This is a genomic window from Kitasatospora sp. NPDC004531 (genome assembly GCF_053602195.1).
Genome location: NZ_JBSGDD010000051.1, coordinates 1 through 53585 on the forward strand (window position 1 = coordinate 1; position 53585 = coordinate 53585).

43 protein-coding genes, 2 tRNA genes and 1 pseudogene are annotated in these 53585 nt (G+C 72.6%); 28 read left to right on the plus strand and 18 right to left on the minus strand.

The window, feature by feature from the left end; genetic code table 11:
• Positions 1-339: 339 nt before the first annotated feature.
• The 3 genes from ACWEMJ_RS20685 to trpS all read right to left on the minus strand — a co-directional run bounded on the left by ACWEMJ_RS20685 (position 340) and on the right by trpS (position 3193).
• Positions 340-1068, minus strand: a complete 729-nt coding sequence (locus ACWEMJ_RS20685) for a nucleoside/nucleotide kinase family protein (RefSeq protein ID WP_452138535.1) — start codon at positions 1066-1068, stop codon at positions 340-342.
• Between the two features lie 10 nt (positions 1069-1078).
• Complete coding sequence (locus tag ACWEMJ_RS20690; protein WP_452138536.1) at positions 1079-2008, minus strand: S66 peptidase family protein; 930 nt, start codon at positions 2006-2008, stop codon at positions 1079-1081.
• 147 nt (positions 2009-2155) lie between these two features.
• Positions 2156-3193, minus strand: coding sequence for a tryptophan--tRNA ligase (trpS, locus tag ACWEMJ_RS20695; protein WP_452138537.1), 1038 nt, complete (start codon positions 3191-3193; stop codon positions 2156-2158).
• 754 nt (positions 3194-3947) lie between these two features.
• On the opposite strand from trpS, the gene ACWEMJ_RS20700 reads away from it, so the two are divergent.
• Complete coding sequence (locus ACWEMJ_RS20700) at positions 3948-4286, plus strand: hypothetical protein (RefSeq protein WP_452138538.1); 339 nt, start codon at positions 3948-3950, stop codon at positions 4284-4286.
• Positions 4287-4452: 166 nt separating this feature from the next.
• Here ACWEMJ_RS20700 and ACWEMJ_RS20705 read toward each other — a convergent pair whose 3' ends face one another.
• On the minus strand, positions 4453-4926 hold the full coding sequence (locus tag ACWEMJ_RS20705; RefSeq protein ID WP_452138539.1) for an NUDIX hydrolase: 474 nt from the start codon (positions 4924-4926) through the stop codon (positions 4453-4455).
• Between the two features lie 215 nt (positions 4927-5141).
• On the opposite strand from ACWEMJ_RS20705, the gene ACWEMJ_RS20710 reads away from it, so the two are divergent.
• Positions 5142-6050, plus strand: coding sequence for an ATP-grasp domain-containing protein (locus ACWEMJ_RS20710; RefSeq protein WP_452138540.1), 909 nt, complete (start codon positions 5142-5144; stop codon positions 6048-6050).
• A gap of 70 nt (positions 6051-6120) precedes the next feature.
• Here ACWEMJ_RS20710 and ACWEMJ_RS20715 read toward each other — a convergent pair whose 3' ends face one another.
• A complete protein-coding gene (locus tag ACWEMJ_RS20715; protein WP_452138541.1) occupies positions 6121-9831 on the minus strand; it encodes an ABC transporter ATP-binding protein in 3711 nt (1236 codons plus the stop codon).
• 223 nt (positions 9832-10054) lie between these two features.
• A complete protein-coding gene (locus ACWEMJ_RS20720) occupies positions 10055-10717 on the minus strand; it encodes a TetR/AcrR family transcriptional regulator (RefSeq protein ID WP_452138542.1) in 663 nt (220 codons plus the stop codon).
• Positions 10718-10907: 190 nt separating this feature from the next.
• Between ACWEMJ_RS20720 and ACWEMJ_RS20725 the strand changes: the two genes are divergently transcribed.
• The 4 genes from ACWEMJ_RS20725 (at position 10908) to ACWEMJ_RS20740 (ending at position 17120) form a co-directional block, all read left to right on the plus strand.
• Positions 10908-12557: a carboxyl transferase domain-containing protein gene (locus ACWEMJ_RS20725; RefSeq protein ID WP_452138543.1), complete on the plus strand. Its 1650-nt coding sequence runs from the start codon at positions 10908-10910 to the stop codon at positions 12555-12557.
• A 94-nt stretch (positions 12558-12651) separates the two neighbouring features.
• Positions 12652-14880 (plus strand): ATP-binding protein, encoded by a 2229-nt coding sequence (locus ACWEMJ_RS20730; protein ID WP_452138544.1) that lies wholly within the window; start codon positions 12652-12654, stop codon positions 14878-14880.
• Positions 14877-15872, plus strand: a complete 996-nt coding sequence (locus tag ACWEMJ_RS20735) for a hydroxymethylglutaryl-CoA lyase (protein WP_452138545.1) — start codon at positions 14877-14879, stop codon at positions 15870-15872. The genes ACWEMJ_RS20730 and ACWEMJ_RS20735 overlap by 4 nt, the downstream gene beginning before the upstream one ends.
• Before the next feature lie 57 nt (positions 15873-15929).
• Positions 15930-17120: an acyl-CoA dehydrogenase family protein gene (locus ACWEMJ_RS20740; RefSeq protein ID WP_452138546.1), complete on the plus strand. Its 1191-nt coding sequence runs from the start codon at positions 15930-15932 to the stop codon at positions 17118-17120.
• A 95-nt stretch (positions 17121-17215) separates the two neighbouring features.
• On the opposite strand, the gene ACWEMJ_RS20745 is transcribed toward ACWEMJ_RS20740, so the two are convergent.
• The 3 genes from ACWEMJ_RS20745 to ACWEMJ_RS20755 form a co-directional block, all read right to left on the minus strand.
• Positions 17216-18010, minus strand: coding sequence for a bestrophin-like domain (locus ACWEMJ_RS20745; protein ID WP_452138547.1), 795 nt, complete (start codon positions 18008-18010; stop codon positions 17216-17218).
• A 205-nt stretch (positions 18011-18215) separates the two neighbouring features.
• Complete coding sequence (locus tag ACWEMJ_RS20750; protein WP_452138548.1) at positions 18216-19934, minus strand: DUF7507 domain-containing protein; 1719 nt, start codon at positions 19932-19934, stop codon at positions 18216-18218.
• A gap of 313 nt (positions 19935-20247) precedes the next feature.
• Positions 20248-20757 (minus strand): universal stress protein, encoded by a 510-nt coding sequence (locus ACWEMJ_RS20755; RefSeq protein ID WP_452138549.1) that lies wholly within the window; start codon positions 20755-20757, stop codon positions 20248-20250.
• Positions 20758-21743: 986 nt separating this feature from the next.
• Here ACWEMJ_RS20755 and ACWEMJ_RS20760 point away from each other — a divergent pair.
• From ACWEMJ_RS20760 to ACWEMJ_RS20780, 5 genes and pseudogenes are all read left to right on the plus strand, one after another.
• On the plus strand, positions 21744-22685 hold the full coding sequence (locus ACWEMJ_RS20760) for an HAD family hydrolase (protein ID WP_452138550.1): 942 nt from the start codon (positions 21744-21746) through the stop codon (positions 22683-22685).
• Between the two features lie 1109 nt (positions 22686-23794).
• A pseudogene (locus tag ACWEMJ_RS20765) lies at positions 23795-24787 on the plus strand (helix-turn-helix domain-containing protein); the annotation flags it as partial.
• 650 nt (positions 24788-25437) lie between these two features.
• The gene (gene orn, locus ACWEMJ_RS20770; RefSeq protein ID WP_452138551.1) at positions 25438-26040 is read left to right on the plus strand and encodes an oligoribonuclease; all 603 of its coding nucleotides are present in this window, start codon (positions 25438-25440) and stop codon (positions 26038-26040) included.
• Positions 26041-26154: 114 nt separating this feature from the next.
• A tRNA-His gene (locus ACWEMJ_RS20775) sits at positions 26155-26230 on the plus strand.
• Positions 26231-26523: 293 nt separating this feature from the next.
• Positions 26524-26970 carry a DUF4442 domain-containing protein gene (locus ACWEMJ_RS20780; RefSeq protein ID WP_452138552.1) on the plus strand — a complete coding sequence of 149 codons (447 nt, stop codon included), beginning with the start codon at positions 26524-26526 and terminating at the stop codon, positions 26968-26970.
• Between the two features lie 79 nt (positions 26971-27049).
• On the opposite strand, the gene ACWEMJ_RS20785 is transcribed toward ACWEMJ_RS20780, so the two are convergent.
• A complete protein-coding gene (locus ACWEMJ_RS20785) occupies positions 27050-28114 on the minus strand; it encodes a LacI family DNA-binding transcriptional regulator (protein WP_452138553.1) in 1065 nt (354 codons plus the stop codon).
• Positions 28115-28550: 436 nt separating this feature from the next.
• On the opposite strand from ACWEMJ_RS20785, the gene ACWEMJ_RS20790 reads away from it, so the two are divergent.
• The 5 genes from ACWEMJ_RS20790 to ACWEMJ_RS20810 all read left to right on the plus strand — a co-directional run bounded on the left by ACWEMJ_RS20790 (position 28551) and on the right by ACWEMJ_RS20810 (position 34176).
• Positions 28551-29879: an ABC transporter substrate-binding protein gene (locus tag ACWEMJ_RS20790; protein ID WP_452138554.1), complete on the plus strand. Its 1329-nt coding sequence runs from the start codon at positions 28551-28553 to the stop codon at positions 29877-29879.
• Between the two features lie 131 nt (positions 29880-30010).
• On the plus strand, positions 30011-30979 hold the full coding sequence (locus tag ACWEMJ_RS20795) for a carbohydrate ABC transporter permease (RefSeq protein WP_452138555.1): 969 nt from the start codon (positions 30011-30013) through the stop codon (positions 30977-30979).
• A gap of 1 nt (position 30980) precedes the next feature.
• Complete coding sequence (locus ACWEMJ_RS20800) at positions 30981-31895, plus strand: carbohydrate ABC transporter permease (protein ID WP_452138556.1); 915 nt, start codon at positions 30981-30983, stop codon at positions 31893-31895.
• 53 nt (positions 31896-31948) lie between these two features.
• Entirely contained in the window at positions 31949-33412 is a 1464-nt protein-coding gene (locus tag ACWEMJ_RS20805) for a glycoside hydrolase family 1 protein (RefSeq protein ID WP_452138557.1), read from the plus strand.
• A 74-nt stretch (positions 33413-33486) separates the two neighbouring features.
• Positions 33487-34176 (plus strand): hypothetical protein, encoded by a 690-nt coding sequence (locus ACWEMJ_RS20810; RefSeq protein ID WP_452138558.1) that lies wholly within the window; start codon positions 33487-33489, stop codon positions 34174-34176.
• 34 nt (positions 34177-34210) lie between these two features.
• Here ACWEMJ_RS20810 and ACWEMJ_RS20815 read toward each other — a convergent pair whose 3' ends face one another.
• Both ACWEMJ_RS20815 and ACWEMJ_RS20820 read right to left on the minus strand, forming a co-directional pair.
• Positions 34211-35095, minus strand: a complete 885-nt coding sequence (locus ACWEMJ_RS20815; protein ID WP_452138559.1) for a spermidine synthase — start codon at positions 35093-35095, stop codon at positions 34211-34213.
• Positions 35096-35161: 66 nt separating this feature from the next.
• Positions 35162-35626 (minus strand): hypothetical protein, encoded by a 465-nt coding sequence (locus tag ACWEMJ_RS20820; RefSeq protein ID WP_452138560.1) that lies wholly within the window; start codon positions 35624-35626, stop codon positions 35162-35164.
• Between the two features lie 389 nt (positions 35627-36015).
• Here ACWEMJ_RS20820 and ACWEMJ_RS20825 point away from each other — a divergent pair, with 389 nt between their 5' ends.
• Entirely contained in the window at positions 36016-37524 is a 1509-nt protein-coding gene (locus ACWEMJ_RS20825; RefSeq protein ID WP_452138561.1) for a tetratricopeptide repeat protein, read from the plus strand.
• 62 nt (positions 37525-37586) lie between these two features.
• On the opposite strand, the gene ACWEMJ_RS20830 is transcribed toward ACWEMJ_RS20825, so the two are convergent.
• Entirely contained in the window at positions 37587-38231 is a 645-nt protein-coding gene (locus ACWEMJ_RS20830; RefSeq protein WP_452138562.1) for a histidine phosphatase family protein, read from the minus strand.
• Between the two features lie 162 nt (positions 38232-38393).
• Between ACWEMJ_RS20830 and ACWEMJ_RS20835 the strand changes: the two genes are divergently transcribed.
• The 10 genes from ACWEMJ_RS20835 to ACWEMJ_RS20880 all read left to right on the plus strand — a co-directional run bounded on the left by ACWEMJ_RS20835 (position 38394) and on the right by ACWEMJ_RS20880 (position 46368).
• Positions 38394-39641: a hypothetical protein gene (locus ACWEMJ_RS20835; RefSeq protein ID WP_452138563.1), complete on the plus strand. Its 1248-nt coding sequence runs from the start codon at positions 38394-38396 to the stop codon at positions 39639-39641.
• Entirely contained in the window at positions 39638-41236 is a 1599-nt protein-coding gene (locus ACWEMJ_RS20840) for a hypothetical protein (RefSeq protein ID WP_452138564.1), read from the plus strand. The genes ACWEMJ_RS20835 and ACWEMJ_RS20840 overlap by 4 nt, the downstream gene beginning before the upstream one ends.
• A gap of 7 nt (positions 41237-41243) precedes the next feature.
• Positions 41244-42635 (plus strand): AAA domain-containing protein, encoded by a 1392-nt coding sequence (locus ACWEMJ_RS20845; protein WP_452138565.1) that lies wholly within the window; start codon positions 41244-41246, stop codon positions 42633-42635.
• 138 nt (positions 42636-42773) lie between these two features.
• Positions 42774-43181, plus strand: coding sequence for a hypothetical protein (locus ACWEMJ_RS20850; RefSeq protein WP_452138566.1), 408 nt, complete (start codon positions 42774-42776; stop codon positions 43179-43181).
• Positions 43182-43296: 115 nt separating this feature from the next.
• A complete protein-coding gene (locus ACWEMJ_RS20855; protein WP_452138567.1) occupies positions 43297-43842 on the plus strand; it encodes a bifunctional DNA primase/polymerase in 546 nt (181 codons plus the stop codon).
• A gap of 87 nt (positions 43843-43929) precedes the next feature.
• Positions 43930-44003: transfer RNA gene (locus ACWEMJ_RS20860), tRNA-Lys, on the plus strand.
• 163 nt (positions 44004-44166) lie between these two features.
• The gene (locus ACWEMJ_RS20865) at positions 44167-44844 is read left to right on the plus strand and encodes a Crp/Fnr family transcriptional regulator (protein WP_452138568.1); all 678 of its coding nucleotides are present in this window, start codon (positions 44167-44169) and stop codon (positions 44842-44844) included.
• A gap of 60 nt (positions 44845-44904) precedes the next feature.
• On the plus strand, positions 44905-45495 hold the full coding sequence (locus ACWEMJ_RS20870; RefSeq protein WP_452138569.1) for a hypothetical protein: 591 nt from the start codon (positions 44905-44907) through the stop codon (positions 45493-45495).
• A gap of 109 nt (positions 45496-45604) precedes the next feature.
• Positions 45605-45880, plus strand: a complete 276-nt coding sequence (locus tag ACWEMJ_RS20875; RefSeq protein ID WP_452138570.1) for a hypothetical protein — start codon at positions 45605-45607, stop codon at positions 45878-45880.
• A gap of 236 nt (positions 45881-46116) precedes the next feature.
• Entirely contained in the window at positions 46117-46368 is a 252-nt protein-coding gene (locus tag ACWEMJ_RS20880; protein ID WP_452138571.1) for a hypothetical protein, read from the plus strand.
• Here ACWEMJ_RS20880 and ACWEMJ_RS20885 read toward each other — a convergent pair whose 3' ends face one another.
• Genes ACWEMJ_RS20885 through ACWEMJ_RS20895 form a run of 3 tightly spaced genes read right to left on the minus strand, consistent with a single transcriptional unit; the run spans position 46369 to position 49195 of the window.
• The gene (locus ACWEMJ_RS20885; protein WP_452138572.1) at positions 46369-46986 is read right to left on the minus strand and encodes a LutC/YkgG family protein; all 618 of its coding nucleotides are present in this window, start codon (positions 46984-46986) and stop codon (positions 46369-46371) included. It abuts the gene before it with no gap.
• Positions 46983-48416 carry a LutB/LldF family L-lactate oxidation iron-sulfur protein gene (locus ACWEMJ_RS20890; RefSeq protein WP_452138573.1) on the minus strand — a complete coding sequence of 478 codons (1434 nt, stop codon included), beginning with the start codon at positions 48414-48416 and terminating at the stop codon, positions 46983-46985. Before ACWEMJ_RS20890 ends, ACWEMJ_RS20885 begins: the two co-directional genes overlap by 4 nt.
• The gene (locus ACWEMJ_RS20895; protein ID WP_452138574.1) at positions 48413-49195 is read right to left on the minus strand and encodes a (Fe-S)-binding protein; all 783 of its coding nucleotides are present in this window, start codon (positions 49193-49195) and stop codon (positions 48413-48415) included. Before ACWEMJ_RS20895 ends, ACWEMJ_RS20890 begins: the two co-directional genes overlap by 4 nt.
• A gap of 58 nt (positions 49196-49253) precedes the next feature.
• Here ACWEMJ_RS20895 and ACWEMJ_RS20900 point away from each other — a divergent pair, with 58 nt between their 5' ends.
• Complete coding sequence (locus ACWEMJ_RS20900; protein WP_452138575.1) at positions 49254-49892, plus strand: GntR family transcriptional regulator; 639 nt, start codon at positions 49254-49256, stop codon at positions 49890-49892.
• 61 nt (positions 49893-49953) lie between these two features.
• Here the strand turns inward: ACWEMJ_RS20900 and pgi are convergent, their stop codons facing one another.
• Positions 49954-51618, minus strand: coding sequence for a glucose-6-phosphate isomerase (gene pgi, locus ACWEMJ_RS20905; RefSeq protein ID WP_452138576.1), 1665 nt, complete (start codon positions 51616-51618; stop codon positions 49954-49956).
• Positions 51619-51789: 171 nt separating this feature from the next.
• Entirely contained in the window at positions 51790-53370 is a 1581-nt protein-coding gene (locus ACWEMJ_RS20910; protein ID WP_452138577.1) for a Na+/H+ antiporter, read from the minus strand.
• Positions 53371-53585 lie beyond the last annotated feature (215 nt).

Consider the following 53585-nt stretch of genomic DNA (forward strand, 5'->3'; position numbering starts at 1 on the left):
TTCCTTCGAGCGGCCTTCCGACCAGCCCTCCGGGCGCTTCGTTCTTTCGTGTTTCCAGCTTATCAGATGTTTTCCGCTCCGTTTTCCGGAGTTTCAATCCGACTTGCTGTTCGTCTTCCCGGCCTGACGGCCCGTCCGACGTTTCAAACTCTAGCCGATCCTCGCTCCGAAAAGCGAATCCGCCGCAATCTCCGAAAACACGCACAGCAAATACGAACGGAGACGCGAAAAGGACGCGACCCGTCACGGATCAACTGAGTGGTTCTCAAGGGATTGGCCGCCCCGGGACCGTCCGCGTAGACACGTGTCCGGTGCTCCCTGCCGAGCGACTAGTCAACACTACGCCGATCGGTGGACGGGTGCAAACGCGTCTGCCGGGACGACCCAGTCGCAGGCCGCCCGGGTGCTCTCCACGTATGCGGCGTTGGGCCGGTCGTTGCTGTCGATGCGTCGGCGGGCGGTCGCGTGGTCCTGGCCGCCGGCGGTGTGGCGGGCGAGCAGGCGGGTGTCCCGGGCGGTGTGGTCGGCGTCGACGTACCAGAGTTCGCGCAGCAGGGCGCGGGCGTCGGTCCAGGGGGCGGCTGACGACGCGAGGTAGTTGCCTTCGGTGACGACCAGGCGGGTGCGGGGGCGGATCAGGTGGCGGGCGGCGACGGGCTCGTCCAGCGTGCGGTCGAAGTCGGGCACGTAGATGTCGTGGAAGCGGTCGGCGGCGACGCGCTGCACGAGGGCGAGGTAGCCGAGGGCGTCGAAGGTCTCGGGGGCGCCCTTGCGGGGTCGCAGGTCGAGGCGGTCGAGCTGGGTGTTGGAGAGGTGGAAGCCGTCCAGTGGGAGGTAGGCGGCGGTGTCGGGGCCCTCGTGCTGGTTGATCCGGTCGATCAGGAGGCGGGCGAGGGTGGACTTTCCGGCGGCGGGCGGGCCGGCCAGGCCGAGGAGCACCCGGCCGGTTCCGCTGCCGGGGCCGCGGAGCAGGCCGAACGCGCGGGCCACTGCGGCCGAGGCGGACGTCCGCTCGTCGGCGGGTCGGGTGGTGGGAGTGTCCGTGACGGGTGCGCCTTCGACGTGCATGGTCGGCACCCTACGCATCGGCGGCGGCGGTGAGAACGGGTGCGTCGAGGGTGAGCGTGGCCGCGTCGGCGTCCAGCGTGGCGGCGACGCCGAGCGGAACGGTGAGCGAGGACGGGGCGTGGCCGAAGCCGAGCTCCCAGACGACCGGGACGCCCAGGTCGCCGAAGTGGTCGAGCATCACGGCGCGGACGCCGTCGAGCGGGCCGCACAGCTCCCAGGAACCGAGCACCACTCCCGCCACACCTTCCAGGGCTCCGCTCCGTCGCAGTTGGGTGAGGATGCGATCGAGTTGGTAGGGCTGCTCGTTGACGTCCTCAAGGATCAGCAGGCCGCCCGCGAAGGACGGACGGGCGCCGGGGGTGCCGCGGTCGGCGGCGAGCAGCGAGGCGCAGCCGCCCATCAGTACGCCGTGGGCGCGTCCGGGCAGCAGGGTCGCGGCGGCGGGGCCGGCGAGGACGGTGGTGCCGGCCGGTTCGAAGAGGGTGCGGCGCAGGTGCTCGGCGGTCGGGGCGTCGGTGCTGAAGACGCCGGCGCCGGGCATCGGACCGTAGAGAGTGGGGACGCCGAGCTGCTGGGCGACGGCTTCGTGCAGGACGGTGATGTCGCTGAACCCGATCAGGAGCTTCGGCGGGACGGCCCGCATCGCGTCCCAGTCGAGCAGGTCGACCATCCGGTGCGCGCCGAAGCCGCCGCGCACGCAGAGGACGGCGGCGATGTCGGGGTCGAGCCAGGCGGCCTGCAGGTCGGCGGCACGGTGGGCGTCGGCGCCGGCGAGGTGCGGCAGCGTGGGGTGGGTGTCGTGGACGTGCGGGAGGATGGTCACCTCCAGACCCCAGGACCGGAGTATCTCCGTCCCCCGGCCGAGCTGTGCGGGGTCGACCGCGCCGCTGGGGGCGACGAGGGCGACGCGGTCACCGGGACGGAGCGGGCGCAGCGACATCGGCTGACTCCTTCGTGGTGGGGAGTGCGAGCGGGACGACCGGCAGTGGGGCGCGGCGTGCGGGCCGGCGGATGGTCTGCCTGCTGACGGTATCCCCCGGCCGTGAACTCTCCATCCCGGCCGGGGGACGCGTGCGGTGCCTCGGGGTCAGAAGGTGCCCATCGCGCTGCGGACCTCGGTGAGGGTGCGGTCGGCGATGGCGTTGGCACGGGCGTTGCCGGTGTGCAGGACGTCGCGCAGCAGTGCGCGGTCGGCGGCCAGTTCGGCGCGGCGGGTGCGCAGGGGGCGGAGGTACTCGTTGACGGCCTCGGTGGCGGTGCGCTTGAGTCGGGCGGCTCCGCCGGAGCCGATCTCCTCGGCCACGGCGTGCGGGTCACGGCCCTGGCAGAGGGCGATCAGCGTCACCAGGTTGGAGACGCCCGGGCGGTTCTGGGGGTCGTAGCTGATGTGCCGGTCGTTGTCGGTGACGGCACCGCGCAGCAGTCGGGCGGTCTCGTCCTCATCGGCGCCGAGGGTGATGGCGTTGCCCCGGCTCTTGCTCATCTTGCCGCCGTCGGTGCCGAGGAGCAGCGGGGCCTCGGAGAGCAGGGCCTGGGGTTCGGGGAACAGCGGGGTGTAGCGGTCGTTGAAGCGGCGGGCGATGGTGCGGGTGGTTTCCAGGTGCGGCAGTTGGTCCTGGCCGACGGGGACCAGGTCTGCCTTGCAGAACAGCAGGTCGGCGGCCTGGTGGACGGGGTAGGTGAACATCAGCCCGCTGACGGCGGCCTGCCGGGAGTGGGCGATCTCGTCCTTGACGGTGGGGTTGCGGGAGAGTTCGGCGACGCTGATCAGGCTGAGGAACGGCAGCATCAGCTGGTTGAGCGCGGGGACGGCGCTGTGCGTGAAGATCGTGGTCCGGTCCGGGTCGACGCCGGCGGCCAGGTAGTCGAGGACCAGGTTCTCGGCGTGCTCGGCGATCCGTTCGGCCCGGTCGCGGTCGGTGATCACCTGGTAGTCGGCGATCACGATCATCAATTCGATTCCCCGGGACTGGAGTTGGACCCTGTTCCGGAGGGTGCCGAAGTAGTGGCCGAGGTGCAGTGGGCCGGTCGGGCGGTCACCGGTGAGGATGCGGTGGTGGCCGTCGGCGCTGGCGGCGATCAGCGGGTTGGCGGTGCCGGGCGCGGTGTCTGCGGGGGCGGTCATGGCGGGAGTTCTCCTCGGTTGCGGTGGTGACCGCCCGCCGGGACGGGCCCGGGTCCGTCGGAGATGATCGCGCCGGGGCCGCCCGTACGGACGGCCCTGGAGTCATGCGTGGGGATCGGCCGTCCTAGGACGGCCACCAGCACTGGCATGACATGAGAGACATGCGCTCACCATAACGCGGCGGCCCGGACCGACGAACGGATTTCCCGCCCGGAGCGCGGGGAACCGCCAGGCTGTGTACCCACGTCCCTTGGCCCGGCACGCACTGTTGGTGCAGGATCGGGCGAGCCGAGAATCCGGAGGGTGTGCAGCCATGACCTCGCTCGACCAGAACGCGCCGAACCGGCCGGACGCGGACGCCAATCACCCTGCGGCGAGCGCGAGTTCGACGGCCCCCGGCACCGGGGTCGGCCGAGGGCGCGACTCGGCGCCGTCCGGCTCGGATCCGAGCGGATGCTCGGACGCCGATGCGGACGGACACAGAGCCCCGGGCGGGCGCGGCGACTCCCCTGCCGAGCGCTTGGTGGCGAGTGGGGCGATGGGCACTCCTGGGTCTGTGAGCTGGTCGGCCGGGGGCTGGGGCGCGGGCGCGATGGCGGGACGCGTGCGGCCGCCACGTCGGCCGACGCCTTCGCGACGCCTGAGCCAGGTACGGGCCGTTCCGCCCGCACCGGCACCGTTCGGTGGCACGTCGGCGAACGGGCCGGTCGCCGACGGGGCGGAGAGCACGCCGGCCGTCCCCGTGGGCGTGCCGATGGGTGTGCTGATCGGCGGGTCGCCCGCGCTGATCGACAGTGCCGGCCCCGGCGTGGCCCGGGTCGCGGAGCGCCGGGTGGCCGCCCAGTTGCTGCGGTTCGGCCCCGGGACCTGCCAGGTGGTGCTGCCGGAGTGGCGGCCGGCCATCGCGGTGTCGGTCCCCACCGAGCAGTTGCAGCGCTCGACCGGAATGAACCCGGAGGAACTGCGCTCCGCCCTGCTGTCGGTGGTGATCAACCCGGAGGCGGTGCACGACCGCGAACTGGGGCTGCGCGACTGGCAGGCCGAAGTCCCGGCGGCTCGCGGACGCCGGAGGGGTCGGCGTCAGGTCCGCTGATCGGGCTCGCTCAGCGTCGGTGACGGTCACGCCTGTGCTTGCGGGCACCGGGGCGGGTACGGCCGCACGTGCGGGCGCGGATTCGGGCGGCCTGGACGGGCGGCTCCTCTCTCTGCTGGTTGCCGGGTTCGGCGCGGCCTGGGTGTACGGCCGGCCGAGATCGCCGTCAACTAAGCGGTTCTACTGGGCTGTTGGGCACGTAGCCGAGGTGGACGGGGACGATGGGGCCGGGCTCCGCGGCGCGGAGCCGGTCGAGCAGGGCCGGCAGGTTCGGTGGCCAGAGCGGATCGGCGTCCGGCGCGGCCAGTTCGGCGGGCGTCCACCAACGCCACCCGAGGATGCCGTCGGTGCGGTGGACCGCTGCCACGTCTCCGGGTTCACGGCGCGGGCCGCGGGCCAGGAAGATGTGCTCGTGCTGGCGCACCGGTGTGCCGTGCCAGGTGAAGTCGTGCTCCCAGGTGCAGAGGAGGTCGCCGGGCCGGAGGTCGGTCCAGCCGGTTTCCTCGCGCAACTCGCGGAGCGCGCCCTCGGCAGGCGTCTCACCTGGCTCCAGCCCGCCGCCCGGAGCGTTCCAGTGCACCCCTGTCTCGGAGTTGTCCGACCGGAACAGGAACACCTCGCCCTCCGGCGAGAGCACCACCGTTCGCGCCGCTCGACGGGGTAGCCGTTCACCTTTGGACTTCCGACGCCCTGTGATCCATCGCACACGGGAAGCCTGGCAGCGCAACCGCCCGACTGTCGATCGGGTTTTCGGTCACCGCAACGGGCCCTTCGCCGGCGCGCGGCGCAGAATGCCTGGTCAACGCCCGGTCAAGGACGGCCCATCCACCGATCGGTGGACCTAATCTGAGCCCCATGGTCGACCCCACCGTCATCCTTCCCTCCGACCCGCTGCTCCCCCGTCGGACGGACCCGCACTTCGCCTGGGAGGCCGGACTGGTCCGGGCGGCCGGAGGCAGCCCGGCGCTGCTCGATCACGACGCCCTGCTGGCCGGCAACATCGAGGCCGCCGTCCGACGCGTCCCCGCCGGGTCGGGGCCGCTCTGGTACCGGGGCTGGATGATCCCCGTCGCCCGGTACGCCGCGCTGGCCGAGGCCCTGACCGACCGGGGCTGCGCGCTGCTGACCGGGCCGGGCGAGTACGCCACCGCCCATGAACTGCCCGGCTGGTACCGGACGTTCGAGCCCCTGACGCCCGCCAGCCGTTGGCTCCCCGGCACTTCCTGGGACCGCCCCGCGCTGGCGGCGGCCGCCGCCGAACTGGGCGGCCGCGGCCCCGCGGTGGTGAAGGACTACGTCAAGTCCCGCAAGCACGAATGGCACGAGGCCTGCTACGTGCCGGAGTTGGCCGATCTCGACGCACTGGAGGGCGTGGCGGCGCGCTTCACCGAGCTGCAGGGCGAGTTCCTCGCGGGCGGGCTGGTGCTTCGCCGCTTCGAGTCCTTCGCGCGGACGGCGGACGGCCGGGCGGAGGAGGCCAGGGTCTGGTGGCTGGACGGCGAGCCCGTGCTGATCGGGCCGCACCCCGACTGCCCGGCGAGCCGGGTCGAGCCCGACCTGTCCGCCGTCCGCCCGCTGGTGCGGGAGCTGGGGTGCCGCTTCGTCACCACCGACCTGGCGCGACTGGCCGAGGGCGGCGGTGCCGACGGCGGTTGGCGGGTGGTGGAGGTCGGTGACGGCCAGGTCAGTGAGTTGCCGTCCGGGGTGGACGCCGAGGCGCTGTTCCGGGCGCTGCTGGACGCCGCACGCCCCGGCCGGGCCTGAGCGGTCGGCTTCGGTGCCGACCAACGCCCCGGGCTCGGCGGTGTGTCTGGCCCGGGGCGCCGCCGGATGATCAGCCGGCGACCGGGGCCGGGTGCCCCTCCGCGATGAAGGCGTTCCACAGCTTGGCGTAGGCGCCGTCGCGGTCGAGGAGCTCGGCGTGGGTGCCGTCCTCCACTATTCGTCCGTGGTCGAGGACGATGACCCGGTCGGCGCGTTCGGCGGTGGTGAGCCGGTGCGCGATGACCAGGGTGGTGCGTCCGCCGCTGAGCCGGTCGGCGGCGTGGTTGACGGCTGCTTCGGTGGCGAGGTCGAGGGCGGCGGTGGCCTCGTCGAGGAGCAGGATGTCGGGGTCGACCAGTTCGGCCCGGGCGAGGGCGATGAGTTGGCGCTGGCCTGCGGAGAGGTTGCGGCCTCGGGCGGCGACGGTGTGCTGGTAGCCGCCGGTCAGGCGAGTGATCATGTCGTGCGCGCCGACCGCCTTGGCCGCGGCTTCGACCTCGGCGTCGCTCGCCCCCGGGCGGCCGTACGCGATGGCGTCACGGACCGTCCCGGCGAACAGGTAGGCCTCCTGCGGGACAACGCCCAGCCGATGCCGGTAGCCCTCCAGGTCGTAGCTGGTCAGGTCGGTGCCGTCGACCCGCAGGGTGCCGCCGGTGGCGTCGTAGAACCGGGCGACCAGCTTGACCAGGGTGGACTTGCCGGCCCCGGTCTCCCCGACCAGTGCGACGGTCTGACCTGCCGGTATGTGCAGGTCGATGCCGGACAGCACGTCCCGATTGCCCTCGCCTCCGCCGTTGTAGGCGAAGCTCACGTCCTCGAAGGCGATCTCGCCCCGCAGCGCCCCGACCGGAACGGGCTGTTCGGCCTGGGGGGTGCTGGTGGGGGTGCGCAGGAGCTCGCGGATGCGGCCGAGGCCGACGGCCGCCTGCTGGTAGCCGTCGAAGATCTGCGAGAGCTGGTTGACCGGTGCGAAGAACAGGTCGATGTACAGCAGGTAGGCGACCAGGGCGCCGATGGTCAGCGTGCCGTGGTCGACCCGCGAGGCGCCCGCGATCAGGACCAGCGCGGAGGCGACGCTGGACAGGAACTGCACGAACGGGAAGTACAGCGAGATGTACAGCTGGGCCTTGACCCGGGCGTGCCGGTAGGCGAGGCCGCGTTCCACGAACCGGTCGGCGTTGGCGTCCTGGCGGCGGAAGGCCTGGACGATCCGCATGCCGGCGACGTTCTCCTGCAGATCGGCGTTGACGGTGCTGATCAGGTCGCGGGAAATCTGGTACTGCTGGGCGGACTTCTTGCGGAACACCAGGGTGGCGACGACCAGCAACGGCAGCACCGTGAGCACCACCAGGGCGAGGCCGGGGTCGATCACGACGAGGGCCACGAAGATGCCGAAGAAGGTGAACAGGCTGACCACCGCGGTGACCACGCCGGTCTGCAGGAACGAGGATATGGAGTCCACGTCCGTCGTCATGCGGGTCATGATCCGGCCGCTCAGCTCGCGCTCGTAGTAGTCGAGGCCGAGGCGGTTGAGGTGGGCGAAGATCTTCAGCCGCAGGGTGTAGAGGACGCGCTCGCCGGTGCGCCCGGAGATCATGCTCTCCGTCGCCTGCACCAGCCAGTCGAGCAGGACGACGGCGAGTGCCAGCAGAGCGGCGACCGCGACGCCGCCGATGGCGGCCTTGCTGACACCGTCGTCGATGCCCTTCCGGATCAGCACCGGCAGGGTCAGGCCGGCCGCGGTGTCCAGGGCGACCAGCAGCAGCGCGAGCAGCAGCGGGCGGCGGAACGGGACGAGCAGCCGGGCCAGGCTGAACTTGGGATCCGCCGTCTCGGCCTGCACCACCGGGATGTCCGGGGTGTCGACCGCGGGCGGCAGGGCGGCCACCTTGGCGAGCAGCTCGGCGTCGGCCGCGGGCTTCTCGGCGACCGGCGCGGCGTCGCCCTGCTTCTCGGGCGCCTCGTCCTGCACCGGCTCGGCAGCGGGGGCGGCCAGGGCGTCCGGGTCGGTGATCAGCGACCGGTAGCGCGGACATCGGGCGGTGAGTTCCTCGTGGGTGCCGATGTCGATCAGCCGGCCGGCGTCCAGGACGGCGATGCGGTCGGCGAGTTGCAGGGTGGAGCGGCGGTGCGCGATCAGCAGGGTGGTGCGGCCGGCCATCACGCTGTCCAGGGCGTCGTGGATCTCCGCCTCGATCTGCGGGTCGACCGCGGAGGTCGCGTCGTCCAGCAGCAGCACGCGCGGGTCGGTGAGGATGGCCCGGGCCAGGGCGATGCGCTGGCGCTGGCCACCGGAGAGGGTCAGGCCCTGCTCGCCGACCTTGGTGTCGTAGCCGTCCGGGAGCTCCCGGATGAAGCCGTCGGCCTGGGCGATCCGGGCGGCGGCAAGGATCTGCTCCTCGGTGGCCTCCGGGTGGCCGTAGGCGATGTTGGTGCGGACGGTGTCGGAGAACAGGAAGCTCTCCTCGGGCACGATGCCGATGGCGGCGCGCACCGAGTCGAGGGTGGCCTCGCGGAGGTCCTGCCCGAACAGTCGGACGCTGCCGGATGTGGGGTCGTAGAAGCGGGGCACCAGCTGGGCGACGGTCGACTTCCCGGAGCCGGACGCGCCGACCAGGGCCAGCGTCTCTCCCGGTGCGATCCGCAGGCTGAGGCCGTCCAGCACCGGAACGCCGTCGGGGACGCTGCCCGGCACGGGGTGCTCCTCCTCCCGGTAGTGGAACCCGACCTTGTCGAGCTCCAGCGCGGGCGTCCCGGCCGGGGCCGCGTCCGGGTCGAGCGGCCGCGCGCCGGGTGCGTCGGCGACCAGCGGGCGCTGGTCGATCAGCTCCACGACCCGTTCGACGCCGGCGCGGGTCTGCTGGGCGACGGTGATCACCACGGCGAGCATCCGGACCGGGCCGGTCATCTGCGCCAGGTAGGTGGAGAAGGCGACGAAGGTACCGAGGGTGACATCACCCCGGACGGCCAGCCAGCCGCCTGCCGCGAGCACCGCGACCTGCCCGAGCGCGGGGACGGCCTGCATCGCCGGGGTGTAGCGCGCGTTCAGCCGGATCGAGCGGAGCCGGGCGGCGAACAGTTCGCGCGAGGCCCGCTCCAGCTTGCCGCGCTCCTGGGACTCCTGGCCGAAGCCCTTGACCACCCGGACGCCGCCGACCGCGGCATCCACCACGCCGGCGACCGCGGCGGCCTGCTGCTGGGCGGCCCAGGTGGCGGGGAAGAGGCGCTTGCGGCTGAGTGTGGACAGCCACCACAGGGCCGGCGTCATCACCAGTGCGATCAGGGTGAGCGGCACCGACAGCCAGAGCATGACCACCATCGACATGCCGAACATCAGGGCGTAGCCCGTCATCATCGGAATCATCGCCAGCAGCCCGCTGACCAGCTGCAGGTCGGAGGTGGCGCGGCCGACCACCTGGCCGGTGTCCAGCCGGTCCTGGCGGTGCCCGTCGAGCCTGGTCAGCGAGCGGAACAGGTCGGCTCGCATGTCGTGCTGGACGTCCAGCGCCAGCTGCCCGCCGTAGTAGCGGCGGACCTGGGTGCACAGGAACACCGCGGCGGCCGCGACCAGCAGCAGCACCGCCCACGGGGTGAGCGGGCGGCGGTGCGTGCTGATCACGTCGTCGATGATCAGCTTGGTGATGAGCGGGACGGTGGCGGTGATCGCCATGCCGACGAGCGACGCACCGAAGGACAGCAACAGGTTGCGACGGTAGCGCCAGCAGTAGCCGCCGAGCCGGCGGAGCCAGCCTTGCTCTGGGAAACCATGAGTCTCGGGCATATTTAGTGATGCTAACCATTCGGCCGGATGAGCGTCCATCGAATTCGACAGGCGCATAGGAGGCTGAACGACCCGGGGCCGAGCTTCCTTCCCATCTACAGCCTGCCCGCGGCACGCGGTGGTGCGCCTCCTACGGTCGGCTGCATCCGGGTCGTCCGATCGTCCTAGGCGGGGGTGCGGCCAGCCTCCGGCCAGGCCCTGGACCTGTCGGTAAATCCGCAGGTCAACCGGCCGAGCGGGGCTCCACGGCCGAGGCGGCGGCTGCCACGAACGCACCCTGGGCCAGCGCGCGCAGCAGCGCGGCCATGGCTTCGCGGGTCAAACCGGTCCGCTCGGCGGCGAGGTCCGCCGGAGCGGCCTGCGGCGCGGCGCTGTGCGGGGTGGAGTTCAGCAGGCCGAAGACCGCGTGCACGGCGGCCCGGGCGACCGGCTCCGCCTCGGCCGCGGCCAGCGCGGCGAAGGCCTCGCGCACCACCGTGACCCACAGCTCGACGTATCCGCGCTGCAGCCGACGGACCCGGCGGCGGTCCTCCTCCTTCAGGTGGAGCAGCTCGCGGTCGTGCAGGATGATCAAGTCCCGGTCGTCCAGGGCGAAGTCGATGTGCCCGTCGATCAGGGAGTCCAGCGCGGCCTGCGGCCCGGCGGCCGCACCGACCCGGCGACGCCCCTCCTCCAGCAGGCGCTCGCTGATGCCCACCAGCAGGTCGGCGAGCATCGCGTCCTTGCCCGCGAAGTGCCGATAGAGGCCCGGTCCGCTGATGCCGACCGCCTTGCCGATCTCGTCCACGCCGACGCCGAGGAAGCCGCGGGCGGCGAACAGCCTGGCGGCCTCCTTCCGGATCTGGTCACGGCGTGGGAGCACGGGGGCGGCAGGGCGGTTGGGCATGCTGCCCATCGTAGACAGTCGGGTTATCGCTGGTTAACCTGGCGGCAGAGTTAACGCTCATTAACACGGGCTGGCCGGCTCGCCCTTCGGCCTGCCCGGATCCGAATCCGAGGGCAAGGGAGCTCTTGGGATGGTCCCCTCTTCGGCACCGACCTCATCGTGGTCTCCGACTTCGCCGCACCACGCCGCCATGCCGCCGGCGCCGCTGTTCGACGCGGCTGCCGCACCGGCGCCCCGGCTGGAGAGCGCCGTCGACCCGGCCTCCCCCGCCGGGCTCGCCAACGCCCAGGCCCACCGGGCCCTGGTCGCCGAACTGCGCCAGAAGCTCGCGGCAGCCGCCCTCGGCGGCGGCGAGAAGGCGCGGGCCCGGCACACCGCTCGCGGCAAACTCCTGCCCCGGGACCGGGTGGACACCCTGCTCGACCCCGGCTCGCCCTTCCTTGAGCTGGCCCCCCTGGCGGCCGACGGCCTGTACGACGGGGCCGCCCCCGCCGCCGGTGTCATCGCCGGCATCGGACGGGTCGCCGGTCGCGAGGTCCTGGTGGTGGCGAACGACGCCACCGTCAAGGGCGGCACCTACTACCCGATGACGGTGAAGAAGCACCTGCGTGCGCAGGAGGTGGCCCTGGAGAACCGGCTGCCCTGCATCTACCTGGTCGACTCCGGCGGCGCCTTCCTGCCGATGCAGGACGAGGTGTTCCCGGACCGCGACCACTTCGGCCGGATCTTCTACAACCAGGCACGCCTGTCCGCCGCCGGGATCCCGCAGATCGCGGCGGTGCTCGGCTCGTGCACCGCCGGCGGCGCCTACGTTCCGGCGATGAGCGACGAGGCGGTGATCGTCCGCAACCAGGGCACCATCTTCCTCGGCGGCCCGCCGCTGGTGAAGGCCGCCACCGGCGAGGTGGTGACCGCCGAGGAACTCGGCGGCGGCGACCTGCACTCGCGCACCTCCGGCGTGACGGACCACCTGGCCGAGGACGACGCGCACGCACTCTCCATCGTCCGCACCATCGTGGCCGGGCTCGGCCCGCGCGCCGCCAAGCCCTGGCCCCTCGCTCCGGTCGAGCCGCCCGCGGTCGACCCGGCCGGACTGTACGGCGCGGTGCCGGTGGACCCGCGCACCCCTTATGACGTGCGCGAGGTGATCGCCCGCCTGGTCGACGGCAGCCGCTTCGCCGAGTTCAAGGCCGAGTACGGCAGCACGCTGGTGACCGGCTTCGCCCGCATTCACGGGCATCCGGTCGGCATCGTCGCCAACAACGGTGTGCTGTTCGCCGAGTCCGCGCTCAAGGGAGCGCACTTCATCGAGTTGTGCGACCAGCGGGGCATCCCCCTCCTCTTCCTGCAGAACATCACGGGCTTCATGGTGGGCCGCCAGTACGAGGCCGGAGGCATCGCCAAGCACGGCGCCAAGATGGTCAACGCGGTGGCCTGCACCCGGGTACCGAAGCTGACGGTGGTGATCGGCGGCTCGTACGGCGCGGGCAACTACTCGATGTGCGGCCGGGCCTACTCTCCTCGCTTCCTGTGGATGTGGCCGAACGCGAAGATCTCCGTCATGGGCGGGGAGCAGGCGGCCTCCGTGCTCGCCACGGTTCGGCGCGACCAGTTCGAGGCCCGGGGCGAGGACTGGCCGGCCGAGGCCGAGGACGAGTTCAAGCGCCCGGTCCGCGAGCAGTACGAGCGCCAGGGCAACGCCTACTACGCCACGGCCCGGCTGTGGGACGACGGCGTGATCGACCCCATGCAGACCCGCACCGTGCTCGGCCTGGCGCTCACCGCCTGCGCCAACGCCCCGCTCGCCGAACCCCGCCCGTTCGGGGTCTTCCGAATGTGACGCCCTGCCGGAGGGCCGAGCCAATGGCCGGTCACCGCTTCTGATGCATCGTCAACTCGCTCACCCGTTCTTCTCGCAACGGAGGCACACCTCCATGTTCGACACCGTGCTCGTCGCCAACCGCGGCGAGATCGCGCTGCGGGTGATCCGCACCCTGCGACGGCTGGGCGTGCGCTCGGTCGCCGTGCACAGCGACGCGGACGCGGACGCCCCGCATGTCCGGGCCGCGGATCTGGCCGTCCGCCTCGGGCCCGCCGACCGGAGCGACAGCTCGGCCGCCGAGACCTATCTGCGGAGCGACCTGATCCTCGACGCCGCCCGCCGGACCGGCGCGCAGGCCGTCCACCCCGGCTACGGGTTCCTCGCCGAGAACCCCGCCTTCGCCGAGGCCTGCACGCAGGCCGGGCTGGTCTTCATCGGCCCACCGCCGGCTGCGGTGGAGCTGATGGGCGACAAGATCAACGCCAAGGAGGCCGTCCGGGCCGCCGGGGTGCCCGTCGTCCCCGGAAGCGAGGACGGCGCGCCCAGCGACGAGCAGCTGATCGAGGCGGCGGCCCGAATCGGCTACCCGGTGCTGCTCAAGCCCTCGGCCGGCGGCGGCGGCAAGGGCATGCGCCTGGTTCGCGACCCGGCCGAGCTGCCCGCCGAGCTCGCCGCCGCCCGCCGGGTGGCCCGCACCGCGTTCGGCGACGACACCCTGCTGCTGGAGCGCTGGGTGGACCAGCCGCGCCACATCGAGGTGCAGGTCCTGGCCGACACCCACGGCCGGACCGTTCACCTCGGCGAGCGGGAGTGCAGTCTCCAGCGCCGCCATCAGAAGCTCATCGAAGAGGCTCCTTCCGTTCTGTTGAATGCCCGGACCCGGGCCGCGATGGGCGCGGCCGCGGTGCGTGCCGCCGAAGCCTGTGGCTACACCGGCGCCGGCACGGTCGAGTTCATCGTTCCCGGCGGGAACCCGGCGGGGCCCGACGCGGACGACGTCCTCGACTTCTTCTTCATGGAGATGAACACCCGCCTCCAGGTGGAACACCCCGTCACCGAACTGGCCGTCGCGATCGACGGCCCCGAAGGCCCGCAGCGGCTCGACCTGGTCGAGTGGCAGCTGCGCGTCGCCGCGGGCGAGCGCCTGTCGTTCACACAGTCCGACATCTCCTTCCAGGGCCACGCGATCGAGGCCCGCATCTGCGCCGAGGACCCGGAACGGGACTTCCTGCCCACCGGCGGTGAGGTACTGCTGCTGGACGAACCCTCGGGCGAGGGCATCCGGGTGGACTCCGGAATCGCACCCGGCGACCGGATCGGCAGCCTGTACGACCCGATGCTCGCCAAGGTGATCGCGTACGGGCCCGACCGCCCGACCGCGATCCGTCGGCTGCGGGCCGCACTGGCCGAGACCCGCATCCTGGGCGTCACCACCAACACCGGCTACCTGCGCCGACTGCTGGCTCAGCCCGAGGTGACGGCAGGCCGGCTCGACACCGGCCTGGTGGAGCGCAGTGCCCAGCAGGACCCCTCCCTGCTGAGCTCCCCGTACACCCGACCCGACACGATCGACCTGCTCCACTTCGCCGCCGCGATGGTGCGACAGCTCGGACTCGGCCGCGCCGACGCCTCCGACGGCTGGGCCGATCCCTTCTCCCTCCCCTCGGGGTGGCGACTTGGCGGCGAGGCTGCCTGGACCACGCACCGACTGCGGCTCGCCGGACACGAGCCGGTCGCGGTGCGTTGCCAAATGACTACCAGCAGTGAATTCGAGAGCGCTATCGGTTTTTCCACCGCGAAGTCTCCCGAGTGGGAGGTCCGGCTCGACGACGGCCCGGTCCGGAAGGTCCGCGCCACGCTGGCCGGAAGCCTGCTCCGCCTTGCGGTTGACGGCCTGCAGGCCACTTTCACGGTCGCCGAGGAGCGCACCGCGGAGGGCGTCACGCACTGGCTCGGCACCGACGGAGACGCCTGGGCCGTTCACCCGTTCGACGCAATCGCCGAGCGTGCCGCCGCCGGCGCCGTCCACCACGGCACCCTCACCGCGCCGATGCCCGGCACCGTCACCGTGGTCAAGGTCGAGGCCGGCGAGCGGGTCCGCCGCGGACAGGCCCTGCTCGTCCTGGAGGCCATGAAGATGGAGCACGTCATCTCCGCGCCGCACGACGGCACCGTCGAGGACCTGCGGGTCTCCGCCGGCGCGACCGTCGCGATGGACGAGCCCCTGGTGGCGGTCGCCCCCGACGAGGAGGAAGCCGCTGCCGGCACCGGCACGGAAGCCGGCACCACCACCGGCACGGAGCCCGGCACCACCGCGGAACTGTCGGAGGCCGCACGATGACCGCCACGTCCGACCGAACCGCGCCCGAACCGACCGTGCTGGCACTCGGCCTGCCGGACCCGGTGCGCGATCCCGACCTCCCTGCCCGAGTGCGCATCCACGAGGTCGGCGCCCGCGACGGACTGCAGAACGAGAGCAGCCTCGTCCCCGTCGAGGTCAAGGCGGAGTTCATCACCCGCCTCGCCGCCGCCGGGCTGCGCACCGTGGAAGCCACCAGCTTCGTCCACCCCAAGTGGGTGCCGCAGCTGGCCGATGCCGAGGAGCTGCTGCCGCGACTGGCCGAGCTGCCCGCACGGTACCCGGGCCTGCGCCTGCCCGTCCTGGTCCCCAACGAGCGCGGGCTGGACCGGGCTCTGGCCCACCACGCCGGCGAGGTCGCGGTGTTCGCCAGCGCCACCGAGACGTTCGCCCGGCGCAACCTCAACCGCTCGGCGGACGAGGCGATGGCCATGTTCCGACCGGTGGTCGAGCGCGCCACGGCGGCCGGCCTCCCGGTGCGCGGCTACCTGTCGATGTGCTTCGGCGACCCGTGGGAGGGGCCCGTCCCGATCGCCCAGGTGGTCCGGCACGGCCTGACGCTGCTGGAGATGGGCTGCACCGAGCTGAGCCTCGGCGACACCATCGGCGTCGCGACACCCGGCCAGGTCAAGGCACTGATCGAGGAATTCACTCGATCCGGTGCACCGGTCGACCAGGTCGCGGTGCACTTCCACGACACGTACGGGCAGGCGCTGGCCAACACGCTGGCCGCGCTCCGCTCCGGCGTGACAGTGGTGGACGCCTCCGCCGGCGGCCTCGGCGGCTGCCCGTACGCCAAGAGCGCGACCGGCAACCTGGCCACCGAGGACCTGGTCTGGATGCTGCACGGCCTGGGCATCGAGACCGGCGTCGACCTGGCGGCGCTCGCCGCCACCAGCGGCTGGATGGCAGGTCAACTCGGTCGCCCCAGCCCCTCGCGGACCGTCCGCGCCCTGCTCGGGCCCACGGCCTGATCTCCGACTCCACAACCCCCACCCGGCCCACCAGGCCCTGATCCCGGGAGGATCACCGTGCTCGACCACCGGCTGAGCAGTGACTACGAGGAACTCCGCCGCACCGTCGCGGAGTTTGCCAACGACGTGGTGGCGCCGAAGATCGGCGAATACTACGAACAGAACGAATTCCCGTACGAAATTATTCGGGAAATGGGACGGATGGGCCTGTTCGGACTACCCTTCCCCGAGGAGTACGGCGGCATGGGCGGCGACTATTTCGCGCTCTGCCTGGCCCTGGAAGAACTGGCCCGGGTCGACTCCTCGGTCGCGATCACCCTGGAGGCCGCGGTCTCGCTCGGCGCCATGCCGATCCACCTCTTCGGCACCGAGGAGCAGAAGCGCGAGTGGCTGCCGAAGTTGACGTCCGGCCAGATGCTGGGCGCGTTCGGCCTGACCGAGCCCGAAGGCGGCACGGACGCCGGCGGAACCCGCACCACGGCGCGCTACGACGAGGCCACCGACGAGTGGGTGATCAACGGCAGCAAATGCTTCATCACCAATTCCGGAACCGATATCACCGGGCTGGTGACCGTCACCGCACTGACCGAACCGATCACACATTCGAGTGATGAGGGCGTAAATCAGTCGCCCACGAGGGAAATCTCCTCCATTATCGTCCCCACTGGAACTCCCGGGTTCCAGGTGTCGAAGAAGTACTCGAAGGTCGGGTGGAACGCCTCCGACACCCGCGAACTCTCCTTCTCCGACTGCCGGGTTCCCGCGGCCAACCTGCTTGGTCGCCGGGGTCGCGGCTACGCCCAGTTCCTTCGCATCCTCGACGAGGGCCGCATCGCCATCGCGGCCCTGGCCACCGGCCTGGCCCAGGGGTGCGTCGACCAGTCACTGTCCTACGCCGCCACTCGCCGCGCCTTCGGCCGGCCGATCGGCGCCAACCAGGTCATCCAGTTCAAGCTCGCCGACATGGAGATGCGCGCACACACCTCCCGCCTGGCCTGGCGGGACGCCGCCTCCCGGCTGCTGCACTCCGAGCCCTTCAAGAAGGAGGCAGCCATTGCCAAGCTGTACGCCTCCGAGGCTGCGGTCGACAACGCGCGTGAGGCGACCCAGATCCACGGTGGCTACGGCTTCATGAACGAGTACCCGGTCGCCCGCTTCTGGCGCGACTGCAAGATCCTGGAGATCGGCGAGGGCACTTCCGAGGTCCAGCGCATGCTGATCGCTCGCGAGCTCGGCGTGAACTCCTGAACTCCACGCACTGACACAGCCCTGCCGACGGCCCGGTACCTGCAGGAGTGTCCGGACCACCGCGTCCGGCCGCACCCGCAGGTCCACTCCGCCGGTCACGGCTGAAACAGCGGCAGAGCCGACGTCCTGGCGTCGGTGTCGATCTGGTCGTAGCGCTCCAACGCCAATCGGAACGCAGTCGGCTGGACCCGCACCGCGCCGGAGAACGGCCCGCTCATCACCGCCACCATGCTCACCCCGAATGCCACGGAGGCACCCACGAAGCACATCAGCACGAGATTGCGCGTGTTGGCCGTCAACCCGATCACCGACGGAGTGGCCAGGACGAACACCGCGCCCACCAGCAGACCACCGATCGCCACCACCGGCACGGACGCACGAATATCACCCAGTCGCGCGTTCCGCTTGGCGTTGACGTCGGACAGGCTGCGCAGCACATCGGTCCGCGCACTGGTCTCCGCCGTGCTCTGCACCGCGGCGTGATCGACTGCGGCCCGTACCTCGTCGACCGCACGCCACGCGGCCTGGCTCCCGGTGTCGTGCTGCATCGCCGCCCATTCGTCGTCGATCACCACCTTGGTGTAGTTCCGCAGCCGGTCGCGCACCAGCACTCGGTCGGCGGCCGGCAGGCCACCGGCGTTCCAGTAGGCCTCCGCGAGGGCCCGTGACTCCTCGTAGGTGTGCTGGCGGGCCGAGTTCAGCTGCTGCCAGGTGCCGGCGACGCTGAAGCCCAGGAAGAGCGCGAAGAAGCCGAGGATCGCCGCCCCGGCAAAAGAGAGCGCCTGCGGTGTCGTGGACCCCTCCCGCGACCGCTTGGTCTGCCCCAGCAGCAGCCCGATCACCAGCGCCAGCGCCGCGCCCGACACGGCTGCGATTGCGACGATCAGCATCGCCGCCGCCCGTTCCCGCCGCCCCGGACCTCCGGCGTCGAACCGTGCCCGCTGTCGGCCACCGACAACGGTCGAGCAGCAAGCGCGCACACCCGCGCTGCCTCGTTCCTTGACTCGACAACAGTTGCGCCATCGACGTCCCGGGACACCACCCGGCCGGTTACGGACTCGCCGCCGACCGGTCGGGCCACCTCGCTGTGCCCTCTCACCGCTGCCCCCGGCCACGGCCCCGGACGGAGAACGCCGCTGCCAGCACGCACAGCACAGGAAGGAGAATCGCCAACAGCAGCAGCATCACTTCGGTGACGTCCCACGTGTCCTCCTCCCCTTCGTCCGGTGCCCAGTCCTCGCTCCCGGGCTCGCCCTGCGCCTGCCCGCCCGACGATGGGCTCCCGGACGACGTCCCCGCCCCGGGACTCGCCCCCGCACCCGGCCCCTCGCTCCGTCCGGCAGTGGGGCCCGGAGTCGGACCGAGCGCTGCCGCCCCACCGGTCGTCCGCCCCGTGCCTGGGTTCGCCGGCCCGGCCCCAATGGCGGTGCCGCCAGGCCCAGTTGATGCTCCAGTGGTTCCCGGGGCCGCAAAGGGCGAGGCCGGCAACGCGAAGGCCGTACCACCGGGGAGCGGCGCCGGCGCCGCCCCAGGCAGGAACGGCGCCAGCACCTGGCCTGCGGGGGCGGCGGCTGCGGGCTGCCCGGGTGCGGCCGCAGCAGCTGCCCCGCCCGCCGGAACGGGGACAGGGAGCGGGACCGCAGCTGCCGCCGCTGCTCCTGCCGCCGCCCCGGCTGCTGCTCCTGCCGCTGTTCCGGCCGCCGCTGCGGCCGCCGCACCCGCAGCAGCCCCGACCCCTGCGGCCCCTCCGGCCCCAGGTGCGGCAGCTCCAGGAGCTGGCGCGGCTCCGGGGGCCGCAGCGGCACCCGCTCCTGCTCCTGCTCCTGCTCCTGCGCCTGCACCGACGCCCGCGCCCGGGGCGGGGCCCGGAGCGGGAACGGTCCCTTCGCCGGGCGCAGGTGGTGCCGTCGGTGCGGTGGCGGGAGGGGCGGGGCTGAGGCCGTCGTAGGCTCCGGGCGCCTCGGCGGAGACGTGACGCGGCGCTTGCAGGGTGCCGTCGGGGGCGACGGTCGCGTCGTCCGCCAGGCCGTCGGCGCGCGCCGTCCCGGTCTGGTGGCCGGGGAGGGCCGTGCCGTCGGCCTGGCAGTCGACGCTCTGCCCGGGAGAGAGGGTGTGGCCGCCATCGGGGCCGGAGCAGGTCACCGTTCCGATGTCGGGGAGCCCTTCGACCACGGAGATGTCGGTGATCGGGACGTCCCCGAACGCCTCCAGGCGGTACCGGAGTTCAACGGTTCCGCCGACTGCGGTCAGTGCTCGCGGCACCGCACGCCCGCCAACGGAAGCGGCGGCGGCAGCGGCAGCGGGGGCCGACGGGAGCTCCGGCAGTGTCCGGAGGCTGCGCGCCACGCCCGTGCCCGTGGGGGCTCCCAGTCGGCTGAGGCCAAGGCCTGCGGTGATGCCCAAGTAGCCGGCAGAGGCGGTGGCATGGGCCTGCGGGAGTTGGCCGGGGGCTTCTGCGGTGGCAACGATCTGGGTGGTCCGGGATCCGCCGACGGCCGTGAAGGAGGCGGTGCAGTCGAGGCTGCCACCCGGCGGGATGCTTCGGCCGGCGTCGCACTGGGCCTGGCCGCCCGGCAGTTGGGGATCGCTCAGCACGACGGCGGTGAGCTGGTACTCGGCGTGGTTGGTGAGGTGATACGTCCGGTTGGCCACCTCGTCGGCGCGGAGCCGCACGCTCAGGTCGGTGCTGGTGTTGGTGCTGACGCTGAGCGTCAGCACGTCCCGCGTCTCCCCGCCCCGGGTGGCATCGGGTTCCATGGGCCAGGCACCGAGGACCGTCGGCACCAGCAGCGCGGCCCCGAGTAAGGGCGACATGGGACGGCGGGCAGCAGGCGCCGGAGCGGGCCGTCCGGCAGCCTGTAGGCCGATATGACAGGGGATCACCTACGAATGGTTCACCACGCCCCGGAGCGGCAGCTGATCTGACGCACAGCGCAGCGCCGGAACGACTCGTTCGGCTGTATCCGGCTGCCGGACGGCCGCCGCCGCGCGCCGGTCCACTCGTGGATGGCCAGTTCCTCCCACCCGCATTCGGCCATGATCCGCCATGCAGCGCGGCACAGTCGGAGCGCCGGACTCGGGGCTGCGAACTCAAGGCTGCAAGCAGCGGCGTGAGCGCACGGGCCGGTCAAGGGATCACGATGACCGGGCGGTTCGCGCGGCGGGCGAGGCGGCCGGAGACCGAACCGAAGATCTTTCCGAGCAGCCCATGGGTGCTGCCGACCACGATGGCGTCCGCGGCGTACTCGCGGCCGACCTCTTCGATCTCGTGGCAGATGTCCCCGCCCCGTTCGACCAGGATCCAGGGGACGCCGGAGAGGAAGTCGGCGCAGGCGAGTTCGAGGCCGAGGATCTCGGTGCGCTGGTCGGGGAGGTCCACGAAGACCGGCGGCTCGCAGCCGGCCCAGACGGTGGCGGGGAGGCGGTTGGCGACGTGGACGATCACCAGTCCGCACTGGGAGCGGCGGGCCATGCCGACGGCGTAGGCGAGGGCGCGTTCGCTGGAGAGGGAGCCGTCGAAGCCGACCACCACGCCGTGCTGGAACTTCGGGTCACAGGCGCGTGAGCCGTGCTCCTGGAGCTGCGGTTCGCCTTCGCCGTCGCGGCGGCCGACGGTCGGACGGGAACTGTCGGTCATCGCGTCCTCCGCAGTGCCGGGTCGTGGGGCGGCGGCAGGGTCCGCCGCCGTGCCGGGAGTGGCAGGGGTGGGGTGGGGTGGAGCGCCGGGCACCGGCCGGTCCGGACGGCGCCGGCGGGCGGGGCGTCCGAACACGCCCGCTCGCCCGACCGAAGGCGTCCGACTCGGGCGGCGGGCGCGGTCAGGGTTCGCCGGACGGTCGGAGCGGTCGGACCGGTCGAAGAGGCCGAAGCGGTCAGGCACTCCCTCGCCGCTGCCGGGCCGCCCGTCGGCCTCCCGTCCGTCACGGCGTTCGCGACCGTCACGGCTTTCGCGATCACCGGCCCGGGCAGTTGGGTCACCGGAGGCAGCGACTTCGGGGCGGCGTGCCGGATCGGCCTCCGGCGGGGTGCCGGGGAGTCGGACAGCGGACCTGTCGTCCCGCGAACTGCCGTTGGCAGAACCGGAAGGCTCTTGACCAGCCATGGCTCAAAACTCTTCAACCGGGAGGGGCCTGCACAGGGGGACACGGCGGCGCACCGCCTTGGCCCGGGGGGAGGCACGACCGAGGTGGCTGACCGTTCGGAAACGACTACCACCGTTGGCGACCTGTGCCTTTCAGAGTACGGCGCGGAATGGGCCGCACCCAGCGGTGCAGCCCTCAGTACGACCAGGTTCCCGCTTGTGGGGGAATCACACGCCGGCGTGCGCGCCCCTTCCGCGGCAGGTTCCATGGAGCTTGACCGACGACCTGCGGTGCGCGCAACAGGGCAGGCACACAACGTGATCCGACTGTCATCGCGAGAGATCGCCCCTGCCCGTGGGTGGTGCGGGCGAACCGTCAACAGGGGCCGCGCAACGCAGTTGGGGGGCGCAGAAGAGGGGATTCGGGCGATCATGGTCCGAGTTGGGTGTGTACCGGCCGGATTCGGCCAATTCGCGGGAATTCGATTCGCCTTTGGCAATTGCCACCTGCATATGGGGTGCCCGCTGGCAGCATGCTCGACATGCCGCTGCTCCTGCTCGACCTCGACAACACCTTGCTGCCCAGGGATGCCGCGTTCCGGGCCTGGGCGGAGGAATTCCTCGCCGAGAACGATCTGCCTGCCGACGACCTCAACTGGTTGGTCATGCTCGACGGCAGTGGTTATGTGCCGCGAAGCACCGTACTGGGTGCGGCGAAGCGTCGCTACGGCATCGATCACTCACTCGAATCGATGCTCGGGCGCTATCGCCGCAGTATCAACTCCCACATCAATTGCCCGGATTCACATGCGAGCGCGTTACGTGCGGCCCGTGAGGCGGGTTGGACGCTGGGGATCGTCAGCAACGGGGGAACGCTGCCCCAAATGGAGAAGATCCGGCTCACCGGGCTCGCCGCGATGGTGGACGGCTGGGTCATCTCGGAGGAGGCCAGCTGCATCAAGCCGGATCCGCTGATCTTCGAATTGGCCGCCCGCCGTTGCGGGTTCCGCCCGGCCGGTGACTGGACCGCGCAGACCTGGATGGTCGGGGACTACGGCCCGTCCGACATCGCGGGCGCCGAGGCCACCGGGCTCCGCAGCGTCTGGCTGCACCACGGGCGGCCGTGGGCCGAGCGCGGCTACCGTCCGACGGTCAGCGCGCCGGACCTGCCGGAGGCGGTGCGCCTGGTCCTCGGTACGGCCGAACGTCCCACCGCCGCCCGGCACTTCATCGGGGGGACGAACGGGCGCAAGCGTCCGCCCCGCACCCGAATCGCGGTGCCTGCCTCCAGGTTGGCCCCCTCCCCCAGCCCGAGCGGGGTGAAGGCGCCCACCTCGCAGCCCGCGCCGTTCGCCCGGGCAGTGCCGCTGCGACCCCTCGCCCCGTCCGCCGCCTCCACCGCACCGCCGCCCGCCGCGCTGCCCACGGGGCCCCCGACCCGGCCCACCGTCCGGCCCGCCGTCCTGCCCGCAGCAGCCGGCTGAGGCCGGGCAGACGAACCCGCGCCCCTCAGAAGCGAGTTGTCGGACCGAGCCACCCCCGCACCGAGCCACCCCCACACCCGGCCGGCCGCACGCCCCGGAAACCCTCAACGCACCTCCCCGCAGGCGCAGTTGAACACCGGCGCCGAGACCGCCCCCGACGGCGCGGCGCCGAGGCCGCGTGCGGCCGCCTCCCCGAGGGGTGGGATTCGGACGAATGTGCGCCCGCCGGCTCGGCGGTCGGGACGTCGGGCGGGGCGAATGGCCGGTGGTGACCGTGGGGCGGATGGGGCCCTTGGGGCTGGTGGGGCCGGCGGGAAATGAAGGGTACGAAGTGACGGACTGTGAGGTGGGAAGCGGTCGGAGGTGGCCGGTTCGGGTTGGGCCAGGGGGCTGACGGGGCGCGGGGATCTTGGCTCAGGTGTGCGCTGCGGCGCTTCGGGCGTGGGTTCACGCCCCCGATTTGAACCGTAGGTTTTCGGCCAACTTCCGGACCGGGGCCGCCGTTCCGGCAAAGCCGCAGCACACGGCAGGCGACAGGTGCGCCGCTGGTGGGTACATCACGAACCGGTCATGCGACAACCAGCCACGGTTGCCCGCGCCCCCTTCACAGCGGGGTCGACGGGTGCCACGCTTCGTGATCGAATGCTTCACGCCAAATTGCCATGTCGACATAGCGTCGGATGGTGAACTTGTCACAACGGCAACGGTCCACCAAGTAGATTCGATCTTGGCTCGCAGAGCGGCAGCCGAGACCACCACACCACCGAGGGGGCTGGAGCGCCTTGAGCAGGGTGAGCAGGAGCGACGCGGGTCCTGAAGGCGGCCGTCAGCCGTCGGGCCTTCCCGGTGGCGGCGCGAGACTCGGCAAGTTCGGTGGCACGTCGACGGGTTCGGTCGGGATCGGCCCGAGTGGCCATCAGTCCTTCGGTGCCGGTGGGTCACTGACGGTAAGTCAGTACTCCCAGGCCGCCGCCCAGCAGCCCTCCTCCACCATCGCCGGTCACGGCGGCCTCGCCACCGGCACCGGCGCCGGCACGGGCACCGGATCCTCCAACCCCTCTTCCCTGAACGCGGGTTCGGGCGCGGACGCGCTCGGCGCCGGACCGGGGGTGCTGGGTTCGCCCCGGAAGCTGGCGGGGCGGCGGCGGCGCGAGACGGTCGCGGTGCTGCTGTTCAGCGGGGCGCCGATCTTCGAGAGCTCGATCCCGCTGTCGGTGTTCGGCGTGGACCGCCAGGACGCCGGAGTCCCCCGCTACCGCCTGCTGGTGTGCGCCGGCGAGGAGGGGCCGCTGACCACCACCGGCGGCCTGACCCTCACCGCGCCGTACGGGCTGGAGGCGCTGTCCCGGGCCGGCACCATCGTGGTGCCCGCCTGGCGTTCGATCTCGCAGCCGCCGCCGGTCGAGGCGATCGCCGCCCTGCGCAAGGCGCACCACGAGGGGGCCAGGATCATCGGCCTGTGCACCGGTGCCTTCGTGCTGGCCGCGGCGGGGCTGCTCGACGGCCGCCCGGCGACCACCCACTGGATGTACGCGCCGACGTTGGCCAAGCGCTACCCGCGCGTGCACGTCGATCCGCGCGAGCTGTTCGTGGACGACGTCGACGTGCTGACCTCCGCGGGCACCGCGGCGGGCATCGACCTCTGCCTGCACGTGGTCCGCAGTGACCACGGCGCGGAGGCCGCCAACGCGCTCGCCCGCAGGCTGGTGGTGCCCAACCGGCGCGGTGGCGGAGGTCAGGCCCAGTACATCGATCAGTCTTTACCTGAAGAGATCGGCAACGACCCGCTGGCCGAGGTGGTCACCTGGGCGTTGGAGAACCTCAACCAGCAGTTCGACGTCGAGGTCCTGGCGGCCCGCGCCTACATGTCGCGCCGCACCTTCGACCGCCGTTTCCGCACGCTCACCGGCAGCGCCCCGCTGCAGTGGCTGATCACCCAGCGGGTGCTGCAGGCGCAGCGGTTGCTGGAGACGTCCGACCTCTCGGTGGACGATGTCGCGCGTCGCTGCGGCTTCCGTTCGCCGGTGGCGCTGCGCGGTCACTTCCGCCGCCAGCTCGGTGTCTCGCCGGCCGCGTACCGGACCACCTTCCGGGCCCGCCGTCCGGCCGCGGGCACCTCGACGGCGCCCGCACCGGGCGTGGCCGCCGAGCGCGCGGCGGGGGCGCCGGGCCTCGGGGGGATGGGCCAGGGCGGGCACGGTCAGCAGCTCCAGGGTCCGTCCGGGAGTCCCGGGGTGACGCCCGGCCAGGTGTCGCCGACGGCGAACGGTGCGGCGGGGCGGCCCCGGCAGCGTCCGCTGGTGCCGTCGCAGGCCGGTCCGCCGGCGGGGGCGTTCGGTTCGCGAGTGCCGGAGCGTCCGGGCGATCCGCGGTACGCCGCGCGTCCCACCGGAAGTGGCGGCACGGGTCAGCCGGGCGGGCAGTCCGGCGTTCCGCACCCGGGTGGCCACCAGGGTCCGCCGCCGGCACACGCGCACGCGCAGCCGTCGCCCGGCCAGCCGGTGCGGCCGAGTGCGGCGTACCCGGGCGGGCGCGGTTCGGCCCCGGTCGAACGGGCGGAGCGGGCGGACCGCCCGGTGGAGCACGCGATCGCGGAGGACGCGGACGGTCAGCAGCCGAGCGCCCGGGGCCAGCGGGTGGCGCACCGCCCGGAGGCCGAGCCGGAGCGCGGGGCGCGCGGGACGGCGGACTTCGCCCCGGACGGGGCGCGTGCGGTGTCGGGGGCGCGTGATCGCGCCGTAGGGTGAGGGGCGTGAATGACCGCTTGGTATGGATCGACTGTGAGATGACCGGCCTCGACCTCGATCGGGACGCCCTGATCGAGGTCGCCGCCCTGGTGACCGACTCCGAGCTGAACGTGCTCGGCGAGGGCGTGGATGTGATCATCCGCCCGCCCGCCGAGGCGCTGGAGAACATGCCCGAGGTGGTGCGGGAGATGCACACCGCCTCGGGCCTGCTCGACGAGCTCGCGGACGGCCTGACCATGGCCGAGGCGCAGGCGCAGGTGCTGGCGTACATCCGTGAGCACGTGCCCGAGGCCGGCCGGACGCCGCTGTGCGGCAACTCGGTGGCCACCGACCGCGGTTTCCTGTCCCGGGACATGCCGGAGCTCGAAGGGCACCTGCACTACCGGATAGTGGACGTCTCCTCGATCAAGGAGCTGGCCCGGCGCTGGTACCCGCGCGCCTACTACAACGCCCCGCAGAAGGGCGGCAGCCACCGCGCGCTGGCGGACATCCGCGAGTCGATCGCCGAACTCCGCTACTACCGCGAGGCGGTGTTCGTCCCGCAGCCCGGCCCGGACGGGGACACCGCTCGGGAGATCGCGGCCCGCCACCAGGTGCCCACGGCCTGACCAGGGCTCGGGTCCGGGCGCTCGCGGAAACCCTGGCGCAAGCACCCCTCGGGATCCTGTAGAGTTCTTCCTGTCGGAGCGGGAACGCGAAAGCGGGAAAGCACCGGACAGATGGTGGGCGTAGCTCAGTTGGTAGAGCACCTGGTTGTGGTCCAGGTGGCCGCGGGTTCGAGTCCCGTCGCTCACCCCATCGAAGAAGGGCCCTGGCCAAGGGAATTGGCCAGGGCCCTTCTCGCATCTCCGCACAGGCACCCCCTCGCAGGCACCCCCTCGCAGGCACCCCCTCGCAGGCATCCCCGCACAGACGTCCCCACGCAACGCAGCAGTCGGACGGGCAGCCCGCCGGCCGGTGCGACGCAGGTCACCCGCCCCGGAAGCCGCAGAGCCCGGCGGCCCGCCCCCGGAAGGACTGACAGCACATCAGCGGCGCCCTCGCCCGTCCCACCGTGGACGCGGAAGCTACCTGTCAGTAACATCGGCGGCATGACCACTACTGCGATCGGCCAGCTCCTCACCGACACCGTCCCGATGGTGAAGACGCTGCAGCTGGAGTACCTGGAGACCACCCCGGAGCGGGCCGTGCTGCGGCTGCCCGACCTGCCGGAGTACCGCAACCACGTGGGCGGGCCGCACGCGGGTGCGATGTTCACGCTGGCGGAGTCGGCGAGCGGCGCGATCGTGCTGGCCGCGTTCGGCGACCAGCTGGGGCGCGCGGTGCCGCTGCCCACGGTCGGCGAGATCTCGTTCAAGAAGCTCGCCCGCGGCGTGGTGACGGCCACGGCCACGCTGGGCCGCCCGGTCGCCGAGGTGCTGGCCGAGCTGGACGAGGGCAAGCGCCCCGAGTTCCCGATCACCGTGGAGATCACCCGCGAGGACGGCGACGTCACCGGCGTGCTGGAGATCGTCTGGACGCTGCGCCCCAACTCCTGACCCGCAGGCCGCGGCCGACGGCCACCCGCCGGCAGGGCGCCGGGACTCCGCGGGCGCACGAAGAACCCCGCGCCCGCCGTCAGGCCGAGTCGCGCACGATCAGCTCGGTCGCCAGCACCACCTGCCGCCGGGCCCGGCCGCGTTCGGCGATCTCGTCGAGCAGCAGCCGGGCCATCGTGCGTCCCATCTCCTCGATCGGCTGGCGCACGCTGGTCATCGGCGGGTCGGTGTGCCGGGCGACGATCGAGTCGTCGAAGCCGATGACCGCGACGTCGTCGGGCACCCGTCGCCCGGCGGCGCGCAGCACCTGCATCGCGCCGGCGGCCATCACGTCGGAGGCGCAGAAGACGCCGTCCAGTTCGGGCCGTCGTTCGAGGAGTTCGCGCATGGCGACCCGGCCGCCCTCCTCGGTGAAGTCGGCGAGGCCGACCAGTTCCTCGTCGTAGGGGTGTCCGGCCTCCTCCAGGGCGCGGCGGTAGCCGCCGAGGCGGGCCTGGGCGACCTCCATGTCGAGCGGGCCGGTGAGGGTGGCGACCTGGCGGCAGCCGCGGCGCAGCAGGTGCCGGACGGCCATCCGGGCGCCGCCGGCGTTGTCGGCGTGGACGTAGCTGAGCGGTTCGAGGTCGTCGCGCCGGCCGGCCAGCACGGACGGGATCTCCAGGCCCTCCAGCAGGGCGAGCAGCGGGTCGTCCCGGCGCACCGCGACGACCAGGACGCCGTCGACGCGCTGGGCGGTCAGGTAGGCCGAGAGGCGTTCGCGCTCGCGCTGGTTGCGGACCAGGATCAGCAGCAACTGCATGTCGGTCTCGGCGAGTTCGGCGGAGACGCCGCTGATGATGTCGGAGAAGTACGGCTCGGAGAAGAGCCGGGTCTCGGCCTCGGGGACGACCAGCGCGACGGAGTCGGTGCGCGAGGTGACCAGGGTGCGCGCCGCCCGGTTCGGGACGTAGCCGAGCTCGGCGATGGCGTTCTGGACGGCCTCGCGGGCCTTGGCGCTGACCCGGGGCGAGCCGTTGACGACCCGGGAGACGGTGCCGCGGCCGACGCCGGCGAGGGCGGCCACCTCCTCCAGGGTGGGGCGCGCGGTGGCTCTGCCCGCGGCGCCCGGGTTGAGCGCTTCGGGGCGCTGTGCGGTCGGGCTCATCGCTGCACCTCTCGGTCTCTGTGACGGATGGGACGGGCGGGGCGAGCGGCACGGTTCCGGCGGATCCACCCCGCTGCCGGTACGACTGCTCATTGTGGCCGGTCCCGCGCCGTTCCCGACCATCCGGGGCGGACCGCACCCCGGCCGCACCCGAGCCGCGCGCGAGCAGCACCCGAGCCGCATCCCGGCCGCACCCCGGCCACGCCCGGGCCCAGGGCCCGCCGCCGCCCGGCCCCGGCACCGGCACCGGCACCGGCACCGGCACCGGCACCGGAAACGCTCCGGCAACGTTTGCGTCACCACGTCTTGACACTCACCCCCACGAGACAGCAACCTTCCGGCATGCCCGATGTGGGAGCGCTCCCACACTCTAGCCAAGACTCAGCGCACAGAGAACATCCGAGAACCCACCACCCGGACAAGGGAGTTCGCCCCCATGCGCATGCACACCACCTTCCACCCCCGCAGAGCCGCCGTCCTCGCCACCGCCCTGGTGGCCTGCTCCGCCCTGCTGCTCACGGCCTGCTCCTCCGGCTCGGACAGCGGCGGCAGCGGTTCGAGCGACGCCAACGCGAAGATCACCCTGACCGTCGGCGACTTCGGCACCTTCGGCTACAAGGAGGCCGGCCTGTACGACGAGTACATGGCCGCGCACCCGAACATCACGATCAAGTACGACACCGTCCAGGACGGCCAGAAGTACTGGGACGCGCTGACCACCCACCTGGCGTCCGGCAGCGGCCTGTCCGACATCCAGGCGGTCGAGGTCGGCTACATCGCGCAGGCCACCAACACCCTGGGCGACAAGTTCCTCGACCTGGGCAAGACCGACGGCGTCACCCCGGGCAACTGGGTGGACTGGAAGTCGAAGCAGGCCACCACCCCGAAGGGCGCGCTGATCGGCCTGGGCACCGACATCGGCCCGATGGCGATCTGCTACCGCACCGACCTGTTCCAGCAGGCCGGCCTGCCGACCGACCGCACCGAGGTCGGCAAGCTGTGGGCGGGCGACTGGTCGAAGTTCGTCGAGACCGGCAAGACCTACCAGTCCCACGCCCCGGCCGGCTCCTTCTTCACCGACTCCGCCTCCGGCCTGTTCAACGCCGCGGTGTCCTCCGAGCCGCTGCAGTACTCCGACGCGAGCGGGAAGCTGGTCTACAAGGACAGCCCGGGCGTCAAGAAGGCCTGGGACCTGGCGGTCTCCGCCTCGCAGGCCAAGATCAGCGCCGGGCTGCGCCAGTTCCAGGACCCGTGGAACGCCGCGTTCGCCAACTCCAAGTTCGCCACCGTGGTCTGCCCCTCCTGGATGACCGGCGTCATCAGCAAGTACTCCGGCGACTCCGGCAAGGGCAAGTGGGACGTCGCGGCCTCGCCGGTCGCGGCGAACTGGGGCGGCGCGTTCCTGACCGTCCCGAAGGCCGGCAAGCACACCAAGGAGGCCGCCGCGCTGGCCGCCTGGCTGACCGCGCCGGAGCAGCAGGCGAAGGTCTTCACCAAGGTCGGCAACCTGCCGTCCACCGTCGGCGGCCTGCAGCAGTCGGCCGTCCAGGGCGCCAAGGCCGAGTACTTCAACAACGCGCCGACCGGGCAGATCTTCGCCGCCTCCGCGCTGTCCATCAAGCCGGCGCCGATCGGTGAGCAGGACGGCAACGTGAAGACGATCATCACCGACAACGGCGTGCTCGACATCGAGGAGCACGGCACCGACCCGGCCAAGGCCTGGAGCAACGTCACCAAGCTGGTCGACGACAAGGTCGCCCACTGACCGGTCGGCCGATCCCGGCGCCGGCGTCCGCCCCGTCCGCCGGTGACCTGCCCCGACTGCCCGGCCGGGTCCGCCCACCCGGCCGGGCGCCGTTCCGCCGCCGCTCGCCACCCCCGGGAAGGAAACCCCAAGTGGCCACCAACGTCCGCGTCGAGGCCCCGCCCGTCGCCCAGGGGCGCCCCGCCTGGCGCTCCCGCCTGTACCGGCTCGACCTGAAGGCCTCGCCGTACGCCTTCATCGCCCCGTTCTTCCTCTGCTTCGCCGCCTTCGGCCTGTTCCCGCTGATCTGGACGGGCTGGCTGTCGCTGCACTACGTCGACCTGCTGAACCCGGACGCGATGGAGTGGAAGGGCCTCGGCAACTACACCCGGCTGTGGTCCAACGACCAGTTCTGGACGGCGCTGCGCAACACCTTCACCATCGGGGTGATCTCCACCGTCCCGCAGCTGCTGATGGCGCTGGGGCTCGCCCACCTGCTGAACTACCGGATGCGGGGCCGCGGTTTCTTCCGGGTCGCGATCCTCGCCCCGTACGCCACCTCGATCGCCGCCGCGACCCTGGTGTTCGTCCAACTGTTCAACCCCGACTACGGGTTCATCAACTGGGCGCTGGACGTGGTCGGCATCCACCACACCGACTGGTACGCCGACACCTGGCCCTCGCAGATCGCCATCTCGACGATCGTCACCTGGCGCTGGACCGGCTACAACGCGCTGATCTACCTGGCCGCGATGCAGGCGGTGCCGAAGGACCTGTACGAGGCGGCCGCCCTGGACGGGGCCAACCGCTGGCAGCAGTTCGTCCGGATCACGATCCCGTCGATCCGGCCGACCATCCTGTTCACCATCATCGTCTCCACCATCGGCGCGACCCAGCTGTTCGGCGAGCCGCTGCTGTTCGGCGGCGGGGTGGGCGTCTCCGGCGGCTCCGCGCACCAGTTCCAGACGCTCAGCCTGTACATGTACGAACTGGGCTGGCCGTCCCGCCAGTTGGGCCGCGCCTCGGCGGTGGCCTGGACGATGCTGCTGATCCTGCTGCTGATCGGCCTGGTGCAGTTCCTGATCTCCCGTTACCGCAAGCGCCACGAGCTGGGAGGCTGACATGGCCGCCACCCTGTCCACCCCCGTCGCCCCCGAGGCCCGGCACGACGGGCCGGACCGCCCGCGCGGCCTGTTCCGGCGCGGGGCTGGCGACCACGACAAGGCCGGTCCGGTCGCCTACCTGCTGCTGGCGATCGCCGCGGTGGTCTCGCTGTTCCCGCTGTACTGGACGTTCGTCGCGGCCTCGCACACCGGCGAGCGGGTCGCCCAGTCGCCGCCGCCGATGGTGCCCGGCGGGCAGCTGTGGACCAACATCTCCACCGCCTGGGACCAGGCCGACATGGGCACCGCGCTGCTGAACTCCACCGTGGTGGCGGGCTGCGTGGCGCTGTCCACGGTGCTGTTCTCCACGCTGGCCGGCTTCGCCTTCGCCAAGCTGCGATTCCGCGGCCGGAACGCGCTGCTCACCCTGGTGGTCGCCACCATGACCATTCCGCCGCAGCTCAGCGTGATCCCGCTGTACCGGATCATCACGAAGCTGGAGTGGGGCAACCACCTGCAGTCGGTGATCCTGCCCTCGCTGGTGGCCGCGTTCGGCGTGTTCTTCATGCGCCAGTTCCTGTCCGAGGCACTGCCGTTCGAGCTGATCGAGGCGGCCCGGGTGGACGGCGCGAACAGCCTGCGGATCATCTGGCACGTGGTGTTCCCGGTGGCCCGGCCCGCGATGGCGGTGCTCGGCATGCTGGTGTTCGTCCAGTCCTGGAACGACTTCTTCTGGCCCTTCGTGGTCCTCACCCAGCAGAACCCGACCGTGCAGGTCGCGCTCTCGGCGATCGGCGGCGGCTCCGGCCACGACATCAACCAGGCCGTGATCATGACCGGCGCGCTGGTCGGCACCCTGCCGCTACTGCTGATCTTCGCCGTTCTGGGGAAGCACATTGTCGGCGGGATCACCTCCGGCGCCGTCAAGAGCTGAACCCCCGGAAGACCCCGCCCTGTCCACCCCCTGAGCCATGGGAGCGCTCCCGTATGACCATGACCGATCCGACCACCGCCGCCCACTCCGCTGCGGCGGCCCCCCGGGTCGCCTTCCCGCCCGGGTTCGCCTGGGGCACGGCCACCGCCGCCTACCAGATCGAGGGCGCCGTCGCCGAGGACGGCCGCACCCCCTCCATCTGGGACACCTTCAGCCACACCCCCGGCAAGGTGGTGAACGGCGACACCGGCGACCTCGCGGTGGACCACTACCACCGCTTCCGCGAGGACGTCCGGCTGATGGCCGACCTCGGCCTCACCTCCTACCGGTTCTCGCTGTGCTGGCCGCGGATCCAGCCGACCGGCCGCGGCCCCGCCGTCGAACGCGGCCTCGACTTCTACCGGGCCCTGGTCGACACCCTGCTGGAGCACGGCATCTCCCCGGTCGCCACCCTCTACCACTGGGACCTCCCGCAGGACCTGGAGGACGCCGGCGGCTGGCCGGTCCGCGAGACCGCGTACCGCTTCGCCGAGTACGCCGCGACCGCCGCCCGCGCGCTCGGCGACCGGGTGCCGGTCTGGTCCACCCTCAACGAGCCCTGGTGCAGCGCCTTCCTCGGCTACGGCTCCGGCGTCCACGCCCCCGGCCGCACCGACCCGGCCGACGCGATCAAGGCCGCCCACCACCTCAACCTCGGCCACGGCCTGGCCGTCGGCGCGCTGCGCGAACTGCTGCCCGCCTCCGCGCAGATCGGCGTCTCGCTCAACCTGCACCTGATCCGCCCGCTCACCGACAGCGCCGAGGACCGCGAGGCGGCCCGCCGGATCGACGCGGTCGGCAACCGGATCTGGACCGGCCCGATGTTCCGGGGCGGCTACCCCGCCGACCTGATCGCCGACACCTCGTCCCTCGTCGACTGGGAGGAACTGGTCCGGCCCGGCGACGAGAAGGAGATCGGCCGGCGGATCGACCTGCTCGGCCTCAACTACTACAACCCGACCGTCGTCTCGGCCCCGCGGCAGGACACCGACGCCGACGACCCCGCCGGGCCGGCCCGCAACGACGGCCACGGCAACAGCGCGCACAGCCCCTGGCCCGGCTCCGAGGACGTGGTCTTCCACCTCGCCAACGACGACCTCACCGCGATGGGCTGGCCGATCGACGCCAGCGGCCTCTCCGACTCCCTGATCTCCCTGCACCAGGAGATCGGCCTGCCGCTGATGGTCACCGAGAACGGCGCCGCCTTCGAGGACGCGGTCGGCCCGGACGGCGCGGTCGACGACCCCGAGCGGATCCGCTACCTCCGCCTGCACCTGGCCGCCGTGGCCGACGCGATCGCCGCCGGGGCGGACGTCCGCGGCTACTACCTCTGGTCGCTGCTCGACAACTTCGAGTGGGCGTACGGCTACAGCAAGCGCTTCGGCATCGTCCACGTCGACTACGAGACGCTGCGGCGCACCCCCAAGTCCAGCGCCCACTGGTACGCGGAGGTGATCCGGCGCGGCGGCCTGGACTGACCTCCCGGCACCCGATGTGACGGAGTGTGAGCGACGGGCGTGACCGCCGGGGGTCCCGCTCGTTCTCCCCTGGTGTGCGAACCAACCACGCGAAGCGGCCGCGACGTTCGGACACCCCCCGGCAGCGGTGGGGCCGGCCCCACGTGCTGGCGGCGAGCGGGATGCTCGCCGCCCAGCTGCTGGGCCTGGCCCTCGGCACCGCCGACGCCGAGGCGACCGGGGCCGGCCCCACCACCCGCCGCACCCTCGAACCGGCCGCCCCCGCCGGGGTGGGCGGCCTGCTCACCCTGGACGGTGCGGTCGGCGAAATCGGCAGCGTCCTGCGACAGCACCTCGGCACGGCCGAACTCCCGCTCCCCGGCCAGCACTCCGCCGGCCCGGACGCCTTCGCCATCGCCGCCCGCCTGCTCTCCGCCGCCCCGCAGCAGAGCCGCCCCGAGGACGCCGACCGGGCCTCCCGCTCCCACCCCGCCGAGGGCCACCCCGGCGAACCCGCCCCCCGGGCCCCCGCCGCACGCAGCCCCGAGGACCCGGCCCCGCTGCCGTCCCGCCGGCACGTGGACAACCTCACCGCCCCCACCCCCGTCCGACTCCCCCCGCCCCCCGCCGCCCCCGGCAACGGCGCCCCGGTCACCCTCACGGCCTCCCCCGCCGCCCCCGACGACGGCGACTCCACCGCCGCCGTCCTCCTCCCGATCGCCGCCGGCCTCCTCCTCACCGCGGCCGCCACCTACAAACACCGCGGCCTCCCGGGCGGGCACTGACGGATCCGCGCGTGCTGGGGCTCCGGGGTGCCCGTCAGGCGAAGGCCTTCGGGGGTGGGGGTGGGGACTGGACGGCGTGGGTGTCGGGGACGGGGGTGGCGCCGGCGAGGAAGTCGGTGAGGTCGCGGGCGTGCAGGAGGCGGGCCTGGGCGGGGTCGGCGGCGAGGCGGCGGGTGAGGTCGGTGAGCGGGAGGGGGGTGTGGGCCGCGGCCAGGACGAGGTTGCCGAAGCGCTTGCCGCGCAGCACGGCGGGGTCGGCGATCAGGCAGACCTCGGGGAAGACCGCCAGCAGGGTGGCGGCCTGGGCCCGGGCGAAGGCGAGTTGGCCACCGTCGGTGATGTTGGCGACGTAGCGGCCGGTGCCGGTGAGGGCCCGGGCGGCGAGCCGGGCGAACTCGACGGTGGCGCAGTGCGCCGGGACCCGGGCGCCCGCGAAGACGTCGGCGATCACCAGGTCGGTGGAGCCTTCGGGGGTGCGTTCCAGGACGGCGCGGGCGTCGCCGCCGCGGACCTTGATCTGCCAGCCGCGGTCGAGCGGGAGCTCGGTGCGGACGAGTTCGGTGAGCGCGGTGTCGATCTCGGCGACCTGCTGCCGGGAGCGCGGCCGGGTGGCGGCCGTGTAGCGGGCCAGGGTGAGCGCGCCGCCGCCGAGGTGCAGCACCGAGATCGGCTGCCGGGCGGGGGCGGCCAGGTCGATCAGGTGGCCGATCCGCCGCTGGTACTCGAAGCCGAGGTGGGTGGGATCGGCGAGGTCGACCAGGGACTGCGGGGCGCCGTCGAGGACGAGTTGCCAGGCGTGCGGCCGGTCGCGGTCGGGGCGCAGTTCGGCGGTGCCGGAGGCGACGGTCGCGGTGAGCGGGCCGTCGGTGTGCGCGCGGCCGGGGACGGCGGGGGCGGGGGTGGTACGTGAGCGGCCCATGCGCCCATTATCCGATGATCAGCCGAAGCCTCCGAGCGCGCGGGACTCCCCCGTCCGCCGGGGTGTTCAGAGCGGGCCCAGGCCGCCCGCCGTGAGCGTGGTGGCGGCCTCGCACAGCGCCGAGCGGAGCACCCACGCGTCGGTCGGGCGGGCGCACGGCTGCGAGCCGGACGGCGGGATGATCCAGCGCGGATCGGTGGGCGGGAGCAGGTCGGCGCCGGCGGTACAGGTCGAGCCCGGCAGGTGCCAGCGCAGTGCGGTGCCGGCCGGGACGAGGAAGGCGATCGCGGAGCCGCCGGAGGTCTGCTGGACCACCCCGCAGGCGCGCCGCAGCCGCAGGATGTCGACCGCCTCCAGCCCGTGCCGGACCTGCACCGTCACCGTGTCGTACTGGGCGACCCGCACCACGACGCCACCGGCCTGGCCCGCGCCGGTGCAGGCGGGGACGGCCGGCGGGACGGGCCGTACGGAGGAGGCGGGCAGCACGGCCGGGGCAGCCGGGCGGCGGTACTGGGGAACTCCGGTGGCCATGGGGGACCTCCTGTCGCCTGGGTCGCGCGGACACCGGGTGGCGCCCCACCGCCCGGTCGGGCAGCGGGGAACCGGCACGGGAGGGGGCCCGCACCGTCGGCGTCCATGTACCAGGACAACGCGCGACCACCCTCCTAGGCCACGGCCTCCGACACGGCAAGCCATGGCATTTCATGGCAGAACGCGGCAACTAAGTCCGAATTGTCCGCAATTGACCCACCCTCGCTTCACAACTCACTGTGCACGCCGAGTAACTGCGGGTACTGTCATGGCGACGCGGCGACCCCCTCCCGGAGGCCCGCCGCGACCGCGCCGGTACGACCTCGGAGTTCAGCATGGCAGCCACGCGGACCGGCCGATCCCGGCCGGCGAACGTTCCCAACCTGGTAATGCAGGAGCTGCGCGGCAACCTCTCCCCGAGGGAGTTCGCCATGCTGGTTCGGCGGGCCGCCCGGGAGATCGGCGAGCACGTGTCCTGCGACGCGCGCTACATCGGGCGGATCGAGTCCGGCGAGATCCGCAGTCCCAACTACGCCTACCAGCGGGTGTTCCAGCACATGTGGCCGGGGCGGACGCTGGCGGACCTCGGGTTCACCCCGCGCAAGACCGCCCACCACCGCCCGCCGGGCACCGACCCGACCGGCGCACCCGAGCAGGCCGCCGACCGGGCCGACGAACCGACGGTACGACCGGCCCCCCGCGCCACCACCCCCCGCCCCACCGCCCGCTTCACCACGCACCCGCTCACCCACCCACCCACCGATCCGACCGCCGGACCAGCCGCCCCGGCCGGCCCGCCGGACCCGTTCCATCGGCCTGACGAGGAGGACGACGTGCTTCGCCGTACGTTCCTGAACGGCGGCTCCGCCGCGGTGGCGGCCGCCTTCGGCATGGACCGGCCGGCTTCGGCCGCGCCACTGCCCACCGACCCCCTGTCCACCGACCCCCGGTCCACCACCCCGCTGCCCACCGTCCCGCCGCCGAGCGAGCGCCGCCGGGTCGGCGACGCCGAGGTCCGCAGCGTGGAGCAGGCGGTCCGCCACATCCGGCTGCTGGACGACGTGCACGGCGCGGACACCCTGTTCGACCTGGCCGGCCAGTCGCTGCGCAATGCCTACGTGCTGCTCAACGACGGCGAGTACAGCGCGGAGACCGCGCGCCGCCTGCAGACCGGCGCGGGCGCACTCGCCATCTCCGTCGGCTGGTTGGCGCACGACTCGAACCGGATGCTGGAGGCCAGGTCGTTCTACTCGGAGGCGCTGGCGACGGCGCGGATGTCGCAGGACACCGCACTGGAGGCGCACGTGTTCAGCAACAGCTCCTTCCTGGCCCGGGAGTCGGGCCGCCCCCGGGAGGCGCTGCGGGCCTCCCAGGCCGGGCAGACCGTGGCGGCCGGCCAGGGCTCGGACTGGCTGCTGTCGCTGATGGTGATGCGCGAGGCGAACGCCTGGGCGCTGCTCGGCGACCGGAAGGCCTGCGAGCAGGCGCTGAAGCGGGCGCACGACCTGTTCGACCGCGGGCCGAAGGACGCCGATCCGGAGTGGCTGTCCTTCTTCGGGGAGGCCGAGCTGGCCGGCCAGGAGGCCCAGTGCTGGTCGGCGCTCGGAGACTGGAAGCGGGCGAACGACCGGGCCGAGCAGGCGGTGGGGCTGCAGTTGCCGCACTTCGCCCGCAACCGGGCGCTGTACACCGCCGAGTTGGCGCACGACCGGCTGGGCCGGGGCGATGTGGCGGGCGCGGCACTCCAGGGCTCGGAGGCGGTGGCGATGTTCGACCAGGTCAGCTCGACGCGGATCCGCGGCATGCTGGCGCACACCGCGGACCGTCTGCGCAGGCACTCCTCGGTGGCGGAGGTACGGGAGTTCCTGGAGGGCTACGACGGCACCGTCGCGGCCTGACCAGGCGAGACGCACCGGCCCTCCACCGCACCGACCCGCTCCCGCGTCGACCCGCCGAGGGATCAGCCCTGTTCGAGGTGGCTGTGGTCGTTCCAGATCTCGACGGCGGGCAGCCCGTACTCCCAGGACAGCACGGACAGCGCGGCGGTGCCGAGCTTGAAGCGCTGCGCGTACTCGGGCGGGAGGCCGAGCCAGCGGGCGGTGAGGATGCGCAGCAGGTGGCCGTGGGCGAACAGCACCACCTCGCAGTCGGCGCAGTGCATGGTGGTGGTGTTCGCGTCGGGGACGCCGTGCCGTGCGTTGAGTTCGGCGAGGAAGGCGTCGACCCGGGCGGCGACCTCGGAGAGCTTCTCGCCGCCGGGGACGCCGTCGCGCCAGATCAGCCAGCCGGGCCGGTCGGTGGCGCGGATGTCGGCGCCGGTGCGGCCCTCGTACTGGCCGTAGTCCCACTCCAGCAGTTCGGGGCGGTCGACGGCGCGGTCGCCGAAGCCGGCCAGTTCGGCGGTGTCGCGGGCGCGGGACAGCGGGCTGGTGTAGACGGTCGCGTCGGACAGGCCGTTCCACGGGGCGCGGCGGAGCCGCTCGCCGAGGGCGCGGGCCATGGCGCGGCCGTCGTCGGTGAGCGGGATGTCGGTGCGGCCGGTGTGCCGGCCGGTGGCCGACCAGGCGGTCTCGCCGTGGCGGACCAGCACGATACGGGCGGGCATGGGGGTCTACCTCGTTCGAAGTTCGACGTTCGAGAAATCGGAGAAGTCGGAGAAGTCGGACCGCGCCGTCGCGGACCACCGGCCCATGATCCCCCACCGCGCCCGCGGGTTCGAGCGGCGGGCTCCGCTCTGTCGGTGCCGGATGCGAGACTGGGCCGCACCATGAACGTCTCGCACTTGGGGCAGGCTTCCCCGTCGCTGCGGCGACTCTCCGAGCTGCGCGGCCCCGCGCCGCAGCGCAGTCTCGATGCCCGGGCCCTCGCCGCTCTCGCCGCCAATCCCGGATGCCGCCGCCGCGCGCTGCTGGACGCTGCGGGGGTGGACAAGACCGCGCTGGCCGACCGCTTGGGCCGCCCCGCGCCGTTCGGCCAGTCGCCGTTCGCGATCCGCCGGGGCCTGCAGTTCGAGTCCCGCTTGAAGCGGGACGGCTACGCGGTGCTGTTGCAGCCGCTGCGCCGGTTGTTGGGCGTGCCGGAGGAGGAGGTGGCGTCCCTGGCGGTGCCGGATCTGCTGCCGTCGCAGTCCCCCGCGGTGCGCACGGAGCGGACGTTGGCGGCGCTGGCCGAGGCGGCCGCGGATCCGGCGGGGTGGACGCTGCTGGACCATCCGATGCTGCGGCTGGAGGTGGCGGGCAGCCCGGCGTACCTGGAGCCGGACGCGGTGGTGGTGCACGGCGGCCGGTGCACCGTGGTGGAGATCAAGTCCTTCCCGGTGCTGGACGGTTCGGCCGATCCGGCGAAGGTGGGCGCGGCGGCCCGGCAGGCGGCGGTGTACGTGCTGGCCCTGCAGGAGGCGGCGGCCCGGCTGGCCGGCCGCGAGCCGTCGGACGACCCCTACGCGGTGCAGGAGCTGCCCGGCGCGCCGGAGTTGACGGTGCTGCTGGTCTGCCCGAAGGACTTCTCCAACCACCCGGTCGCGGTGCCGGTCGATGTGCGGCGTGAACTGTCCACCACGCGGCGGCAGTTGTCGCGGATGACCAGGGTGGAGCAGTTGCTCGCGGCGCTCCCGGAGGGGGTGACCTTCGACCTGGCGCGGGACGACGCGGGTGCGCCGACCCGTCCGGTGGAGGAGTTGGAGCGGGCGGTGGCGGCGGTGCCGGCGGCGTACGGTCCGGAGTGCATCTCGACCTGTGAGCTGGGTTTCCACTGCCGGGCGCAGGCCCGTTGCTCGGGTGCGGTGGAGCAGTTGGGCCGGGGGGTGCGCGGGGAGTTGGGCGCGCTGGGCACGGTGGCGGAGGCGTTGGCGGCGGCCGAGCGGGGCGTGGTGGCGGCGCTGGAGCCCGCGCTGCTGGCGGAGTTGGGCCTGGACGAGGCGTCCGAGCGGCTGGCGTACGCGGCGCGGCTGCGGGCGGAGGCGTTGACGGCCGGGGGCGTGCGGCTCCGGGACGCCGAGCCCGGGGGCGTGCGGTGAGCCTGCTGTCCACGCTGGCGCGCCTGGAGGCGGTGCGCGGTCAGCGGGCGGAGCCGGTGGCGACGGTGCGGCACCGCCACCTGTCGGACCGTCCGATGGTGCTGGTGCCGTTGGCGGCGGCGGGCGAGGCGGGCGCCCCGCTGGCGGTGCTGCTGGGCACGGACCGGGACGCGCCCCGGCTGCACGTGGTGCCGCAGCCGCTGAACCGGACCCAGCGTTCGGACTTCCTGGCGGCGATGGCGGCGGACGTGGTGCCGTACCTGGAGTCGTTCGGCGAGCAGGTGGAGCTGCTGGAGGGTTCGGAGAAGGACCCGGTGAGCGGCGAGAAGGTGCCGGTGGTGCGGGAGTTGTGCGCGGACGCGCCGCAGCTGATCGTGCCGAACATGGCGGGCGTGTCGCACCTGGCGCTGCTGGGCCGTTCGACCCGGTTCCGTCGCACGGCGGAGGATCCGGATCCGGGCGAGTACCCGGCGCCGACCCGGGTGCCGCTGCTGGGGCGGTGGTTGACGCATCTGACGGACCGGGCGCAGGTGCCGGGTTCGTCGATGCTGCTGGCGATGACGGGTCTGCTGGCGCGGCACTGGGCGACGGGCCAGTCGAACCTGGAGGACCAGCACCTGGCGGCCCGGCTGGCCTGGCACCTGCCGCCGGAGGGCCTGGAGCCGCCGGCGACGGGTGCGGTGGCCGCGGAGTGGGTGGAGTCGGCGCGCGACGGGGAGGGTCTGCTGGTGCATCCGCCGGCCGGCCCGGTGACGGATCCGCGGTTCGACGAGCGGGTGCTGGCCCCGGCGATCCTGCGGCACGACGCGGCGGTGGCGGTGTGGGAACAGGCCGAGGCCGCGCGGGACGCGGAGCAGTCGCTGCGCGCGGCGGGCCTGGTGGAGCAGGCCCGCGCGGAGCTGGCCCGGGTGCTGCGGGCGGCGACGCTGCCGACCTGGCGCGACGTGTGGCGGGGTCTGGATCTGCTGCGGGAGCTGCCGCCGGCGGATCACCTCCCGGACCGCTGGGAGGGCGACCGCTGGTCGTTCACCATGCACCGGGACAGGGTGGCGGCGGGCGAGCCGCCGCAGCCGCGCCGGGACGACGCGGTGACGGCGGCCCGCAAGCTGGCGCAGCGCGAGCGGGAGCAGGCGAAGCTGGAGATCCAGGAGGCGCTGGACGATCCGCTGGCGATGGCGGAGCGCCGGCTGGCGGGCGAGGCGTTCGCCGGCGAGGTGGTGGACGTGGTGCCGGAGTGGACGCAGGGCAAGTCGCCGAAGCCGCGTCCGCTGCTGGTGGTGCGCACCGGCGACCGTCCGCACGCGGATCCGGGCCGGGAGGTGTACCGGGCGCACGCGGAGCCGGCGCAGCGGGCGGAGATCGTCTCGTCGGCGCCGGGCGAGGTGGTGGTGCGGCTGCTGTCGGGGATGGGTCGGCGCAAGGATCCGGAGCCGGGCAGTGTGCCGGAGGTGGGCAGCGGGGTGGTGTTCACGCTGTTCGAGTTGTCGCCGCGCCAGTCGGCGCCGTTGCCGGAGCCGGCGGACACTCCGTGGACGCACGGCGGTCCGCCGGTGGTCGGCGAGGATTCACCGGCCGGTGCGGACGAGTGGGAATGACGTACGGATGAGCTTCTCTGGAGAGCTGGTGACCGACCCTCTGGGCGCCGTGGCGGCGCTGTCGCCGGGTGAGGCGGCGGACCGCGCCGTGGCGGGGATTCTGGACGCGGTGGTGCGGCCGCGCCCGGGTGCGCCGCGCGGGGTGGTGGTGGATTCGCCCCCGGGTGCGGGCAAGTCGACGCTGGTGGTGCGGGCGGCCCGGGAGCTGGTGGGCGCGGGCGAGCGGCTGATGATCGTCGCGCAGACCAACAGCCAGGTGGACGACCTGGTGGACCGGTTGGCGTCGAAGGCCCCGGAGATCTCGATCGGCCGTCTGCACGCGGGTGACGCGAAGCCAGCGCCGGAGGCGTTGCGGCACGCGAACGTGACCGCGAAGGACAAGGTCGCGGATCTGCTGGAGCAGGACGTGGTGATTTCCACGGCGGCGAAGTGGCAGTGGGTGAAGACCGAGCAGCCGTGGCGGCAGGCGATCGTGGACGAGGCGTACCAGATGCGTTCGGACGCGCTGCTGGCGGTGGCGCGGCTGTTCGAGCGGGCGCTGTTCGTGGGCGATCCGGGGCAGCTGGACCCGTTCACGGTGGTGGGCACGGACCAGTGGGCGGGCCTGTCGTACGACCCGTCGAGTTCGGCGGTGGTGACGCTGCTGGCGCACAATCCGTCGATCCGGCCGCACCGGCTGCCGGTGTCCTGGCGACTGCCGGCGTCGGCGGCGCCGTTGATCTCCTCGGCGTTCTACCCGTACACGCCGTTCCGTTCGGGCACCGGTCCGGGTGACCGGACGCTGCGGGCGGGGGTGCGGGCGGACGGTTCGGCGGTGGACGCGGCGATCGACGAGGCGGCGGAGAGCGGTTGGGCGCTGCTGGAGCTGCCGGCCCGGCACACGGTACGGACGGACGCGCAGGCGGTGGCGGCGGTGGCGCAGACGGTGCGGCGGCTGCTGGAGCGGGAGTTGACGGCGGTCTCGGAGCAGGGTTCGGCGTCGTTGTCGGCGGGCCGGGTGGCGGTGGGGACGGCGCACCGGGACCAGGCGGCGGCGGTGCGGGCGGAGCTGGCGCGGCTGGGGGTGCCGGTGGATCCGGCGCTGGGCGAGGCGGTGACGGTGGACACCGCGAACCGTCTGCAGGGCCGGGAGTACGACGTCACGGTGGTGCTGCATCCGCTGTCGGGCCGGCCGGACGCGACGGCGTTCCATCTGGAGACGGGCCGGCTGTGCGTGCTGGCGTCGCGGCACCGGCACGCGTGCATCGTGGTGGCGCGGGCGGGCATCGCGGAGCTGCTGGACGAGCATCCGGCGACGGAGCCGGTGCAGCTGGGGGTGGCGGTGAAGTTCCCGGACGGCTGGGAGGCGAACCACGCGGTGCTGGCGCGGCTGTCCGAGCACCGGGTGCGCCTGGCCTGACGCGCCCCGGCGTGCGGTGGGCGGTGCGCGCCGGTGGCGGGGAATAGCAACCGGAGGTGCACCGTTCCGCTGGTTGCGGTCCGCGCGCGACAATGGGCGACGGCCGTCTTCCCCTCACCACCCCGGAGGTGCCCCGCCATGCCCGACTCGCACCCGCAGGCGTCCGACCAGAGCGGTGCGCCGGTTCCGGCTGCCGTACCGGCCGTGCCGGGGCCTGGCGATCGGGGGCGTCGGATCCGCCCGGCCCAGTTGATCTTCGAACCGGAGGGCAGGGAGCCCGAGCCGGAGCGTTTCTTCGACCTGGAGTCGATCGCCGATCCGGCCGAACTGCTGTCCCGTTCCACCGAGTTGGCGTTGGCGTTCCGCGCCGCGGCGGAGCGTGCGACGGACTTCCAGGCGATCGCCGCGGCCCAGCTCGCCGATCCGCGCCGGTTCGACGCGCTGTCGGCCGAGCAGATCGCCGAGCGCGCCGAGTGGACGCCCGACTACGCGGTGAAGATGGTCGAGTACGGCCGCGTGCTGCAGCGCCGGGGCCCGGAGGAGTAGCCGGCACCAGGCCGCTGGCATATGCGGCGGGCGATGGTACGCCCTCGCCGCCGCCGGTGTCCGGTGAACGCGGTTTTCGCCGCCGCCCCGGGCGCGCCGGGTCCACGCTGGGCGGGTGGACATCTGGACCTATCAATCCGTCGAGTACGTCAGCGTCGCCGGGGAAGCGTGGCTGGCCTCCGCCAGCGAGTACCCGAGCAGCATGCGCGCGCTGTGGGAGGCCCGCCCGTGGGCGCCCGCCGTCCTCCCGTGCGGCCGGGTCTTCGACGTGATCAGCATGCCGGCGGTGTTCGGCCGCCGGGTGCTCGACGAGCTGTGGGCCTCCGGCCCGGGCTGCGGCCCGGTCGCCGCCTACCGCGGCCGCACCCTGCTGTTCGTGCAGCCCGGCACGGCGGCCCGGCTGCGCACCCTGCTGGCCTGGGAGGAGTGGGCCCGGGACGTCCCGCCGCTGCTCTGCCACGGCGCCGGCGACGCGGTGACCGTCCCCCCGGTGCAGCGCGCCATGGATGCCACCGACACCGCCGGGGGCCGCTGGATCGTCGCCCCCGACACCCGCGAGCCGTGGCTGCCGGGCGCCGCCGTGGTCCTGTGGGCCTGTGTCCGCGCGGCCCGCGCCCGCGCCCCGCACGACTCCGGCGACCTGCTGCCGAACGCCCGCTGAACCCGCGGTGCCCGGCGGGCGGCGTCCCGGCCGGAAACGGATTTGGGCTCCGGCCCGGGCCGCTGCTAAAGTCTTCCACGTCAGCAAGCGCCGCTAGCTCAGTTGGTTAGAGCAGCTGACTCTTAATCAGCGGGTCCGGGGTTCGAGTCCCTGGCGGCGCACAGACGGTCGAAGGCCCCTCGCGGAAGCGGGGGGCCTTCGGCGTTTCGGTGCAGAGACAACAACGAGCCCGATTATCACCCCGGCAACCTTCCAAGGCGCCGTGGTCGACGCGGGCCGTGGTCTACGTTGTACGAATCGCGCGAACTACCCGAGGAAGCGGTCATGGCTGGCAAAAGCGATCTGTGGGAGGCCTTGGCCAGCGAACACGCGGCCGCCCTTCAAGACCTTGGCATCCAGGTCCGATTCGCTCCTGGAGACATGATCCTGCGCGAGCACGAGCCATCGTCACACGCTGTCCTGCTCCACGAGGGCATCGTCAAGGTGGCGATCGCCGCAGAGACCGGCCACGAGGTCATCCTCGGCCTCCGAGAGGGGCCCGACATCGTGGGCGAGATGGCCGCGTTGGACGGCCAACCCCGGTCCGCGTCGGTGGTCGCGAAGACTTCAGTCACCGCAACCATGATCGCCGCCGGCCAGCTCAACGGCTTCCTGGATGCACACCCGGAGGTTCTACGGACGTTGGTACGGATCCTGATGGCGCGGCTCCGCCAGTCGGATCAGGCCCGACTTGAAGCGGCATCGCAGAACGTCAGCCAACGGATCGCAACACAACTCGTGCTTCTGGCAGATCAGTTGGGCAGGCCATCGGACAGCCCGGACACACCGTCGATCACTCTGCCCATTACCCAGAACGAGTTGGCAGCGATGGTCGGAGCCTCCCGCGAGGCCGCGACCAAGGCTCTACACCTACTGCGCAAGCAGGGCGCGATCACCACCAGTCGCGGCCAGATCGCCGTCGTCGATCTCCCCCGCCTTCAGGCGGCGGCGGGCGACCGCTGAGGTCCGAGCGGTATTTTTCCCACTCTTCCAGTAGATCTGACCATACGTTAGAGTATCTGTATGCAGATGCCCGCGCTCAAGACTTTCCTGGGCTTGGACATCGTGGGTTTCACTCGGCCCGATCGCACCGATGGTTCCTGCCTGGCGATGCGACGTGTCCTGTACAGCGCGCTGGCTGCCGGGCTCCGGGCAGCTGATGTTCAACCGTCGGCTTACGAGATGCTCGACCGCGGGGACGGAATTATGAGCCTCCTCGAGGCTGGCGTCGAACTTGGCGACGTTCTCGGCACCGTTGTGCCGTCGCTGGCGGCAGCTCTTCACGACCACAATGCCGTGGCCGTGCACCCCGAACAGATCCAACTGCGAGCCGTACTGCACACAGGGGTAACGGTTCAGGACGAGAAGGGCTATGTCGGTAGGGACATCAGCCATGCTTTCCGGCTGCTGGATGCTCCGGAACTCCGGCTTGCCGTTGCCGAAGGTCGAGCCGAACTCGTCCTTGCGGTGACGGATGCCGCCTGGCGTCAGCTTCGGCCGGATCAGCGCGATCTGCCGATCCACCCATTCCGTCGCACTCTGCTCAGCACCAAAGACGCTGCCGCGCAGGCTTGGGTGGCGATCGTGACACCCGACCGGTATCCGGCAGCCTGACCGCACTCTGCACTCCACTTCTTCACCACGGCGGGCGTACGGCTCGTTGGCCAAGGAACTGCAGCTCACCGCACCGTTCAGTCACGCCCAGAGATGAGGACACGACCTCATGAACAGCACCCCGTCCTGGTTCGACGAGCAGCCCCATGGCGGGCAAGAACCGGAATCGCAGTCCGGCTGGAGGATTGCTTCGCTGCCCGTGCCGCTCCCTCGGAATGCAACGAAAGCGGTCGCGCATTACCGAGGCATGGCACCGGCCGGCCTCGCCGCCTACATCCCGTTCGGCAACGTTCACGGCGAGACTCTCTGGGCGCTGGTGATCGTGATCGCCATCCTGGCAGTGGCAGACATCGCCATCACGCGGCGCCACGCCGGTCCGGCATAACCTGTCCGGACCGATACGGCTCCGCGCACTTCCCGGTCAGGTCACCGCTCTGGACCATCGACTCGCGGCCATTGATATCTGTTCCATGTGTCGAAGAGCGCCCGAGGGTTGATGAGACGACTCACCGGCCAGCCATGGTCGAGTCCGGCGAGTTCGGGTTCGCGCTCCTGGTGGCGTTCCCGGGCATGGCCCGAGGCTCGGCCGGACGCGCGTAAAGGGCTGCTAATGTCCCGGTCATGGCGTCCGACGACCTGCATTCCGACTGGGCCGCCTGGCTCGACGCCGAGCTCGCCGAGGCCGAGGCGGCCGCGTTGCGCGCCCATCGGCGCGAGGAGCTCCAGCGGCGGCTGCGGCGGGTTCTCGCGTGGACGGGGGCGGTGACGCTGACGGCCGGACTCGGGTTCGGGCTGGTGTACACGGCCCAGCACGGCCCGCAGCCGCGTCCGGCGGGGCCGACGGCCTCGGTGGCGCCGACCCCGGAAGGCTGATCAGGGCAGCAGGACCACCACGAGTCGGCGTGGCCCGTGGACGCCCTTGACCCGGATCATCTCGATGTCGGCGGTGGCGGACGGCCCGCTGACGAAGGTGAGCGGCCGGGTCGGGTCGACTGCGGCGAGCGCGCCGGACAGCGCGGAGTGCACCTGGTCGCCGCGGACCACGCAGACGTGCAGGTCGGGCAGCAGGGTGGCGGCGCGCCGGCCCTGGCCCGCTCCGCCATCGAGGATCAGGGTGCCGGAGTCGGCGACGGCGGCGGCACAGCTCGTCAGGACGGCGTCGGCGGCGTCGAGTTGGGCGTTGGTCAGCGGCAGCGTGTCGGCGAGCGGTTCCCCGTTCCAGTGGGCGGCCCATCCGTCCGGCAGTCCGGCGGGCAGCACCACGCTGCGCGCGCCCGCCAGCGCCTGCGCCACGGCGGGGCCGGCCTGTTCGGCGCGCAGCACGGTGGCCCCGTACTCCTCCAGCCGCCGGGTGAACAGCGCGAGGACGGCGGGCCGGTCGGCCTCGTCGAGGCCGGGGGCGTGCCGCAGGTAGCGGCGGGGCGGTTCGGGCGCCGGCGGGACGGCGGCGGCGCGGATCCGGCGGAGGATCTCGGTGCGGGCGTCGGTCATCGGGCAGCTCCTTCGGTCCGCTTCCACCAGCCGCGGAAGGATTCCCGGGGGATGTCGGGCAGGGCACGGCTGTCGGTCCAGCCGCCGAGCGGGCCGGGCAGGCTGATCCGGCGGGGCAGCAGCAGCGGGCCGACGACGCCGGTGGTCTTCACGGCGGCCTTCCAGGCGGCCTGGTGCGCCATGACGCTGCCGACGGCGCCGAGCGCGGCGCGTTCGACGGGGTGGTGTCCGCCGTCGGCGACCTGGGCGCGCAGGTCGAGCAGCACGTCGGTGAAGCGGATCCGCACCGGGCAGACCTCGTTGCAGGCCCCGCACAGCGTGGAGGCGTAGGGCAGCGACGCGGTCTGCGCGTCGTCGAGGCCCTTGAGCAGCGGGTTGAGGATGGCGCCGATCGGCCCGGGGTAGACGGAGCCGTAGGCGTGGCCGCCGGTGCGCTCGTACACGGGGCAGATGTTCATGCAGGCGCCGCAGCGGATGCAGCGCAGGGCCTGCCGGCCGACCGGGTCGGCGAGCGCGCGGGTGCGGCCGTTGTCGACCAGGACGAGGTGGAAGGTCTGCGGGCCGTCGCCGTCGGTGGTGCCGGTCCAGGTGCTGGTGTAGGGGGCCATCCGTTCGCCGGTGGCGTTGCGGGCGAGCAGTTGCAGGAAGACTTCGAGGTCCTGCCAGCTCGGGACGGTCTTCTCGATGCCGACGACGGAGATCAGGGTGTCGGCAAGGGTGAGGCACATCCGCCCGTTGCCCTCGGATTCGACGACGACCAGGGTGCCGGTCTCGGCGACCAGGAAGTTGGCGCCGGAGACGGCGACCTTGGCGCCGAGGAACTTCTCCCGCAGGTGCAGCCGGGCCGCTTCGGCGAGTTCGGCGGGGTCGTCGGTGAGGCCTTCGGGCGCGGGCCGGCCGTGCCGTCCCATCTCGCGGACGAAGATGTCGCGGATCTCGCTGCGGTTGCGGTGCAGCGCGGGCACCACGACGTGCGAGGGCAGGTCGTCGCCGAGTTGGACGATGGTGGCGGCGAGGTCGGTCTCGCGGGCGTTGATCCCGGCGGCTTCGAGGGCGGCGTCGAGTCCGATCTCCTCGGTGAGCATCGACTTGACCTTGACGATCTCGCTCTCGCCGGTGGCCCGGACCAGGTCGGTGACGATCCGGTTGGCCTCGGCGGCGTCCCGCGCCCAGTGGACGGTGCCGCCGGCCGCAGTGACCTTCTCCTCGACCTGGAGCAGGTACTCCTCCAGGTTGCCCAGCACCCGGTCCTTGATCGCGGCGGCGCTGTCGCGCAGCGCCTCCCAGTCGGGGCGTTCGGCGGCCAGCACCGCCCGCTTGCCGCGGATGGTGTGCGTGGCGCGCCGCACGTTCTCCCTCAACTGCCGGTTGCCGACTTCGCGTTCGGCGGCTTCGGGGAAGGCGGGCCAGCCCAGGAACGACCTTGTCATCGCGCACTCTCCACCACGGGGACGCCGGGCAGCGGCCCGTCCTGTTCGGTCCGGGCCAGGATCTCCACCAGGTGCACGGTGCGCACCGGGTGGCCGTCCCTGGTGAGCCGGCCGCCGATGTTCATCAGGCAGGAGTTGTCGACGGCGGCCAGCACGGTCGCCCCGGTCTCCCGCACGTGCCGGGCCTTGTCGCCGTTCATCGCGCCGGAGACGGCCGGGTTCTTCACCGAGAAGGTGCCGCCGAAGCCGCAGCACTCGTCCTGGGCGGGCAGGTCGACCAGGTCGATGCCACGGACGGCGCGCAGCAGCCGGTGGGGCCGGTCGCCGAGCCGGGTGGCGCGCAGGCTGTGGCAGGTCGGGTGGTAGGTGACCCGGTGCGGGAAGTACGCGCCGACCTCCTCGACGCCCAGCCGGTCGGTCAGGTACTGCGTCAACTCGACGACGCGCGGCGCGAGTTCGGCGACGGCGCGGGCCAGCCCGGGGTCGCCGGCGGCAGCCAGCGGGTAGGCCTCGGCGGGCATGCCGGCGCAGGACGCGGAGGGCACCACGATCTCGTCGTAGCCGCCGAAGGTGTCCACGAAGTGCCGGGCCAGCTTGGCGGTCTCGCGCCGGTAGCCGGTGTTGAAGTGCATCTGCCCGCAGCAGCTCTGGCCGGGCGGGAAGTCGACCTCGACGCCGAGTCGGCGCAGCAGGGTGACGGCGGCGCGGCCGGTGTCGGGGAAGAGGGTGTCGCCCAGGCAGGTCACGAACAGGGCGGTTCGGGGGGCGTTCGGAGGCATGCCGCCATCATAGATGCAAGCATGGATGCAAGACGGGACGCCGTGGCAGAATGGCGGGGTGACCGACGCCCAGCCCAGCCCCGCCGCGCACCCCGGGTCCACCGCCGAACGGGCCTACCACCATGTCCGCAACCGGCTGCTGGACGGCACCTGGCCGGGCGGCACGCTGCTCTCCGAGGGCGTGGTCGCGATCGACCTGGGCCTGTCCCGCACCCCGGTCCGGGAGGCGTTCCTGCGTTTGCAGTCGGAGGGTTTCCTGCGGCTGTACCCGAAGCGCGGCGCGCAGGTCGTCCCGATCGCGCCGGGCGAGGCCCGCAACGTGCTGGCCGCCCGGGTGCTGTTCGAACGCGCCGCGGTGGACGCGCTCGCCGAACGCGGCCCGGCCGCGCTGACGGCCGCCGCCGCGGAACTGCGCGCGGCCTGCGAGCACCGCGACCCGCACCCGGTGGAGGCCGGCCGGCACTTCCACCTGACGCTGCTGCGGGCGGCCGACAACCCCGTCCTGACCTCCCTGTACGAGACCCTGTGGGACCGTCAGATACGCATCTCCGCCGCCGCCACCGCGACGCCGGAGCACGCGGAGGAGGACCACGCCGAGCACCTGGCGCTCGCCGAGGCCCTGGCCGTCCCCGACCCGGAGGCGGCCCGCGCGCTCATCTCGGCGCACGCGGACTCGCTGCTGGCCCGGATCGGCTGACCCCGGGCACGACGAGGGCCCCCGGGGGAACGCTCCCCCGGGGGCCCTCGCGCAGGTCGGACTACTCGCGGCCGCGCAGCTCCCGGTAGCGGGCGACCAGGGCGGCGGTGGAGCCGTCCAGCGCCTCGCCGCCCTCGCCGGTCAGCAGCACCGGCTCGATCTTCTTGGCGAGGACCTTGCCGAGCTCGACGCCCCACTGGTCGAAGGAGTCGATGTTCCACACCGCGCCCTGGACGAACACCTTGTGCTCGTAGAGGGCGATCAGCTGGCCGAGCACGTACGGGGTGAGCTCGTCGGCCAGGATGGTGGTGGTCGGGTGGTTACCGCGGAAGGTCTTGTGCGGGACGAGCTCGGCGGGCACGCCCTCGGCCGCGACCTCCTCGGCGGTCTTGCCGAACGCCAGCGCCTGGGTCTGCGCGAAGAAGTTGGCCATCAGCAGGTCGTGCTGGGCGACCAGGCCGGCCCCCAGGTCGTCGACGGGGCGGGCGAAGCCGAGGAAGTCGGCGGGGATGACCTTGGTGCCCTGGTGCAGCAGCTGGTAGTACGCGTGCTGGCCGTTGGTACCGGGGGTGCCCCAGACCACGGGGCCGGTCTGCCAGTCGACGGGGCGGCCGTCGCGGTCCACCGACTTGCCGTTGGACTCCATGTCGAGCTGCTGGAGGTACGCGGTGAACTTCGACAGGTAGTGCGAGTACGGCAGCACGGCGTGCGCCTGGGCGTCGAAGAACGCGCCGTACCAGACCCCGAGCAGGCCGAGCAGCAGCGGGACGTTCCGCTCGGCGGGCGCGGTGCGGAAGTGCTCGTCGACCAGGCGGAAGCCGGCCAGCATCTCCTGGAAGCGCTCCGAGCCGATCGCGATCATCAGCGACAGGCCGATCGCCGAGTCGTACGAGTAGCGGCCGCCCACCCAGTCCCAGAACTCGAACATGTTGGCGGTGTCGATGCCGAAGTCGGCGACGCCCTGCGCGTTGGTGGACAGCGCCACGAAGTGCTTGGCGACGGCCTCCTCGCCGGCGCCGAGCTGCTCCAGCAGCCAGCTGCGGGCGGCGACCGCGTTGGTGACGGTCTCGATGGTGGTGAAGGTCTTCGAGGCGACGATGAACAGCGTCTCGGCGGCGTCCAGGTCGCGCACCGCCTCGTGCAGGTCGGCGCCGTCCACGTTGGAGACGAAGCGGACCGTCAGGCCGCGGTCGGTGTAGGAGCGCAGCACCTCGTAGGCCATCGCGGGGCCGAGGTCGGAGCCGCCGATGCCGATGTTGACGACGTTGCGGATCCGCTTGCCGGTGTGGCCCCTCCAGGCGCCGGAGCGCACCCGCTCGGAGAAGTCGGCCATCTTGTCGAGCACGGCGTGCACGGCCGGGACGACGTTCTCCCCGTCGACCTCGATCACGGCCTCGCGCGGGGCGCGCAGCGCGGTGTGCAGGACGGCGCGGCCCTCGGTGGTGTTGATCTTCTCGCCGCGGAACATCGCGTCGCGCAGCTCGGCGACGCCGGTGGCGGCGGCGAGCTCCCGCAGCAGGTCCAGGGTGCGGTCGGTGACCAGGTTCTTCGAGTAGTCGACGAACAGGTCGCCGACCTGGAGGGTGTAGCGGGTGCCCCGGTCGGGGTCGGCGGCGAACAGCTCGCGCAGGTGCTGGTCGCCGAGCTCGGCGCGGTGCTTCCCCAGCGCGGCCCACTGCGGAGTGCGGTCCAACGGGGTCCGGCCGTTGGCGGGGGTGTCCGACATCGGTTGCTCCTTGCGTATGCGGGTGCAGAGACCGGCTGGTTCCGGCGGGAGGGTCTCGCCGGGGCCGGCGGGTACGGTGCACGAGCCGGCACCATCGCCAGCCTTGCCCGGGCCAACCCTATTCCCTGCCGGCCGCCCCGTCCGGACATCCGGCCGCTGGTCGACGGACCGTCACTTCCTGGCCGACTGGAGGTCGAGCGTCCGCAGCACCTGGTCCGCGATCTCGGGGTCGGCGCCGCTCTCGCCGCGCGCGATCAGCACCTCGCGGCGGGACGCGGCGATCATCTCCTGCTCGACCGCGAACGCCTGCCGCCACGTCTTGCCGCGGCGCTTGGCCTCCGCCGCCTCCTCCGCCTCGTAGCGGTCGGGGCAGAGCCGGGCCAGCCGGTCGTGCTGGCGTTCGCGCAGGCGCTCGGTGATCTCCGGCGGCAGCTGGTCGGCCTCCTCCAGCTCGGCCAGCCGGTGCAGCCCGGCCTTGGCGGCCCGCCACCACAGGTCGCGGACGGCCTGCTCGTGGGCGTCGTGGCCGCTGTCCAGGCCGAGCAGCTTCACCACGTAGGGCAGCGTCAGGCCCTGCACCACCAGGGTGAACAGCACGACGCTGAACGCGATGAAGACGATCTCGCTGCGCGCGGGGAAGTCCGCGCCGCTGTGCAGGGTGAGCGGAATGGCCAGCGCCAGCGCGACGGTGGCGACGCCGCGCATGCCGGACCACCACAGCACGACGGTCTCCCGCCAGCTGATCGGGGTGTCCTCGTCGCCCTTGCTGAGCCGCTTGGACAGCCAGGCCGCGGGCAGCAGCCACAGCAGCCGGACCAGCACCACCACGGCGATCACGATCGCGGTGTCGCCGATCATGGTGTGCCAGGTGTCCTTGACGTCCCGCAGGACGGTGGACAGCTCCAGGCCGATCAGGCCGAACGCGACGCCGGTGATCAGCGTCTCGACGATCTCCCAGAACGCGTTGCCGACCAGCCGGAACGACACGTCGTCGGCGTCGGACGCCCGGTCGGCCAGGTACAGCGCGCACACCACCACGGCCAGCACGCCCGAACCGTGCGCCTCCTCGGCCAGCACGTACGCGGCGAACGGCACCAGCAGGTTCAGCGCCACCTGCAGCGTCGGGTCGTCCAGCCGCCCCGCGAGCTTGGCGTTCGCCCAGCCCAGGCCGACGCCGACCGCCACCGCGACCACCGCCGACAGCAGGAACCGCAGCACCGCGTGCCCGGCCGAGAGGTCGCCGCCGACCACCGCCTCGACCGCCAGCGAATACACCACGATCGCGGTGACGTCGTTGAACAGGCCCTCGCTCTCCAGCACCGCGGTCAGCCGGCGCGGCAGCCCGACCTCGCCCGCCACCGCGACGGCCGCCACCGGGTCCGGCGGCGAGACCAGCGCGCCCAGCGCGACCGCCGCCGCGATCGGCACTCCCGGCACCAGCCACGAGAAGGTGCCCGCGACCGCCGTGGTGGTGACGATCACCAGCGCGACGGCCAGCAGCAGGATCGACCGGACGTTGGCCTTGAAGTACCGCACCGAGGAGCGCCGCGCCACCGCGAAGATCAGCGGCGGCAGCACCAGCGGCAGGATGAACTCCGGGTCGACCTCCACGTTCGGGATCTGCGGGATCAGCGCGAACACCAGGCCCACCAGCGTCATCAGCACCGGTTGCGGAATCCGGGTCTTGCGCGCCAGCGGCATCGTCACCACGGAGGCGAGCAGCACCAGGAAGAGCAGCGACAGCTGGCCCACGGATGGTTCCTCTCGGCAGGAAGCGGACGGCCCGGTTCAGCATACGTTCTGGCCCCGACCGGGCCGATTGTGTGTTTCCGGCGCTGACCAGGTAATGTTCTCTCCGTCAGCACGCGCCGCTAGCTCAGTTGGTTAGAGCAGCTGACTCTTAATCAGCGGGTCCGGGGCGGGATCATCGTCGCCGTGGTGGCCGGCGGCACGGCAGTCGCACGAGG

What these genes read in the sequence shown, in the direction of transcription:
- ACWEMJ_RS20685 (WP_452138535.1), bottom strand. Translation starts at nt 1,068, where the DNA reads ATGCACGTCGAAGGCGCACCCGTCACGGACACTCCCACCACCCGACCC.
- ACWEMJ_RS20690 (WP_452138536.1), bottom strand. Translation starts at nt 2,008, where the DNA reads ATGTCGCTGCGCCCGCTCCGTCCCGGTGACCGCGTCGCCCTCGTCGCC.
- trpS (WP_452138537.1), bottom strand. Translation starts at nt 3,193, where the DNA reads ATGACCGCCCCCGCAGACACCGCGCCCGGCACCGCCAACCCGCTGATC.
- ACWEMJ_RS20700 (WP_452138538.1), top strand. Translation starts at nt 3,948, where the DNA reads ATGGGTGTGCTGATCGGCGGGTCGCCCGCGCTGATCGACAGTGCCGGC.
- ACWEMJ_RS20710 (WP_452138540.1), top strand. Translation starts at nt 5,142, where the DNA reads ATGGTCGACCCCACCGTCATCCTTCCCTCCGACCCGCTGCTCCCCCGT.
- ACWEMJ_RS20715 (WP_452138541.1), bottom strand. Translation starts at nt 9,831, where the DNA reads ATGCCCGAGACTCATGGTTTCCCAGAGCAAGGCTGGCTCCGCCGGCTC.
- ACWEMJ_RS20720 (WP_452138542.1), bottom strand. Translation starts at nt 10,717, where the DNA reads ATGCCCAACCGCCCTGCCGCCCCCGTGCTCCCACGCCGTGACCAGATC.
- ACWEMJ_RS20725 (WP_452138543.1), top strand. Translation starts at nt 10,908, where the DNA reads ATGCCGCCGGCGCCGCTGTTCGACGCGGCTGCCGCACCGGCGCCCCGG.
- ACWEMJ_RS20730 (WP_452138544.1), top strand. Translation starts at nt 12,652, where the DNA reads ATGTTCGACACCGTGCTCGTCGCCAACCGCGGCGAGATCGCGCTGCGG.
- ACWEMJ_RS20735 (WP_452138545.1), top strand. Translation starts at nt 14,877, where the DNA reads ATGACCGCCACGTCCGACCGAACCGCGCCCGAACCGACCGTGCTGGCA.
- ACWEMJ_RS20745 (WP_452138547.1), bottom strand. Translation starts at nt 18,010, where the DNA reads ATGCTGATCGTCGCAATCGCAGCCGTGTCGGGCGCGGCGCTGGCGCTG.
- ACWEMJ_RS20750 (WP_452138548.1), bottom strand. Translation starts at nt 19,934, where the DNA reads ATGTCGCCCTTACTCGGGGCCGCGCTGCTGGTGCCGACGGTCCTCGGT.
- ACWEMJ_RS20755 (WP_452138549.1), bottom strand. Translation starts at nt 20,757, where the DNA reads ATGACCGACAGTTCCCGTCCGACCGTCGGCCGCCGCGACGGCGAAGGC.
- ACWEMJ_RS20760 (WP_452138550.1), top strand. Translation starts at nt 21,744, where the DNA reads ATGCCGCTGCTCCTGCTCGACCTCGACAACACCTTGCTGCCCAGGGAT.
- ACWEMJ_RS20780 (WP_452138552.1), top strand. Translation starts at nt 26,524, where the DNA reads ATGACCACTACTGCGATCGGCCAGCTCCTCACCGACACCGTCCCGATG.
- ACWEMJ_RS20785 (WP_452138553.1), bottom strand. Translation starts at nt 28,114, where the DNA reads ATGAGCCCGACCGCACAGCGCCCCGAAGCGCTCAACCCGGGCGCCGCG.
- ACWEMJ_RS20790 (WP_452138554.1), top strand. Translation starts at nt 28,551, where the DNA reads ATGCGCATGCACACCACCTTCCACCCCCGCAGAGCCGCCGTCCTCGCC.
- ACWEMJ_RS20800 (WP_452138556.1), top strand. Translation starts at nt 30,981, where the DNA reads ATGGCCGCCACCCTGTCCACCCCCGTCGCCCCCGAGGCCCGGCACGAC.
- ACWEMJ_RS20805 (WP_452138557.1), top strand. Translation starts at nt 31,949, where the DNA reads ATGACCATGACCGATCCGACCACCGCCGCCCACTCCGCTGCGGCGGCC.
- ACWEMJ_RS20815 (WP_452138559.1), bottom strand. Translation starts at nt 35,095, where the DNA reads ATGGGCCGCTCACGTACCACCCCCGCCCCCGCCGTCCCCGGCCGCGCG.
- ACWEMJ_RS20820 (WP_452138560.1), bottom strand. Translation starts at nt 35,626, where the DNA reads ATGGCCACCGGAGTTCCCCAGTACCGCCGCCCGGCTGCCCCGGCCGTG.
- ACWEMJ_RS20825 (WP_452138561.1), top strand. Translation starts at nt 36,016, where the DNA reads ATGCAGGAGCTGCGCGGCAACCTCTCCCCGAGGGAGTTCGCCATGCTG.
- ACWEMJ_RS20830 (WP_452138562.1), bottom strand. Translation starts at nt 38,231, where the DNA reads ATGCCCGCCCGTATCGTGCTGGTCCGCCACGGCGAGACCGCCTGGTCG.
- ACWEMJ_RS20835 (WP_452138563.1), top strand. Translation starts at nt 38,394, where the DNA reads ATGAACGTCTCGCACTTGGGGCAGGCTTCCCCGTCGCTGCGGCGACTC.
- ACWEMJ_RS20845 (WP_452138565.1), top strand. Translation starts at nt 41,244, where the DNA reads ATGAGCTTCTCTGGAGAGCTGGTGACCGACCCTCTGGGCGCCGTGGCG.
- ACWEMJ_RS20850 (WP_452138566.1), top strand. Translation starts at nt 42,774, where the DNA reads ATGCCCGACTCGCACCCGCAGGCGTCCGACCAGAGCGGTGCGCCGGTT.
- ACWEMJ_RS20865 (WP_452138568.1), top strand. Translation starts at nt 44,167, where the DNA reads ATGGCTGGCAAAAGCGATCTGTGGGAGGCCTTGGCCAGCGAACACGCG.
- ACWEMJ_RS20870 (WP_452138569.1), top strand. Translation starts at nt 44,905, where the DNA reads ATGCAGATGCCCGCGCTCAAGACTTTCCTGGGCTTGGACATCGTGGGT.
- ACWEMJ_RS20875 (WP_452138570.1), top strand. Translation starts at nt 45,605, where the DNA reads ATGAACAGCACCCCGTCCTGGTTCGACGAGCAGCCCCATGGCGGGCAA.
- ACWEMJ_RS20880 (WP_452138571.1), top strand. Translation starts at nt 46,117, where the DNA reads ATGGCGTCCGACGACCTGCATTCCGACTGGGCCGCCTGGCTCGACGCC.
- ACWEMJ_RS20885 (WP_452138572.1), bottom strand. Translation starts at nt 46,986, where the DNA reads ATGACCGACGCCCGCACCGAGATCCTCCGCCGGATCCGCGCCGCCGCC.
- ACWEMJ_RS20890 (WP_452138573.1), bottom strand. Translation starts at nt 48,416, where the DNA reads ATGACAAGGTCGTTCCTGGGCTGGCCCGCCTTCCCCGAAGCCGCCGAA.
- ACWEMJ_RS20895 (WP_452138574.1), bottom strand. Translation starts at nt 49,195, where the DNA reads ATGCCTCCGAACGCCCCCCGAACCGCCCTGTTCGTGACCTGCCTGGGC.
- pgi (WP_452138576.1), bottom strand. Translation starts at nt 51,618, where the DNA reads ATGTCGGACACCCCCGCCAACGGCCGGACCCCGTTGGACCGCACTCCG.